Origin of the sequence: Streptomyces daghestanicus (genome assembly GCF_020521275.1) — a bacterium.
In the GTDB taxonomy this organism is placed as follows: domain Bacteria; phylum Actinomycetota; class Actinomycetes; order Streptomycetales; family Streptomycetaceae; genus Streptomyces; species Streptomyces griseoviridis.
The window spans coordinates 1366177-1423847 of record NZ_BNDX01000008.1 but is presented as its reverse complement, the minus strand read 5'-3'; the positions used below and the strand labels follow the sequence as shown (position 1 = coordinate 1423847).

General features: G+C 74.0%; 40 protein-coding genes, 1 pseudogene and 1 riboswitch (2 of these 42 only partly in view). Of the genes and pseudogenes, 25 read left to right on the top strand and 16 right to left on the bottom strand.

The annotated features are described in order from the left end of the window. The 7 genes from Sdagh_RS15790 to Sdagh_RS15760 form a co-directional block, all read left to right on the top strand. Positions 1 to 718, top strand: the final stretch of a protein-coding gene (locus tag Sdagh_RS15790; RefSeq protein ID WP_190076712.1) for a glycerol-3-phosphate dehydrogenase/oxidase. It extends 989 nt beyond the left edge of the window; 718 of the gene's 1707 nt are visible here — the last part of the coding sequence; its start codon lies beyond the left edge, outside the window; its stop codon occupies positions 716 to 718. A gap of 633 nt (positions 719 to 1351) precedes the next feature. Continuing rightward, complete coding sequence (locus tag Sdagh_RS15785; RefSeq protein ID WP_190076713.1) at positions 1352 to 3352, top strand: serine/threonine-protein kinase; 2001 nt, start codon at positions 1352 to 1354, stop codon at positions 3350 to 3352. Positions 3353 to 3517: 165 nt separating this feature from the next. After that, the gene (locus tag Sdagh_RS15780; RefSeq protein ID WP_190076714.1) at positions 3518 to 6223 is read left to right on the top strand and encodes a serine/threonine kinase C-terminal domain-containing protein; all 2706 of its coding nucleotides are present in this window, start codon (positions 3518 to 3520) and stop codon (positions 6221 to 6223) included. A 209-nt stretch (positions 6224 to 6432) separates the two neighbouring features. Then, entirely contained in the window at positions 6433 to 8241 is a 1809-nt protein-coding gene (locus Sdagh_RS15775) for a serine/threonine-protein kinase (protein WP_189417793.1), read from the top strand. A gap of 99 nt (positions 8242 to 8340) precedes the next feature. Then, complete coding sequence (locus Sdagh_RS15770; protein WP_372478450.1) at positions 8341 to 9558, top strand: serine/threonine-protein kinase; 1218 nt, start codon at positions 8341 to 8343, stop codon at positions 9556 to 9558. Between the two features lie 112 nt (positions 9559 to 9670). Further along, positions 9671 to 11338 (top strand): succinic semialdehyde dehydrogenase, encoded by a 1668-nt coding sequence (locus tag Sdagh_RS15765; protein WP_190008393.1) that lies wholly within the window; start codon positions 9671 to 9673, stop codon positions 11336 to 11338. A gap of 180 nt (positions 11339 to 11518) precedes the next feature. After that, complete coding sequence (locus tag Sdagh_RS15760) at positions 11519 to 13336, top strand: GMC family oxidoreductase (RefSeq protein WP_226535365.1); 1818 nt, start codon at positions 11519 to 11521, stop codon at positions 13334 to 13336. A 119-nt stretch (positions 13337 to 13455) separates the two neighbouring features. Here Sdagh_RS15760 and Sdagh_RS15755 read toward each other — a convergent pair whose 3' ends face one another. Both Sdagh_RS15755 and Sdagh_RS15750 read right to left on the bottom strand, forming a co-directional pair. Next, a complete protein-coding gene (locus Sdagh_RS15755) occupies positions 13456 to 14451 on the bottom strand; it encodes an LPXTG cell wall anchor domain-containing protein (RefSeq protein WP_190076715.1) in 996 nt (331 codons plus the stop codon). A 728-nt stretch (positions 14452 to 15179) separates the two neighbouring features. After that, a complete protein-coding gene (locus Sdagh_RS15750) occupies positions 15180 to 15473 on the bottom strand; it encodes a chorismate mutase (protein ID WP_372478449.1) in 294 nt (97 codons plus the stop codon). A gap of 339 nt (positions 15474 to 15812) precedes the next feature. Between Sdagh_RS15750 and guaA the strand changes: the two genes are divergently transcribed. Beyond that, positions 15813 to 17396 carry a glutamine-hydrolyzing GMP synthase gene (gene guaA / locus Sdagh_RS15745; RefSeq protein ID WP_189417781.1) on the top strand — a complete coding sequence of 528 codons (1584 nt, stop codon included), beginning with the start codon at positions 15813 to 15815 and terminating at the stop codon, positions 17394 to 17396. A gap of 60 nt (positions 17397 to 17456) precedes the next feature. On the opposite strand, the gene Sdagh_RS15740 is transcribed toward guaA, so the two are convergent. Then, complete coding sequence (locus Sdagh_RS15740) at positions 17457 to 17966, bottom strand: pyridoxamine 5'-phosphate oxidase family protein (RefSeq protein ID WP_189417770.1); 510 nt, start codon at positions 17964 to 17966, stop codon at positions 17457 to 17459. A 151-nt stretch (positions 17967 to 18117) separates the two neighbouring features. Here Sdagh_RS15740 and Sdagh_RS15735 point away from each other — a divergent pair, with 151 nt between their 5' ends. Then, positions 18118 to 18921, top strand: coding sequence for a class II aldolase/adducin family protein (locus Sdagh_RS15735; RefSeq protein WP_189417767.1), 804 nt, complete (start codon positions 18118 to 18120; stop codon positions 18919 to 18921). Between the two features lie 43 nt (positions 18922 to 18964). On the opposite strand, the gene Sdagh_RS15730 is transcribed toward Sdagh_RS15735, so the two are convergent. After that, positions 18965 to 19795 carry a DUF4429 domain-containing protein gene (locus Sdagh_RS15730; RefSeq protein ID WP_372478448.1) on the bottom strand — a complete coding sequence of 277 codons (831 nt, stop codon included), beginning with the start codon at positions 19793 to 19795 and terminating at the stop codon, positions 18965 to 18967. A gap of 277 nt (positions 19796 to 20072) precedes the next feature. On the opposite strand from Sdagh_RS15730, the gene Sdagh_RS15725 reads away from it, so the two are divergent. After that, positions 20073 to 21347 (top strand): hypothetical protein, encoded by a 1275-nt coding sequence (locus Sdagh_RS15725; protein ID WP_190076716.1) that lies wholly within the window; start codon positions 20073 to 20075, stop codon positions 21345 to 21347. Positions 21348 to 21928: 581 nt separating this feature from the next. Continuing rightward, on the top strand, positions 21929 to 22456 hold the full coding sequence (locus Sdagh_RS15720; RefSeq protein ID WP_370594915.1) for a DoxX family protein: 528 nt from the start codon (positions 21929 to 21931) through the stop codon (positions 22454 to 22456). A gap of 14 nt (positions 22457 to 22470) precedes the next feature. Here Sdagh_RS15720 and Sdagh_RS15715 read toward each other — a convergent pair whose 3' ends face one another. Both Sdagh_RS15715 and Sdagh_RS15710 read right to left on the bottom strand, forming a co-directional pair. Then, positions 22471 to 22776 (bottom strand): hypothetical protein, encoded by a 306-nt coding sequence (locus Sdagh_RS15715; protein WP_226535168.1) that lies wholly within the window; start codon positions 22774 to 22776, stop codon positions 22471 to 22473. Further along, positions 22763 to 24196 (bottom strand): PspC domain-containing protein, encoded by a 1434-nt coding sequence (locus tag Sdagh_RS15710; protein WP_190076717.1) that lies wholly within the window; start codon positions 24194 to 24196, stop codon positions 22763 to 22765. Before Sdagh_RS15710 ends, Sdagh_RS15715 begins: the two co-directional genes overlap by 14 nt. Before the next feature lie 179 nt (positions 24197 to 24375). On the opposite strand from Sdagh_RS15710, the gene Sdagh_RS15705 reads away from it, so the two are divergent. Together Sdagh_RS15705 and Sdagh_RS15700 are read left to right on the top strand one after the other, a co-directional pair. Beyond that, positions 24376 to 25665, top strand: a complete 1290-nt coding sequence (locus Sdagh_RS15705) for an ATP-binding protein (RefSeq protein WP_190008405.1) — start codon at positions 24376 to 24378, stop codon at positions 25663 to 25665. Further along, complete coding sequence (locus Sdagh_RS15700; RefSeq protein WP_189417754.1) at positions 25662 to 26366, top strand: LuxR C-terminal-related transcriptional regulator; 705 nt, start codon at positions 25662 to 25664, stop codon at positions 26364 to 26366. Before Sdagh_RS15705 ends, Sdagh_RS15700 begins: the two co-directional genes overlap by 4 nt. Before the next feature lie 13 nt (positions 26367 to 26379). On the opposite strand, the pseudogene Sdagh_RS15695 reads toward Sdagh_RS15700, so the two are convergent. Further along, positions 26380 to 27358: pseudogene (locus Sdagh_RS15695) on the bottom strand (C40 family peptidase). Between the two features lie 429 nt (positions 27359 to 27787). On the opposite strand from Sdagh_RS15695, the gene Sdagh_RS15690 reads away from it, so the two are divergent. Further along, entirely contained in the window at positions 27788 to 28141 is a 354-nt protein-coding gene (locus Sdagh_RS15690) for a hypothetical protein (RefSeq protein ID WP_189417752.1), read from the top strand. A gap of 1 nt (position 28142) precedes the next feature. Here Sdagh_RS15690 and Sdagh_RS15685 read toward each other — a convergent pair whose 3' ends face one another. Further along, positions 28143 to 29120 carry a tellurite resistance/C4-dicarboxylate transporter family protein gene (locus Sdagh_RS15685; protein ID WP_189417749.1) on the bottom strand — a complete coding sequence of 326 codons (978 nt, stop codon included), beginning with the start codon at positions 29118 to 29120 and terminating at the stop codon, positions 28143 to 28145. Between the two features lie 27 nt (positions 29121 to 29147). Then, complete coding sequence (locus Sdagh_RS15680) at positions 29148 to 30317, bottom strand: C40 family peptidase (protein WP_190076718.1); 1170 nt, start codon at positions 30315 to 30317, stop codon at positions 29148 to 29150. A gap of 8 nt (positions 30318 to 30325) precedes the next feature. Further along, positions 30326 to 30498, bottom strand: a riboswitch (cyclic di-AMP (ydaO/yuaA leader). Between the two features lie 232 nt (positions 30499 to 30730). Here Sdagh_RS15680 and pcrA point away from each other — a divergent pair. Then, positions 30731 to 33217 carry a DNA helicase PcrA gene (gene pcrA, locus Sdagh_RS15675; RefSeq protein WP_189417744.1) on the top strand — a complete coding sequence of 829 codons (2487 nt, stop codon included), beginning with the start codon at positions 30731 to 30733 and terminating at the stop codon, positions 33215 to 33217. Between the two features lie 102 nt (positions 33218 to 33319). Here pcrA and Sdagh_RS15670 read toward each other — a convergent pair whose 3' ends face one another. Next, positions 33320 to 35002 carry a M23 family metallopeptidase gene (locus tag Sdagh_RS15670; RefSeq protein WP_226535167.1) on the bottom strand — a complete coding sequence of 561 codons (1683 nt, stop codon included), beginning with the start codon at positions 35000 to 35002 and terminating at the stop codon, positions 33320 to 33322. Positions 35003 to 35331: 329 nt separating this feature from the next. Further along, positions 35332 to 36276, bottom strand: coding sequence for an esterase/lipase family protein (locus Sdagh_RS15665; RefSeq protein WP_190076720.1), 945 nt, complete (start codon positions 36274 to 36276; stop codon positions 35332 to 35334). Positions 36277 to 36891: 615 nt separating this feature from the next. Between Sdagh_RS15665 and icmB the strand changes: the two genes are divergently transcribed. Next, positions 36892 to 37308 carry a coenzyme B12-dependent isobutyryl CoA mutase small subunit gene (gene icmB / locus Sdagh_RS15660; RefSeq protein WP_189417736.1) on the top strand — a complete coding sequence of 139 codons (417 nt, stop codon included), beginning with the start codon at positions 36892 to 36894 and terminating at the stop codon, positions 37306 to 37308. Between the two features lie 182 nt (positions 37309 to 37490). Here the strand turns inward: icmB and Sdagh_RS15655 are convergent, their stop codons facing one another. Together Sdagh_RS15655 and Sdagh_RS15650 are read right to left on the bottom strand one after the other, a co-directional pair. Continuing rightward, on the bottom strand, positions 37491 to 39119 hold the full coding sequence (locus Sdagh_RS15655; protein WP_190076721.1) for a DUF5691 domain-containing protein: 1629 nt from the start codon (positions 39117 to 39119) through the stop codon (positions 37491 to 37493). A 346-nt stretch (positions 39120 to 39465) separates the two neighbouring features. Then, on the bottom strand, positions 39466 to 40821 hold the full coding sequence (locus Sdagh_RS15650; RefSeq protein ID WP_190076722.1) for an SWIM zinc finger family protein: 1356 nt from the start codon (positions 40819 to 40821) through the stop codon (positions 39466 to 39468). A gap of 133 nt (positions 40822 to 40954) precedes the next feature. Here Sdagh_RS15650 and Sdagh_RS15645 point away from each other — a divergent pair, with 133 nt between their 5' ends. The 6 genes from Sdagh_RS15645 to sucD all read left to right on the top strand — a co-directional run bounded on the left by Sdagh_RS15645 (position 40955) and on the right by sucD (position 50780). Next, positions 40955 to 42139, top strand: a complete 1185-nt coding sequence (locus tag Sdagh_RS15645; RefSeq protein WP_189417729.1) for an ATP-binding protein — start codon at positions 40955 to 40957, stop codon at positions 42137 to 42139. A 141-nt stretch (positions 42140 to 42280) separates the two neighbouring features. Next, positions 42281 to 45013, top strand: coding sequence for a DUF5682 family protein (locus tag Sdagh_RS15640; protein ID WP_226535165.1), 2733 nt, complete (start codon positions 42281 to 42283; stop codon positions 45011 to 45013). Then, positions 45010 to 46209 (top strand): VWA domain-containing protein, encoded by a 1200-nt coding sequence (locus Sdagh_RS15635; protein WP_189417726.1) that lies wholly within the window; start codon positions 45010 to 45012, stop codon positions 46207 to 46209. Before Sdagh_RS15640 ends, Sdagh_RS15635 begins: the two co-directional genes overlap by 4 nt. Before the next feature lie 406 nt (positions 46210 to 46615). After that, the gene (locus tag Sdagh_RS15630; protein ID WP_190076723.1) at positions 46616 to 47785 is read left to right on the top strand and encodes a hypothetical protein; all 1170 of its coding nucleotides are present in this window, start codon (positions 46616 to 46618) and stop codon (positions 47783 to 47785) included. Between the two features lie 897 nt (positions 47786 to 48682). Further along, a complete protein-coding gene (gene sucC / locus Sdagh_RS15625) occupies positions 48683 to 49867 on the top strand; it encodes an ADP-forming succinate--CoA ligase subunit beta (protein ID WP_190076724.1) in 1185 nt (394 codons plus the stop codon). 28 nt (positions 49868 to 49895) lie between these two features. Continuing rightward, positions 49896 to 50780: a succinate--CoA ligase subunit alpha gene (gene sucD / locus Sdagh_RS15620; RefSeq protein WP_189417720.1), complete on the top strand. Its 885-nt coding sequence runs from the start codon at positions 49896 to 49898 to the stop codon at positions 50778 to 50780. Between the two features lie 84 nt (positions 50781 to 50864). Here the strand turns inward: sucD and Sdagh_RS15615 are convergent, their stop codons facing one another. Next, positions 50865 to 52100: a helix-turn-helix domain-containing protein gene (locus Sdagh_RS15615; RefSeq protein WP_190076725.1), complete on the bottom strand. Its 1236-nt coding sequence runs from the start codon at positions 52098 to 52100 to the stop codon at positions 50865 to 50867. 96 nt (positions 52101 to 52196) lie between these two features. On the opposite strand from Sdagh_RS15615, the gene Sdagh_RS15610 reads away from it, so the two are divergent. Beyond that, on the top strand, positions 52197 to 53912 hold the full coding sequence (locus tag Sdagh_RS15610; RefSeq protein ID WP_190076726.1) for a cell division protein PerM: 1716 nt from the start codon (positions 52197 to 52199) through the stop codon (positions 53910 to 53912). A gap of 8 nt (positions 53913 to 53920) precedes the next feature. Here the strand turns inward: Sdagh_RS15610 and Sdagh_RS15605 are convergent, their stop codons facing one another. Next, the gene (locus Sdagh_RS15605; protein WP_189417713.1) at positions 53921 to 54730 is read right to left on the bottom strand and encodes a hypothetical protein; all 810 of its coding nucleotides are present in this window, start codon (positions 54728 to 54730) and stop codon (positions 53921 to 53923) included. A gap of 303 nt (positions 54731 to 55033) precedes the next feature. On the opposite strand from Sdagh_RS15605, the gene purN reads away from it, so the two are divergent. Continuing rightward, positions 55034 to 55663: a phosphoribosylglycinamide formyltransferase gene (gene purN / locus Sdagh_RS15600; protein WP_189417711.1), complete on the top strand. Its 630-nt coding sequence runs from the start codon at positions 55034 to 55036 to the stop codon at positions 55661 to 55663. Further along, positions 55660 to 57222, top strand: a complete 1563-nt coding sequence (gene purH / locus Sdagh_RS15595; protein WP_190076727.1) for a bifunctional phosphoribosylaminoimidazolecarboxamide formyltransferase/IMP cyclohydrolase — start codon at positions 55660 to 55662, stop codon at positions 57220 to 57222. The genes purN and purH overlap by 4 nt, the downstream gene beginning before the upstream one ends. Before the next feature lie 42 nt (positions 57223 to 57264). Here purH and Sdagh_RS15590 read toward each other — a convergent pair whose 3' ends face one another. After that, a protein-coding gene (locus Sdagh_RS15590; protein WP_190076728.1) for a serine/threonine protein kinase crosses the window boundary here: on the bottom strand, positions 57265 to 57671 show its final stretch. It continues 1222 nt past the right edge of the window; 407 of the gene's 1629 nt are visible here — the last part of the coding sequence; its start codon lies beyond the right edge, outside the window; its stop codon occupies positions 57265 to 57267.

Sequence of the window (57671 nt, the reverse complement as noted above, 5' to 3'; positions counted from 1 at the left end):
GCCGCTGACCAGAGACGACGTCCAGGGTGTGTACGCGGGGCTGCGCCCGCTGCTGGCCGGCGAGTCGGACGCCACGAGCAAACTGTCGCGGGAGCACACCGTCGCCCACCCGGCGCCCGGCCTGGTCGTCGTGGCGGGCGGCAAGTACACGACGTACCGGGTGATGGCCAAGGACGCGGTGGACGAGGCCGTGCACGGTCTCGACCAGCGCGTCGCCGACTGCGTCACCGAGGACGTGCCGCTGCTGGGCGCCGAGGGCTTCTGGGCGCTGTGGAACGCGCGGGCCCGCATCGCCGACCGGGCAGGTCTGCACGTCGTACGCGTCGAACATCTGCTGAACCGGTACGGCACCCGGGCCGAGGAGGTCCTGGAGCTGATCGCCGCCGATCCCGCGCTCGGCGCGCCCCTGCGGGCCGCCGACGACTATCTGCGGGCCGAGGTCGTCTACGCGGCCTCGCACGAGGGGGCGCGGCACCTGGACGACGTCCTCACCCGACGCACCCGCATCTCCATCGAGACCTTCGACCGGGGCACGCGCAGCGCGCGGGACGCCGCCGAACTGATGGCGCCGGTGCTGGGCTGGGACAAGGACCAGATCGAACGCGAGGTCCAGCACTACGAGAAGCGGGTGGAGGCCGAACGCGAGTCGCAGCGCCAGCCCGACGACCTGACGGCGGACGCGGCGCGGCTGGGGGCGCCGGACATCGTGCCGCTGTGATCCGTCCCTCGCGGTCGGCGCCCGGGGTGTCGAGTTCACCCGAACGGGTGTGTGCAGGTGGGATTTCCGTGCGGGCGCCGGCCGTTCTACGGGTGCGGGGACAGGCGGGGCGCGGGGCGAACGGCACGTGGGCCGGCGTTCGAGTGGGCGGCGTGGCCGGGACCGGCCGGGAAGGGGGAAGCGTGAGGCGTATGGCCTGAAGGGGGGTCACGGGGACGGGGGCGGTGCCCCGGTGGCCGGGGTGGTGCCGTACGGGCGGGCGTCGGGGCGGGGGAGCGAGGCGTGAAGGGTCGGCGCCCCGCCGGTCACCGCCCGGGTCGGGCGCTCATCCGACCGTTCCCGGCAGCAACATCGCGCTGCTCACCGCCAGTTGGAGTGCGCCGGGCGACGCCGCGGTGGCCGGGGACCGCACGCGGCGGGCGAGAACCAGGGGGGTCGTCAGTGGCGTCCGAAGCGGTGGCGGCGCGGTTCCTCCCACGGCGCACCCGTCGTCCCGGATGCCGCGCCACCCGGTTCACCGGGGCTCCCGATACGTGGGACCGTGGGGTGCGGCCAGGGGCACCCTGGGCGTCGAGCACTTGTCGGGTGAGAGACAATGAAGGCTCTGTCAGGGCGGGTTGCATGAGGGGACGCATGTCGGAGGCGGAGCGGGCGGGGACATCCCGTCAGGACGAGAGCGCACGTCTCCTCGCCGGGCGGTACCGGCTGGGAGACGTGCTCGGCCGCGGCGGCATGGGGACGGTGTGGCGGGCCCAGGACGAGACCCTGGGACGCACGGTCGCCGTCAAGGAGCTGCGGTTCCCGTCGAACATCGACGAGGAGGAGAAGCGGCGCCTGATCACGCGCACGCTGCGCGAGGCCAAGGCGATCGCGCGGATTCGCAACAACAGCGCCGTGACGGTCTTCGACGTGGTCGACGAGGACGACCGGCCGTGGATCGTGATGGAGCTCGTCGAAGGCAAGTCGCTCGCCGAGGTCATCCGGGAGGACGGCCTGCTGGAGCCCCGGCGCGCCGCCGAGGTCGGGCTCGCCGTGCTGGACGTGCTGCGCTCCGCGCACCGCGAGGGCATCCTGCACCGCGACGTGAAGCCGTCGAACGTGCTGATCGCCGAGGACGGCCGGGTCGTGCTCACCGACTTCGGCATCGCCCAGGTCGAGGGCGACCCGTCGATCACCTCCACCGGCATGCTCGTCGGCGCCCCCTCCTACATCTCCCCGGAGCGGGCCCGCGGGCACAAGCCGGGACCGGCGGCCGACCTGTGGTCGCTCGGCGGGCTGCTGTACGCGGCGGTGGAGGGCACCCCGCCGTACGACAAGGGCTCCGCCATCGCCACGCTCACCGCGGTGATGACCGAGCAGCTGGAGGAACCGAAGAACGCCGGGCCGCTGCGGGACGTCATCTACGGACTGCTGAACAAGGACCCCGCCCAGCGCCTCGACGACGCGGGCGCCCGCGCGCTGCTCAACAAGGTCATCCACGCGCCCGCGAGCACCCCGGCCGAGCCGATGGACGCCACCAAGGTGGTGCCGCTGCCCGCGCAGCCGGACGAGCGGTCCGGCGGCAAGCGGGGCGAGGAGGCCGGGGAGCGGCTGAAGGGCGCGCTGCGCTCCGTGCGCAAGGCGGCGGTGTCGGCCGGAGCGGCCGGTGCGGCGGCCGGGTCCCGCGCCAAGTCCCGGAGCGGCCCGGCGCCGACCGGTTCGGACACCGGCTCCGGCGGGACCGTCCCGGCGGCCGCGTCGCGCGGCACCGGCGTCACGCCCACCGCGTCCGCCGCCGGGAGCGGCGACGCGGCGTCGGGCGGGCGGAGTTCCGGCTGGCCCGTGATGACACCGCCGGACCTGCCGTCCCGGCCCACGCCGAAGGCGTCCCTCACCGATGTCGTGCCGCGGCGCACCCTGGTGATCATCGCGGTGGTCGTCGTCCTCGCCGTGCTCGGCACCGTGCTGGCCCTCACGCTGGGCGGGGACGACGGCGCGGACGACAACGCCGGCTCCGGCGGGACCGCGACCACGGCCACCGCCAGTGACACGACCGCGCAGGACGACGACGCCGTGTCACCGGGCGCCTCGGCGGACGGCTCGACGGGCGCGGAGGCGAGCGCGTCCGGCGAGGCGGGCGCGGGGGCCGGCACGTCCACCCAGGAGGAAGGGCAGGACGAGGGCGCCTCGGAGTCCGGGGACTCCTCGGACGACTCGGGCGAAGGGGCCGCCACCACGCACCAGGGCGACCAGGGGTACGAGATAGGGCTGCCCGAGGGCTGGAAGTACCAGACCACGGGCTCCTCGGGGGACCGGTTCACCGGCCCGGACGGGCAGAAGCTGCTCATCGCCTGGACGACCACGCCGAAGGACGACCCGGTGGCGGACTGGGAGAACCAGGAGCGGTACATGACGCGCTCCCAGTACGAGAAGATCCGCATCGAGAAGGTGGGCTACCGCGGCTGGAACGCGGCCGACTGGGAGTTCACCTACGTGGACGGTGGTACCAAGTACCGCACGATCGACCGCGGATTCGTCGTGGACGAGAAGCAGGGGTACGCCCTGATGTACACCGCGAGGGCCGCCGACTGGGGTACCGACCAGCGACGGAACACCTGGCGGACGCTGACGAAGACCTTCGAGCCGAAGGGCTGATCCCGCTCCGCGCCTCTCGTGCGCGGGTTTGGCGGCGCTGATATCTGGCGACTGCTCTCTGAGGGTTGCCTCCGGCACGTATCGTGAGTGCTTGCGGACCGTACGCAGTAGGAACCGGCCGCGGGGCGAGCGGAATCGACCGACCGGGATGCCGGGGGAGGCAACGTGGACGACTACGCGGGACGGGTCCTCGCCGACCGCTACCGGCTGCCGCTGCCGCCCTCCGACGAGTACGAACTCGCCGAGAGCCGCGCCTTCGACACGTACAGCGGACAGGAAGTACTGGTCAGGCAGGTGCCGTTGCCCGAGGTCGTCGAGGCGGAGGTGCTCGACGCGGAGGGGCTGCCCGAGGGGTTCACGGCGCGTGACGGCGGGGCCCGGCGGCCGGTCCAGCGATCGTCGTCCTCGCGCAGCGGTGTCCGGCGCCCGGCCGACCCCGTGGTGCGGCGGGCGGTGGAGGCGGCGCAGGCCGCGGCGGCCATTCCCGACCATCCCCGTCTCGACCAGGTCTTCGACGTGTTCGCCGAGGGCGGCTCGCTGTGGGTCGTCAGCGAGCTGGTGCCCGCCCGGCCGCTGGCGGCCCTGCTCGCCGAGCAGCCGCTGACGCCGTACCGGGCGGCCGAGATCGCCTCCGACGTCCTGATGGCCCTGCGGGTGCTGCACGCCCACGGCTGGGTGCACCGGAACATCACCGCGCGCACGGTGCTCGTCTGCGACGACGGCCGCGTACTGCTGACCGGGCTGGCGGTCGGCGCGGCGGAGGAGGCGTTGTGCGGGTACGACCCCGTGCCCGGCGGTGAGGGGGAGAGCGGGGCTGACGGGAGCGGGGGCCAGGGGCCGGCCGGCTCCGTGGGTCCCGGCGGCACGTTCGGCTCCGTGAGCTCCACCGGCACGTTCGGTCCCGGTGGTGCCGGTCCCGGTGGTCCCGGTGGTCCCCTGGGTCCCGGTGGACCTGGTAGCCCCGCGCGTTCTCTCGGTCGTGGTGGGCCTGGCAGCCCTGCGGGTTCCCTCGGTTCTGCCGGCGGTCCCGGCAGCCCTGCGGGTCCCGCTGGTCCTGCCGGTGGCCCCAGCAGCCCCGCCGGTCCCCCTCCCCGTGACCCCGAAGCCGCTCGGCGGGCCGCCATCCAGGCGCGGGTGGCCGAGGCGCTGCCGGGGCAGGGCGCGGACGCGGCGGGCGGGGCCGGTGACGCCGGTGGGCCGCGTGCGCTCGGGGGCAGCGGGGACGTCCGGGCCGCGCGGGCCGGGGCGATCGCCGCCTACCGGGCCGGTGCCCGGGCCGCGGCCCGCATCCACGAGGCGGAGCAGAGCCGCGCGGCCTTGCCCGGAGCCCGCCCCGCCCCCGACACCTACGGCACCGGGCCGGGACAGCCGCCGTCCGCTCCCGGACACGCCGGCGGGCCCACGCCGGGGCAGATCGCCGACCCCTACGGCGTCCGCACCACCTCCTGGCACGGCGCCGCTCCCCGTGCCACCGGCGCCCCGGCGACCCCGCCCGCCGACCCCCGGCACCCGCCCGGCCCCGCCGCTCAGCCGGCCCCCTCGGTTCCGCCGGGCGCGCCGGCCCCCGTGCCCGCGCCGGCCCCGCCGACCGGTCGCTGGGACGATCCGGCCGCCGACGCTCCCGTACGCCGGGGACCGGACACCGCGCTCGCCGCCGAGCGGGCCCGGCAGGCGCGGATGGCGCTGGTCGGGCCGGTCACCGAGCGGTGGGCGCCCGAGCAGGCCGGCCCGGTGCACGAGAACTGGCGGCTGGCGCCGCCCATCGGTCCCGCGACCGACCTGTGGGCCCTGGGCGCCCTGCTCTTCCGTGCCGTCCAGGGGCACGCCCCGTACCCGGAGGAGTCCACGGCCGAGCTGGTGCAGATGGTGTGCGCGGAACCGCCCGCCTACGCCGAGGAATGCGGGCCGCTCAGGCCGGTCGTCGAGTCGCTGCTGCGTCAGGATCCCATCGAGCGGCTCGACTTCGAGGAGCTGCGCGGCTGGCTGCGCTCGCTGGTCCGGTCGGCTCCGGAGCCCGACGCGGGACTCCATGTCGTCCCGGCCCCGCCCGTCGACGCGAGCCGGCTGCCGATCGTGCGCCGCCGGGGCGAGCTGGTGCGCAGGCGGCGCGCCGGGCTGCCCGCGCACCAAGGACGGCACAAGCGGGCCAAGCGGGAGGCGGGTTCACCGCGTCGGCTCGGCCGCCTCCTGCTCCTGCTGATACTGGCCGGCATGGCCGCGCTGATCGCGTACGCCATGGTCTTCATGCCGAAGGACGGCGACACCGGCGCGGCCGGCGGCCCCGACCGGACGGGCGCCGCCGGAGCGCCGGACCCCAGCGGCGAGCCCCGCCCCGAACGCGAGTCGCCGCAGGACGAGGAACCGGACCCGTCCCGGTCCGCTGGGTCCACCGAGCCGCAGACCACCGGCCCCGAGGTCGCCGACGGCTTCACCCTGCGCAAGGACCCGGAGGGATTCCGCGTCGCCGTCGCCGAGGACTGGGACCGCACCGCCGTCAACGGCCGCGGGCAGGTCGTGTACAGCCAGGGCGACTTCGAGCTGATCGTCGTACCGGGAAGGGACGGCGCCGGGGAGTTCGGTGCCGATCCGATGACGTACCAGCGGGACCGCGAACCGGAGTTGCAGCCCTACCGGGACTCCAGCTGGGCCACCTCGGCCGGGCTGAAGTCCATCGAGGTGGGCGGACGCTCGATGGCCGAGGGGCAGTTCACCTGGAACGGGGACGACGGGAGCGAGCTGTACGTACGCAATCTCGCGATCCTGATCGACGGGCACTACCACGTGGTACAGGTGCGCGGACCGGAGGCGCAGCGCGACGAGGTGACCCGGCTCTTCGAACAGGCGTCGGCGAGCTACCAGTACACGGGCTGACCCCTTTCGGTCCTCTCCGTACCGCTTGTCCCTGATCGCTGGACCGAATAAGCGCTCTGTTGACGCTGGTTGAGCGGATGTGGTTGCCCGGTCGATCAGAAAGCGACAACCGTCACAGAGCGGTCTCCGGAGCGCCCCACCGGTTCCCTGGACGAGGGCCGGTCCCTACGCTGACCCAGTCAAGACCATTGCGGGGCAACGTGAATCAGATGCAGGGCCAGCTCCTCGCGGGCCGCTACCGGCTCGGCGACGCCATCGGCAGCGGTGGCATGGGCCGGGTGTGGCGCGCCCACGACGAGGTGCTGCACCGGGTCGTCGCCATCAAGGAGCTGACCGCCGCGCTCTACGTCGCCGAGGGGGACCGGGCCGTGCTGCTGGCCCGCACCCGGGGCGAGGCGCGCGCGGCGGCGCGGATCAACCACCCGGCCGTCGTCACCGTCCACGACGTACTGGAACACGACGGCCGGCCGTGGATCGTCATGGAACTGGTCGAGGGCCGTTCGCTGGCCGACGCGGTCAAGGACGAGGAACGCGTCGCGCCGCGCGAGGCGGCCCGGATCGGCCTCTGGGTGCTGCGCGCCCTGCGCGCCGCCCACGCCGCCGGGGTGCTGCACCGCGACGTGAAACCGGGCAACGTGCTGCTCGGCGCGGACGGCCGGGTGCTCCTCACCGACTTCGGCATCGCGCAGATCGAGGGCGACTCCACCATCACGCGGACCGGGGAGGTGGTCGGTTCCGTCGACTACCTGGCGCCCGAGCGCGTCCGCGGCCATGATCCCGGCCCCTCGTCCGACCTGTGGGCGCTGGGCGCGACGCTCTACACGGCGGTGGAGGGCAGGTCGCCGTTCCGCCGCACCTCACCGCTGTCCACCATGCAGGCGGTCGTGGAGGAGGAGGCCGCACCGCCGCGCCACGCCGGTCCGCTGGAGCCCGTGGTCAGCGCCCTGCTGCGCAAGGACCCGGCCACCCGGCCCTCGGCGGAGGAGGCCGAGCAGATGCTCGCCGAGGCGGCCGAGGGACGCCGGTCGGACGCGGCGCAGGCGTATGTGCCGACGCAAGCGGTGACCCACCCGGCCTCGCCGGGTGACGCGGCCGGACCGCGCCCGGCCGACGGGCGTCCACCGGCGGACGGCGCGGTGCCGCCGCCGGCCGGAGGCCCCACGGCCGTCACCCCGGCGCCCGGCCGCCACGGCGCGGACCTCGCGCACCCAGGACACGCCGGACACCCGGCGTACGCCGGGTACTCCGCCTACCACGGACCTCCCGGCGGTACGCCCACCACCTCGACCACCGCCCCTGCGCCGTCCGGCATGCGCCGGGCGCGTACGGTCGTGCTGGCCGTGGTCGTCGCCGCCCTGGTCGGCGGGGGCACCGCCGTACTGCTGCGGGCGACGGAAGGCGGCGACGGGACCAAGGGCGACTCCGCCGTCTCCGTCGGGCCGACCGTGACCGCCGGGGCGACGGAGGGGACCCGGGGGTCCGGCGGCTCCGAGTCGCCGGACGGCTCGGGCGGCTCCGACTCCGCCGGGACGTCCGGGGGAGCGGTTCCGGCCGACTGGGTCCGCCGCGAGGACCCGTTCGGTTTCAGCCTCTCCCTGCCCGCGGACTGGACCCGCCAGGTGTACGGCGACGACGGCGACCTCCGACAGGTCGACTACACGCCCGACGGCGGCGAGCACTTCCTCCGCGTCGCCGTCGACACCTCGCCCGACTTCGACGACCCGTACGCCCACCAGCTCAGCCTGGAGGAACAACTCCAGCGGCTGGCCGACTACCAGCGGGTGACGCTGGAGGAGAACGACTACCGGGACCGTCCCAGCGCCCGCTGGGAGTACACCTGGACCGCGCTGGCCGAGGACACGTCCTTCCCGGGGCCGCGCCGCGCCGTCGAGGAGATGTACCTGTCCCGGGACGGCGTCGAGTACGCCCTCTACATGTCCTCGCCCGTCGACGACTGGGCGACGGCGAGCGAGCAGTTCGAGGCGGTCCTGCGGAGCTGGCGGGAGGGCACCGCCTGACGAGCCCCCGGCGCACCCCCGGCGCACCAGGTCGTTTGTCGGCCACCCGGACCCGCGCGGGTCCCGAGTCGTCGCGCACTGTGCGGCATGATGGGACGCATGGTGACCGAGGGGGCGGGCGGACGTGTCATCGCGGGCCGTTACCGGCTTCTGGCGCGGCTCGGCCGCGGCGGTATGGGCGTGGTGTGGCGGGCGGTCGACGAACTGCTCGGCCGGCAGGTCGCCGTCAAGGAACTGCCCGGCGACGACACCCTCTCCGCCGCCGAGGCCCGGCGCCGCCGTGAGCGCACCCTGCGCGAGGCCCGCGCGGTCGCGCAGCTGAGCCACCCGCACATCATCGTCGTCCACGACGTCGTGGACGACGACGAACGGACGTACATCGTCATGGAGCTGCTCGACGGCGGCTCGCTCGCCGACCGGATCGCCGGTCAGGGGCCGGTCGGCCCCGCCGAGGCGGCCCGGATCGGGCTGGCGCTGCTCGGCGCGCTGCGCACCGCGCACACCGCCGGGGTCCTGCACCGTGACGTGAAGCCGTCCAACGTGCTGGTCGCCGAGGACGGCCGGGTCGTGCTCACCGACTTCGGCGTCGCCCAGGTCCCGGGCGCCACCACGCTCACCGAGTCCGGCGCCTTCGTCGGCTCCCCCGAGTACACCGCGCCGGAGCGGATGTCCGGCGGCCGGGCCGGTCCCGAGTCCGACCTGTGGTCGCTGGGCGCCCTGCTGTGCACCGTCCTCAGCGGCGAGTCTCCGTTCCACCGGGACTCGCTCGGCGGCATCCTGCACGCCGTGGTCACCGCGGAGATAGAGCCGCCCCCGCAGGCGGGCCCGCTGCTCCCCGTCATCCGCGGCCTGCTCGAACGGGACCCGCGGCGTCGGCTGGACGCCGCCGGGGCCGAGGGCATGCTGCGGACCTACCTGGCCACCGGGCGCACCACCGCGCCGGGCGGCTCCGGGCGACGGCGTTCGAAACGGGCCATGCTCACGGTGGCGCTGCTGGCCGCCGCGACGGCGGGCGCGGGCGCCGCCGTGGCGGCGCTGCTGATCGACGGCGCCGGCGACGGAGGCGGGGACCCGCTCCCGACCACCTCGGCACCGGACCAGGCCCCGCCCGGCGACGGCGGCCCCGCCGGCTCCCCGACCCCGGTCCCCACCGCCACCGTCACCGTGACCCGCGTCCCCACGACCCCGCCCCCGCCCATGCCCCCGCCCACGACCCGGCCCGCGACCCCGCCACCCCCGTCCTCCCCGCCGCCCCCGCCGTCGCGGCCGGCCTCCTCCTCGCCGGCGTCCTCCGAGGGCGGCCGTACCCCCGAATAACCCCCTGATCAGGGCGTTCGTTGCCAGCGATCACTGGCGGCATGTGAGCGCTCGGTGAATCTGCGTTACCGACGGGTACACAAGGGCCCCGCAGCGGCATACCCTGCCGCTCATGACGGACGCGCAGGCCCCGGAGCAGACAGCCCCCAAGACCGCCCCCACGACGGTGACGGACCCGACCGCCACCGCACGGACCGGCACCAACCCCCTCGCCCCCGCCCCGCCGGGCGCCCGCACCGCCGCCGACGTGGTCACCCCCGAGCTGCTCGCCCGGCTCACCAAGGGCGTCACCGGCTCGGGACGGACCGCGAGCCACGCCCCGCTCACCGGCGGGAAGCTGGCCGACCTGCCGGAGTCCACACCGGCGGACGTGGCCGAGGCGTACGACCGGGCCCGCGCCGCCCAGCCGGCCTGGGAGCGCACCCCGGTCCGGGAACGCGCCGCCGTCCTGCTCCGCTTCCACGACCTGGTCCTCCAGCGTCAGGCCGAGGTCCTCGACCTGATCCAGCTGGAGACCGGCAAGGCCCGCCTGCACGCCCACGAGGAGGTCCAAGCCGTCGCCGTCGCCGCCCGGCACTACGGCCGCAAGGCCCCCGCCTACCTGCGGCCCAGGCGGCACACCGGCGCCGTACCGGCGCTGACGAAGGTCACCGAACTGCGCCACCCGCGCGGTGTCGTCGGGCAGATAGCCCCGTGGAACTACCCGCTGGAACTGTCGGTGGGCGACGCGCTCCCCGCCTTCGTCACGGGCAACGCGGTCGTCATGAAGCCCGACACCGAGACCTGCCTGACCGCCCTGTGGGCCCGCGACCTGCTCATCGAGGCCGGACTGCCCGAGGGCGTCTTCCAGGTCGTCCTCGGCGAGGGCCCGGTCGTCGGCCCCGAGGTGGTCCGGCACGCCGACTACGTCTCCTTCACCGGCTCCACCCGCACCGGCCGCGAGGTCGCCCGGGGCGCCGCCGACCGCCTGGTCGGCGTCTCCCTCGAACTGGGCGGCAAGAACGCCATGCTGGTCCTGGAGGACGCCGACATCGAGAAGGCCGCGGCGGGCGCGGTCCGCGCCTGCTTCTCCTCCGCCGGCCAGCTCTGCATCTCCGTGGAGCGGCTCTACGTCCACGAGTCCCTCGCCGACGCCTTCCTGGAGCGCTTCGCCGCCCGCACCAGGGCGATGCGGCTCGGCGCGTCCCTCGCCTACGGCGCCGACATGGGGTCACTGGCGGGGCAGCGGCAGCTGGAGACCGTACAGCGGCATGTCGCGGACGCCGTGGAGCGCGGTGCGAAGGTCCTGGCCGGCGGGGTCGCGCGGCCCGACATCGGCCCGTACTTCCACGAGCCGACCATCCTCGACGGCGTCGCCGCGCCCATGGCGGTGTGCGCCGAGGAGACCTTCGGACCGGTCGTCTCCGTCTACCGCTTCCACACCGAGGAGGAGGCCGTCGAGCACGCCAACGCCACACCGTACGGCCTGAACTCCTCGGTCTGGACCAAGGACGCCCGGCGCGGCCGCAAGGTCGCCGCCCGGCTGCGCACCGGCACCGTCAACATCAACGAGGGGTACGCCGCGGCCTACGGCAGCGTCCAGGCGCCGATGGGCGGCATGAAGGACTCCGGGCTCGGCCGCCGGCACGGCTCCGAGGGCATCCTCAAGTACACCGAGGCGCAGACCGTCGCCCACCAGCGCCTGCTGCCGATGGCTCCCTCGCTGGGCCTGGACGACGAGAAGTACGCCCGCTTCATGACCCGCAGCCTCCACCTGATGAAGGCGCTCCGCTTCAGGTGATCCCCCCAGGGCGCGGGGAGAACCGCGCGCCCCGCCCCGACGGACCCGCACGCGCAACTCGACGAGGAGACAACCGTGCCCCAGGACGCCCACGACGACGCCCGCGACGACGCTCGCGACGACGTCCGCGAGGAGCCGTACGACCCGTACGACCCGTACGACGGCGCGTACGACTACGACGTGATCGTCGTCGGCTCAGGCTTCGGCGGCTCCGTGTCCGCCCTCCGCCTGACGGAGAAGGGCTACAAGGTCGGCGTCCTGGAGGCCGGCCGCCGCTTCACCCGCGCCACGCTGCCCAAGAACTCCTGGGACCTGAAGAACTACCTCTGGGCCCCGAAGCTCGGCATGTTCGGCCTCCAGCGCATCCACCTCCTCGGGAATGTCATGGTCCTGGCAGGAGCCGGGGTGGGCGGCGGTTCCCTCAACTACGCCAACACCCTCTACGTCCCGCCCGCGCCCTTCTTCGAGGACCCCCAGTGGGCGGACATCACCGACTGGAAGGACGAACTGGCGCCGTACTACGACCAGGCCCGCCGCATGCTCGGCGTCCGGCTCAACCCGACCACCACCCCCTCCGACGTGCACCTGAAGGCCGCCGCCGAACGGATGGGCTGCGGCGACACCTTCCACCTGGCCCCGGTCGGCGTCTTCTTCGGCGACGGCGAGGACGCCGACGGCTCGGTGCGGGCCCGGCCGGGGGAGCGGGCCCCGGACCCCTACTTCGGCGGGGTGGGACCGGAGCGGCGGGCCTGCGCGGAGTGCGGCGAGTGCATGACCGGCTGCCGCCACGGCGCGAAGAACACCCTCAACGAGAACTACCTGTACCTCGCCGAGAAGGCGGGCGCGGTCGTCCACCCGATGACCACGGTGGTATCCGTCACCGACGACTCGCGCGGCGGCTTCGCGGTCGCCACCCTCCCCACCGACCGGCGCGCGAAGACCGGCGCCCGGGGCGGTGACGGGAGCCGTGGCGGGGGTCGTACCGGAAACCGTTCCGGAGGCCGGACCTTCACCGCCCGCCGCGTGGTCCTCGCGGCCGGCACGTACGGCACCCAGACCCTGCTGCACCGGATGAAGGCCGGCGGCCAGCTCCCGTACATATCCGACCGGCTCGGGACGCTGACCCGCACCAACTCCGAGGCGCTGGTCGGCGCGATGACCGACAACCGCCGCTACCGCAAGGCCACCGGGCAGCCCCGGGCCGACTTCACGCGCGGCGTCGCCATCACGTCCTCGATCCACCCCGACGCCAACACCCACATCGAGCCGGTCCGTTACGGCAAGGGCTCCAACTCGATGGGCAGCCTGTCGATCGTCCAGGTCCCCTACGCGGGCCGCACCGCCTCCGGCACCACCCGCGTCCTGGGCTTCCTCGCCCACGCGGCCAGACACCCGCTGATGGTCGCCCGCTCGCTCTCCAACCGCCGCTGGTCGGAGCGGACCATCATCGGCCTGGTGATGCAGTCGCTGGACAACTCCCTGACGACGTACCTGAAACCGGCCGGTGTCGGCAAGGGCCTGCTCACCTCCCGCCAGGGCCACGGCTCGCCCAACCCCAAGCAGATCAAGGCCGCCACCGAGGGCGCCTCCGCCCTCGCCGCGGAGATCAACGGCTTCGCCGGCTCCAACGTCGGCGAGCTGATGGGCACCCCGCTCACCGCGCACTTCCTCGGCGGCTGCCCGATCGGCGCCTCCCGGGAGACCGGCGTCATCGACCCGTACCACCGGCTCTACGGCCACCCCGGCATCTCCGTCGTCGACGGCGCCGCGGTCTCCGCCAACCTGGGCGTCAACCCGTCCCTGACCATCACGGCCCAGGCCGAGCGGGCGATGTCGTACTGGCCGAACAAGGGCGAGCCCGACCCGCGCCCGGCGCAGGGCAGGGCGTACGAGCGGCTGGCCGCCGTCGAGCCCAAGGCCCCGGTGGTCCCGGCGGACGCGTTCGGCGCGCTGCGGCTGCCGTTCCTCGGAATGCCGGCGGTGCCGCCGAAGCGGTGACGGACCGCCCGCGACGGCGTCGGCGGGGGAACGGAGAAGGACCCGCGCCCCCCTCCGAGCGCGGGTCCCTCCCTGTCCCGAGCCGGGCCCGCCCGGTCGGGCGGGCCCGGCGGCCGGTGCTACGCCCGCGCGCCGACCTTGCGCCGCCGCACCGCGAAGACCGCGCCGGCGCCGGCGACGACGGCGAAGCCGCCGGCCAGGCCGAGCGCGGGCAGCGCGGACCCGGCCCCGGTCGTGGCCAGGCTGCCGGTGACCCGCGGCGTGGTGGCCGAGGGCTTCGCGCCGGTCACGGGTGCCTTGCCGCCGGTCTGCGGCTCGGTGCCGGAGGTGTCGGTGCCGGCGGCGGCGATCTGGAACTCGTAGGACACGTCGGCGGCGCCGAAGCACAGGTCCTCGTCGACGTACAGCGTCGCGCCGAGCGTGAACGCCGAGCCGACCGGGGCACCGGCGGCGACATCGATCCGCAGCGGCACCTCGACCTCGTAGTCCGGCTTCAGGACGTCGGTCCCACCGGCCCAGCCGACCGCGTAGCCCTCGTCGCTGAGGTCGTACCAGGTCTTGTCCTCGGGGTCGTACGCCTGGAGGCGGACCTGCCCGCTGGTGAACAGGGTGTCGCCGTCCTCGGCGGCGGCGCCGACCAGGTAGACGAGGTCGCTGAGCGTGGAGCCGGTGTCGTTGAGGACGTGCAGCGTGAACGCGTGCCAGCCGCTGCCCGCCGCGATGCTGCCCGGCAGACCGGAGATGTCCAGGTCGGCCGTGGCGGCGACGCACTCGGACGGCTCGGGCTCGGGCGCCTCCGACTCCTCCGGGTCCTCGGGGTCCGCCGGGGCGGACGCCGAGGCGCTCGGGGACGTACTGGCGGACGGGGACGCCGACGCGCTGGTCCCGTCGGACGCGGAGGCGCTCGCGGAGGGGGAGCCGCCGGGTGCCGCCGCGGAGGTGGAGCCGGACGGCTCCGGGGAGGTGCCGGTGCTCTCCTGCGCCGGCGTGGAGGCGGAGGCGGTCGGCGAGGAGGACGTCTCCCCGTCGGCGTACGCGGCCGGGGCGGCGAGCAGCGCCAGGGGAGCTATCACTGCCGTGGCGGCCGCTGCCGCCATGGCGCGGTGAAGCTTCATGAAGACCTCGGGAAGTCAGGCGTACCGCCGGTGGCGGCACGGACGAGGAGGAGGCCTCCGCGGTGGGGCGCGGGTGGGGCCCGGGGAACAGCAGGTTGGATCAGTGAACCCCGGGAAAGGTTGTCCGCGTTCTCACGGAATTCTCATGTGCGCTGTGCCACTTCCGTGCGCCACTTCGGTGCGCCACGTCGGTGCGTGGCTCCCGGGGGTGCCTTTCGTGGGTGGGCGCAGGCGAGTGCGCTCGCCGCTCCCGTACCTGGGCGGGCGCGCGCGAAGGGCCCCGCGGGGTGTCGCCGCGGGGCCCTTCGTGGCCGGCACCGGCGTCAGGGCGGCGCCGGTGCCGGCGGAGCGGCGCCGGGGGGTCGCGCCGCTGGTCTGGGTCTGCCCGGCCGGTCGGCGCGAGGCGAAACGGTTATGCAGGGAAGGACGTGACGGAAGGGGGAGGGAGGGGGGCTTCGGAGGACTTCCGTCGGTCGGCCCCGGGCGTCCCCGAAGCCGACCGTTCTCTTGGATGACCGGGCTGCTGTCCCCTGCCGTCCGGTCACTTCCCTGGAGCGAGGTCCCACGACGCACGGAACGATCCGTACGCCTCATCGCTCCAGCGAGCCACGCGTGGTTCTTTCGGGCCCGCCCCTGGCTGGCACGGACACCGGGACCAACGAAGCCACGCGGCCCCCGGTCACGCTCCGTCCGGGTGAGAACGGCCCTGAACTCCAGTGCGAGGGCCCTCAGACGCGACCGCGGCACAGTTCGAGGAGGGTCATGGCGAGGGCCGTGCCCGGCTTGCCGAGGGCCTCGCGGTAGTGGCCGAGGACGGCCGTCTCACGGGAGAGGTTCACCCGCCGGCCCCCGGAGGCGATCCGGGCGTCCTGGATGACGGCCGAGACGGCCATGCGCTCCTGGATCAGGCCGATGATCCGGTCGTCGAGCGCGTCGATGCGCTCGCGGGCGCCGGTGATCACGCCGGCGGCTTCGGGGGTGCGGGCACCGGTCGCGTCGGCGGCGGTGGTCATGGGGCTCATGGGGGCTCCTCGTCGGACGGGGTGCCGCGGAGCGACGGGTCCGGGAAAAGCGCAGGCGCCCCGGACCTTGTCGGCCCGGGGCGCCTGGGGAAGTCGCTTGTCAGTTGCTCAAGCAGCACGACCATGGCAGCCGGTGGGCCGGTCGCCATAGGTAAACAGGAAAGCCTGGTGCGTGAGCATGGGCCCCATTATGCCGGGGCGACGCAGGGTGGCCAACCCTTCCCGCATGGTGAGACCCGGGGCCGGTGCGGGGGCGGCGACCGCGGCCGGGACGGTCCACCTGACCGTCTCGGTAGACTCGGAGTCACAAGACCCCGCCCGACCGCCGGAAGGCACCTCGTGTCATCAGCGACTCCCGCTGCCAACGCCGCCCCCGACACCGTCCTGGTCGTCGACTTCGGCGCGCAGTACGCCCAGCTCATCGCCCGCCGCGTCCGCGAGGCCCGGGTCTACAGCGAGATCGTGCCGAGCACCATGCCGGTTCAGGACATGCTCGCCAAGAACCCGGCGGCCATCATCCTCTCCGGCGGCCCCTCGTCGGTCTACGAGGAGGGCGCTCCCCGCCTCGACCGCGAGATCTTCGAGGCCGGTGTCCCCGTCTTCGGCATGTGCTACGGCTTCCAGCTCATGGCGCAGTCCCTCGGCGGCACGGTCGACAACACCGGCGCCCGTGAGTACGGCCGGACCGACCTCGCCGTCTCCCGGCCCTCCTCCACCCTCTTCGAGGGCACCCCCGCCGAGCAGGCGGTCTGGATGTCGCACGGCGACGCGTGCTCGGCCGCCCCCGAGGGCTTCACCGTCACCGCCTCCACGGACGTCGTCCCGGTCGCCGCGTTCGAGAACGACGAGAAGAAGCTCTACGGCGTCCAGTACCACCCCGAGGTGATGCACTCCACGCACGGCCAGCAGGTCCTGGAGCACTTCCTCTACCGGGGCGCGGGCCTCACCCCCGACTGGACCACGGGCAACGTGATCGAGGAGCAGATCGCCGCGATCCGCGAGCAGGTCGGCGACAAGCGCGCCATCTGCGGCCTGTCCGGCGGCGTGGACTCCGCGGTCGCCGCGGCCCTCGTCCAGAAGGCCATCGGCTCCCAGCTGACCTGCGTCTACGTCGACCACGGCCTGATGCGCAAGGGCGAGACCGAGCAGGTCGAGAAGGACTTCGTCGCCGCGACCGGCGTACAGCTCAAGGTCGTGGACGCCGAGGAGCGGTTCCTGACCGCGCTCAAGGGCGTCTCCGACCCCGAGGAGAAGCGGAAGATCATCGGCCGGGAGTTCATCCGGGTCTTCGAGCAGGCCCAGGCCGAGATCATCGCCGACGAGGGCCCCGCCGTGGAGTTCCTCGTCCAGGGCACCCTCTACCCGGACGTGGTCGAGTCCGGCGGCGGCACCGGCGCCGCCAACATCAAGTCGCACCACAACGTCGGCGGGCTCCCGGAGGACCTGGAGTTCCAGCTGATCGAGCCGCTGCGCAAGCTGTTCAAGGACGAGGTCCGGATGGTCGGCCAGGAACTGGGCCTGCCCGAGGAGATCGTCCAGCGCCAGCCCTTCCCGGGCCCCGGCCTCGGCATCCGGATCGTCGGCGAGGTCACCAAGGAGCGGCTCGACCTGCTCCGCGAGGCCGACGCCATCGCCCGCGAGGAGCTGACCGCGGCCGGCCTGGACCGCGAGATCTGGCAGTGCCCGGTGGTGCTGCTCGCGGACGTCCGCAGCGTCGGCGTCCAGGGCGACGGCCGCACCTACGGCCACCCGATCGTGCTGCGTCCGGTCTCCTCCGAGGACGCCATGACGGCCGACTGGTCGCGCCTCCCGTACGACGTCCTCTCCCGGATCTCCACGCGGATCACCAACGAGGTCAGGGATGTCAACCGGGTCGTCCTCGACATCACGTCGAAGCCCCCGGGCACCATCGAGTGGGAGTGACCCCGGGGACGGGGCGGACCGGGCCTACGCGCGCTCGACGGTGCGCACCGGCCCGCCGGGCTACGCGCGCTTGACGGTGCGCACCGGCCCGCCGGGCTTCCAGACCTCGACGACGAGATACGCGTCGTCCTCGACACGGGTCCGCGTGACCTCGGTCAGCCCGGCACGGAAGAGGTGGAACGGCTGCGGCGGTTCCACCTCTTCCACGTACCGGTCCCTCGCCTCCCCCTCCTCGACCTCGACCGCCCGTCCGCTGATCCGCACGTCGCCGCCTTCCATGCCGGTGCCCGCGCCGGGATTGGCCTGGAGCGCGAAGCGCGGGTCGCGGCGCAGATCGAGCGCCTTGAGCGAGCCGGGCATCATGCCGAGCCACAGCTCCCCGCCGGTGAAACGCGCCTCAAGACCGGAGGTACGGGGTGAACCGTCCGCGCGCAGGGTCGCGAGGACGTGGTGGGGATGGACGCCGAACCGCCGCTCGACGGCGGCGGCGAAACGGGGCTCGGCGGCGGCGAAGACGGACCAGCTCACGGCGGTCCGCCCAGGGTTTCCGTTCGTACGCGCTCGACTCATACGGCGAGTGTGACCCCGATACCCGACATCTCCTGTCCGGAATCGATCGGGCCGCGCCGCACGCCTCGCCTATTTACGGAACATAACTGTCGTACCCGGCTCACCGACGGTAACTTCACGCCCCGTGAATCAACCCAGTGCCGGAGAACACATGCACGCGACGTCCGGGGCCGCTCCGCCCCCGCCACGGCCGCTCGACACCCTCCAGTTCGCGATGCCGCCGATGCACGAGTCCGTCGCAGACGAACGCCGGCACCGCAAGGAACGGCTGGCCGGCGCGCTCAGGATCTTCGGGCGGTACGGCCTGGAGGACGGCGTCTCCGGGCACATCACCGCCCGCGATCCCGAGTTCAGCGACTGCTTCTGGGTCAACCCCTTCGGCCTGCCCTTCCGGCACGTCACGGTGAGCGACCTGGTCCTGGCCAACGCCGCCGGACAGGTGATCGAGGGCCGCTACCACGTCAACCAGGCCGCCTTCACCGTTCACTCCCAGGTGCACGCCGCCCGTCCGGACGTCGTCGCCGTCGCCCACTGCCACTCGGTCCACGGCCGGGCCCTCGCGGCCCTCGGCGAACTGCTGGACCCCATCACCCAGGAGAGCTGCGCCTTCTACGAGGACCACGCCCTGTACGACTCCTACAGCGGGGTCGCCGTCGACGCCGAGGAGGGCCGGCGGATCGCCGCGACCCTCGGTTCCCGCAAGGCGCTGGTGCTGCGCAACCACGGGCTCCTCACGGTCGGCGACTCGGTGGACGCCGCCGCCTGGTGGTTCCTGTCGATGGAACGGTGCTGCCAGGTCCAGCTCACGGCGAAGGCCGCGGGCCGGCCGGTGCTGATCGACCACCGGCGGGCGGCGGCGACCTGGGACCAGCTCGGCGGTGACCTGGTGGCCTGGATCAACTACCAGCCGCTGTGGCGCGACATCAGCCGCGCCGAACCGGACCTGCTGGACTGACCTCCGGAGAGGAGGGGCGAGGGAGGGGAAGGGCTGAGGGCGCTCAGAAACCCCGGAGTACCGCCGCCTTGGCCATCGCGAACTCCTCGTCGGTGAGGACCCCGTCCCGGTGCCACTGCCCCAACTCGCGCGGTCGGCGCAGCAGTACGTCGTGGTGGTCCGCCCGCGGCGGCACGGCGCGGGCCGGCGGCCGGTGGTCGTCCGGACGGTCCCCCGCTGCCCCTGACCCGGCGGCGGGCAGGAAGGCGGACACCGGGGCGGGCGTGGCCGGTGGGTGGGCCGACGGGTGCGGGAGCCGCGCGGTGACCGCGGTGGCGACCAGCGCGGTGAGCAGATCACGCCGGGCGCTGCCCCACAGGTCCAGGGCGTACGGGTCCTTCTCCGGGGACAGCCCGGTGAACACCGCCTCCCGGGTCACGAAGTGCAGATACCCGTTCTCCTGACCGGAGTTGGGCAGCCACTCGACCTGGAGGAGTTTTCCCACGTGGATGATCCTCGGCCCGGTCGCGCGCTTGACCCGGTCGGAGGTGTCCGCCCAGTCGGTCCGCACCCGGGTTCCGTCGAAGGAGACCGTGCCGTCGGAGGAGCGCACCGAGACGGGCGCCGGAGGGCCCGGCAGCAGGTACGCCGTGGCCGGCCCCTCGGGAATCCGGTCGGGCAGCAGCGCCCGGCGGACCTCCTCGGCGAGGTACTCCGCGGTGCCGGCGCGGTCGAGGCCGACCGACAGCCGGTAGGGGTCCGCGGTGTCGGGAGGCCAGCCGCCGGTCGCCTGGAGCAGCGGGTCGGCACCCTCCCGGAGCCTCAACCGCAGCCGCGCGCGCCGGTGTTCCGGTGTGAAGGCGATGCCCGGGACGGCCTCCAGCGGCACGGACACCTCGCGGTACGTCTGCCGAACAACGGCACCGAACGGTGCGGGCCCGGGGTGATCCTGACCGTGCTGCCGTCGAAGGGCCAGGCTCCGTCACGCTGGAAGACCTCGTCCATGAGGGAATCCTCGCAACCGGGTCAACCCCGCGGTCCCGGCATCACCCGTGATGAGCAGAGGGAGCCGGGGGCGCCCGGCGCGAACGGGGTGGTGTAAGGCACAATTCGCTGTCGTCCCGGGGGAGTTGCGGGTCCGGTCGCAAGGGTGCGGAAGGTGGATGTCGGGCGTGGCGGTGCAGGAGGCGAGACACGGTGGGGTGGGCGCGCACGGGGGCGGATGCGAGTGCGGTGACTGCCCGCACGGCGCACGTGAGGGACATCGGCGCGCGGTCGCCGAGTTCGCGCTGCGCAGGGACGCTTTCGCGGCCGGGCAGGGGCTGCCGGCCGCGGTGGCCCACTCGGCGTCGGCGTCCCGGCAGTGGGTCTCCGAGGAACTGACCCAGTCGGCCGGGCTCGTCGCCGAACGCGGCCGGGCCGAGGGCGGCGCCTGGCTGGCCGGACTCTGGCGCCGCACGGCGGGCGCGGCGCTGGCGGCCCTGGTGCTCCTGCTGCTGGTACAGGCGCTCACCGCGGTGGGCGCGGGCTGGACCCCCGCCCGCACCGCCGGACTGGCCGCGGCCGTGCTGGTGGCCGGGGCGCTGACGGCGGCCTCCTGGTTCCACCGCGCCCGGGGCGGCGCGCTCGCGCCGGTCATCGGGGAGGACAACCGGCTCTCCACCTCCCGTGCCGTGGCCGTCTCCTGGGTGCTGTTCGTCGCCTACGCGGTCCTGGTGCTGGTCGGGCAACTGGCCCTCGCCTCCGCCCACGGGCAGCGCGAAGCGCTCATCTCCGGCCTGGAACTGCGCCGGGGCGCCGGAACGGTGACCGTCCTCGCCGTGGTCAGCGGGGTCGCGGTCCTGGTACGGCGGGTGGTCGGCCTGCGGGTGCTGGGCCAGCGGCTCCAGAAGGTCCGGGCGGACCGGCCGCGGGCGGCGGATCTGCTGACCGACGACGCGGGCGGGGGGACCTTCGCCGACATCCAGTACGTCGTGATCAACGCGGTCGCCCTGGCGTTCGGCGCGGTACGGCTGGCCCGGCGGCCGGAGCAGCTCCCGGACCTGCCGTGGGGGCTGGCGGTGGTGGTCCTGGTCTCGGCGGCGACCTATCTGGCCGGCAAGTACGCCGAGGGCGGCCGGCCGGTGGTCCTGTCCGTGGTGCGGGCCCGGGAGGCCGGCGACCTGGACGGCCCCATCCGGACCGGCGACGACATCGAGATCCGAGGTGCCGGCTTCGTGCCCCCGGGTGCGCAGAGCGCGGACCGGCTGTCCCGGATGGTGGTGCGGATCGGCGCGGTCAACGTCCACGTGCCGCTCGTCCCGGTCGCCGGCGGTTTCAGCAACCCCACCGACACGCTGCTGACCGTCCCCGTACCGGCGGATGTCGAACCGGGCCGGGTCGAGGTGCAGGTCGTCACGGCCGTGGGGGTGGAGACCAACCGCTGCGTGGTCGAGATCACGGAGTGAGTCCGTGAGTCCGTGAGTCCGTGAGTCTGTGAGTTCCTGAGTCTGTGAGTTCCTGAGTCTGTGAGTTCCTGAGTTCGGAGTCCTTCTGTCGGGTCGGGGAGCGGTAGTGCCGAGGGGCGGGGTAGCGGGTTGGGGGTGGCTGGGGCTGAGGCTCGGGCTGGAGCCTGGGGCTGGGGCTGGGGCTGGGGCTGGGGCTGGGGCTGGGGCTGGGGTGCGGGCGGTTCGGTGGTCCGGGGGATGGACGGTGGGTGTCGGCGGGATGGGGCAGGTCGGCGGGGTGGGGCGGCGACCGAGGTCGCGCCGCATGGGGGACCGGAGGCGCCCCGCGAACCAGGCACCGGAGGCACCCGCGCGCCAGGCACCGGAGGCACCCGCGCGCCAGGCGCCCGAGGTACCCCACGCGCCAGGGACCCGGCACCCCCGCGGGGCCGGAGGAGACGGAGGCCGGGCCGGGCCATACCGGTCGGAAAACGAGCCGGTCGGGAAAAAACTCGGCCCGTGAGGATTGAGCGGCACCTCCGCGTCGTACGTATGGTCGTCAAGGGGGCACGGCACGCACGGGTGAGAGGCGGCTGGCAGCGATGACTCACGGCATGCGGACGGAGACGTCCTCCACCGGCGGGGCCGGTGGCTGGCGGGCCGACGCCACCCGGTACGCCCTCCTCCCGCTCCGCATCTTCCTCGGCGTCACCTTCGTCTACGCCGGTCTCGACAAACTGACCGACGGCGCCTTCCTGAAGGACTCCGGCGCCGGTTCCGTCGGCGACATGATGCGGACCGTCCGCGACTCCTCGGCGATCCCCGCCCTGGTCGACCTGGCGCTGAAGAACCCGTCCGGCTTCGGCTACGCCATCGCCTTCGGAGAGCTGGCCGTCGGCATCGGCACCCTGGTCGGTCTTCTCGCCCGTCTCGCGGCGCTCGGCGGCGCGCTGATCTCCCTCAGCCTGTGGCTGACCGTCAGCTGGGCCTCCGACCCGTACTACTACGGCAACGACCTGGCCTATCTCATGGCTTGGCTTCCTCTCGTACTGGCCGGTGCGCCGGTGCTCTCGCTGGACGCGGCCCTGCGCGCCCGCCGCCGACGGCGCCGGGCCGCGCACTACGGCTGACGAGGCGCCGGGCCTCAGCCATGGCTGTCCCTCTTCCCGAGGCCGACGGCCGGACCCGTCCCGTCGACCGTGCCCGCACCGCCCGGCCGGGTCCCGGCGGACGGGTCCGGACCCCGCGGTGACCGGCGGCGTCCGCGGCGGCGGCCCCGCGTCACCGTCCCGATGGCCCCCGCGAGGCAGAGGCCGCCCATGACCAAGGGGATCGACACGAACCAGGGTGCCGCCCAGCGGCCCTCCGCGTCGCCGAGGCAGACGACACCCGCCACGGTCAGGAAGACGCCGGCGACCAGCCGTCCGGGCTGGAACTCATGACGCAGCACGGCTCACCTCCACCTGGCCGAGACCGACCTGCATGCCGAGGTCGAGCGTCCCGGTGCCCTTGCCGCCCCCGGCCGGGGACAGCGTCGTCCGCTGGTGCTTGTCCGGAGCCACGTCCACGTCCTTCTCGTCGTCACCCGGCAGTTGGATGTCGCCCAGCCCGACCGAGACGTCCAGCCGCACGGTCACGTCCGGCGGGACGACGACCCGTATGCGGCCCAGGCCCGTCTCGGCGCGCGTGGTGACCGTCTGCCCCTCGTCCAGGTCCAGCCGGGACAGGTCCAGCGTGCCGACTCCCATGCCCACGTCGTACCGGGCTCTCACCTGGTCCGCCGAGGCGGGCGCCCAGTCCACGCGGGCCCATTCGGTGCCGATGTCCCTGGGCAGGGCGGCCGACGCGGTGAGCAGGCCCGCCGTGAGCACCGCCAGGAAGACGGACCCGGCTCCGGTGCGCCCGAGGAAGGAGCTGACCGCGATGCCCAGGCCGAATACCACCAGCGCGCAGGCCAGGCCGGTCTGCAAGCTGGGGCCCAGCGCGTGCTCGCCCCAGGCGGCGCGGGTGCCGAGGGCGCCGGCGGCGAGGGCCAGCAGGAAGACCGGACCCCCGATCCCGCGGGGACCGCGCGGCACGGGCGGCCGGGGACGCGGCGCCTCCGGACGTGTCCGGGGTATGCCGTGGCCGGCCAGCCGGACGTCGACCAGCTCCGAGATGTCCCGCGGGCGGGCGTCGGACGGCCCCCAGAGATACCCCGTGCCCCCGAAGTGGGAGCCGTCCTTGACTATGGGGTCGCGCCACCAGGACGGCCAGGTGAGGGTGACCGGCGGCGCCTGCGCCTCAGGCGGGGCGTCGGCGACGGCCTGCGCGGCCAGCGGGTCCGGCCCGGGGGCGCCGCGCTGCCGCGACCAGTACCCGGCGCCCGCGAGGAGCAGGGAGAGGACGACGGCGAAGGTGAGCACCCCGCCGTTGTGCAGCATGGTGAGGAAGACTCCGCAGCCGACCAGCGCGAAGAGCACGGCCGCCAGCGCCTGACCGTCTACGCGGCCGGTCAGCAGCTTGCGCACCTCGTTCTCGTCCTCGTCGTCGGACGGGACGAACAGCCAGGCGAAGCCGTAGAAGAGCAGACCGAGACCGCCGGTCGCGGAGAGCACGGCCAGGGTGATCCGGAAGATCACCGGGTCCATGTCGCACTGCCGGCCCAGCCCCGCGCACACCCCCGCCACCATCTTGTGCCGCCGGTCCCGCCGGAACCGGTGCGGGGGGCCGGGAGCATCCGGCCCGGCCGTGGCCCCGGCTCCGGGCGTGGCACGGGCACCCGGCGCGGCGCCGGTCCCGGGCGCCGCGTCCCGCGGCCCGGCGTCCCCTGTCGGGCGCGGGCCGGGGCCGGGACCCGTGCCCGCCGCGGCGTGCTCGTGTTCTGTCATGTGTCCATGGTGGCGGCCGGCGGGCCGCGGCGGCAGTCGGTACGACCCTGGCCGGACCCTGAGATCGGCCCCGAGACAGCACCCGGGAGCTGTTCGGCGACGGCCCGCCCCGAAGATCAGGGCAGTATCCGGGACAGACCCTGATGCCCTGGCACCGGGGCCGTGTGACCATCGTTGGCATGCCGGAAGCCGCAGCAGCGCCAGTCGTCGAGCCACGGCCGCCGCGCAAGCTCTACCGCAGCAGCGACGGACGCTGGCTGGGCGGAGTGGCGCGGGGGCTCGCTGGGCACCTCGGGCTGCCCGTGGTCTGGGTACGGCTGGTCTTCGTCGGGCTCTTCATGGCCGACGGCCTCGGCGCGCTGCTCTACGCGGCGTTCTGGTTCTTCGTGCCCCTGGGGGTAGGCGGCGTCGACGCCCAGAAGCCGCCCTCCCTGGTCTCCACCGAGACGGCCCCCGACGGCCGCCGCAGACTCGTCACCCGCAGACCGGACAAGGGGCAGATCGTCGCCCTGCTCCTCATGGTCGTCGTGGCCCTCGTCTTCGTGGGCAACGTGAATGTGAGCGGCGGCGCCAAGGCCTACCTCTGGCCGACGGTGCTGGTCGGCGCGGGCGTCGCCCTCGTCTGGCGGCAGGCGGACAACGCCCGCCGGGCCCGCTGGGTCGAGGCCGGCCGCCGCCGGCGTACGGTCCGGCTGCTGCGCGCGGTCGCCGGTGTGCTGCTGGTGACGGCCGGTGTCTCCGCCATCTTCGTGCTCCAGGGCTCCGCCGCCCACCTCGGCTCGGTGCTCCAGGCCGCCCTCGCGGTCCTCGTCGGGATCACGCTGCTGGCCGGCCCGTATCTCGTCCGCATGACACAGGACCTCTCGGAGGAACGGCTGATGCGCATCCGGGCCCAGGAGCGCGCCGAGGTCGCCGCCCATGTACACGACTCGGTGCTGCACACCCTGACCCTGATCCAGCGCAACGCGGAGAGCCCCGGCGAGGTGCGCCGCCTGGCCCGGGCCCAGGAGCGTGACCTGCGTGCCTGGCTCTACAGGCCGGAGGGCACCGGCAAGGACGAGGACGACGAGCCGACCACCCTCGCCGACGCCGTGAAGCGCGACGCGGCCGAGGTCGAGGACAAGCACGGCGTGCCCATCGAGGTCGTCGTGGTCGGCGACTGCCCGCTCGACGAACGGATCGGGGCGCAGACGCAGGCCGCGCGCGAAGCGATGGTGAACGCGGCCAAGTACGGTGGCGAGGGCGGTGCCGTGCAGGTCTTCGCCGAAGTCGAGGGCAGGACGGTCTTCGTGTCCGTCCGGGACCGGGGCCCCGGCTTCGACCTCGAATCGATACCCGCCGACCGGATGGGTGTCAGAGAATCGATCATCGGCCGTATGGAGCGCAACGGCGGCACGGCGCGGCTGCGCGCGGTGCCCGGCGGCGGCACGGAGGTCGAGCTGGAGATGGAGAGGGCGGAGAAGACGTGAACGACCCGACCGAGGCGAACGAGACGGCGACCGCGGCCGAGCGGCGCGTACGCGTCGTCCTCGTCGACGACCACCGCATGTTCCGTACAGGTGTGCAGGCCGAGATCGGCCGGACCGAGGAGACCGGGGTCGAGGTCGTCGGCGAGGCCGCCGACGTCGACCAGGCGGTCACGGTCATCACCGCCACCCGGCCCGAAGTGGTCCTGCTCGACGTCCACCTGCCGGGCGGCGGAGGGGTCGAAGTACTGCGCCGCTGCGCCCCCTTGGCGGCCGACGCCGAGCGGCCGGTGCGGTTCCTCGCCCTGTCCGTGTCGGACGCGGCGGAGGACGTCATCGGGGTGATCCGCGGCGGCGCGCGGGGGTACGTCACCAAGACGATCACCGGTGCGGACCTGGTCGACTCGATCTTCCGGGTGCAGGAGGGCGACGCCGTCTTCTCCCCGCGGCTGGCCGGATTCGTCCTCGACGCCTTCGCCTCCACCGACGCCCCGCCGGTCGACGAGGACCTCGACCGCCTCACCCAGCGCGAGCGAGAGGTGCTGCGCCTGATCGCCCGCGGCTACGCCTACAAGGAGATCGCCAAGCAGCTGTTCATCTCCGTCAAGACGGTCGAATCCCATGTCTCGGCGGTCCTGCGCAAGCTCCAGCTCTCCAACCGGCACGAGCTGACCAGGTGGGCCACGGCCCGTCGGCTCGTCTGACCGCCGCCCGCCCTCACACCACCCGTGCCGCGGCCGCGAACGGCATCCCGTCCACCGACGCCACCCGCACCGGCGCCGCGGGGTTGGGGGCGTGGATCATGCGGGCCACCGCCCACGTAGAGGCCGACGTGGCTGACAGCGGAGTGGAAGAAGACCAGGTCGCTGGGCGGAGTTCGGAGCGGGGGACGCGGCGGCCGGCGCCGAACCGGGCGTAGGAAGTCCGGGGCGGGGAGACGCCCGCCGAGCGGTAGGCGGCCTGGACGAGGCCCGAGCAGTCGAAGGCGTTCGGGCCGGTGGCGCCCCAGACGTGGGGGCTGCCGAGCTTGCCGTAGGCGTACGCGACGGCCGCCGCGGCCCGGGGTGTGGCCGAGCCCGGCGCGTTCGGTGTCGGTCAGCCGGGCCGGCGGTCGCCGGGCCTCGGTGAGGCTGCCGGTGAGGGCGGCGCCGTGCCGTTTCGGCTCCGCCCGCCGGGACGCCGGCGAGGCCGCCTCCGCCCGTGCCGCCCCTCGCGGCCCGCTCGATCTCCCGCAACCGCCGCTGCGCCCGTGCGACGGCGGTGGCGTGCCGGCTGCCCGCCCGCTCGGCCCGCGCGGCGGAGTCGAGGTACCGGTCGGGTCCGGCGGAGAGCGCGAGCCGCGGGGCCGGGTCGAGGCCATTGTCCCGGTACTGGGCCGCCGCGACGGACCGAGGGCTGTGCGGGCCGTGCCGAGCCGTTCCTCCTCGCGTGCGGCCTCGTCGCGCAGATCCACCAGGCGCCGTTCGGCCGCGTCCGCCTGTTCCTTCGCGCCGCTGTACTTCTCGGTGGCGGCCTCGGCCTCCCGGTACAGCCGGTCCACGGTGGCCTCGACCTGGGCCGGGCTCGGTTCCGGCGCGGCGTGCCCGGTCCCGTTCCACCCAGTGGCGGTCGCCGCGCCGGCGAGGGCGAGGGTGGCGGCGGTGCGGGCGGAGGCGCCGTTCGTCGCGCGCCGGCGGGGTCTGCGGTGTGCTGCCACCGGGGTTCCGCGTTCCTCCGTCCGACCGCTCACGGCCCCGCGCGGCCCGGCGGCGGCCCGTACGGGGGGACGGGTCGGCGCCGGGCTTTCTGGCGGTGGTGCCCGACTGCCACCCCTGGCGGGGCGGCGGCGGTGGGGAGCCGGTCACCTGGTGCAGGACGCTAGACCGGGTCACGCCGGGTGGGTGAGGAGGTGCACGGACATGACGGAAGAGGAGCGATGAGCGACGTCACGTGATCAGGGTCCCGTTCCGGGCGTGCTCGTTTCACGCGGGGTGACGATCGATGTCCGGGATCGAGGGAGGAGGAGGCCCGGGGGTGCTATGAGGCGTGGTACGTCACGCAGGCGGGGATGGCGGGCCGGATGTCCGGGATGCGCCGACCGGTCCGGTGCCGGCCGGGCCCGTGCCCTTGACTAGGCTCCGGCCCCATGGACGTACTCATCCACCTCTTCGTCGGTCTCCACATCATCGGCATCGCGGCGCTGCTCGGCGGCTTCCTCACCCAGATGAAGGCGATGGGCGAGGGCACCGCCCGGTTCGGCCCGGCGATGCTGCACGGCGCGCTGACCATGCTGGTCACGGGGGTGATCCTGGTCGGGCTGAACCAGGCCGACGACCACTCCGTCAACAACGTCAAGATCGGCGTGAAGCTGGCCGTGCTGATCGTGATCCTCGGCCTGGTCTATGTGAAGCGCGACGACGAAAAGGTGGAGAAGCAGCTGTTCGGCCTGGTCGGGCTGCTCACGATGGTCAACGTCTTCATCGCGGTGCTGTGGACCTGAGTCACCGCGGCGCCGCCGGCCGGAGCGCGCCGTGGGCGGAGCGGACCGCTCCGGCGGCCACCGCCAGCCAGGCGGCCACCGCGATCCACAGCAGGGCCTGACCGGGCCCGTCCAGCCACGGCACCTCGACGGCGGCGGCGACGGACAGCGTCGCCGCCGCCGTCATGCCGAGCGGGAACACCGTCGACCAGCGGCGTACGTCGTAGCGGAGCCGCGGCCGGAGCACTTCGGCGACGAGCAGGACGGCGTACCAGGCCAGGTCCAGGACGAGCAGGGCGACGGTCGCGGTGCGCAGGACGTCGCCGTCGTCCTGGTTCCACAGGTACATGCCGGTGCCGTCGGCGGCGAGCAGTTTGGAGCCGGCCAGCGCCGAGATGGCGAGCGCGCCACCCGCCACCCAGTGGTCCCCCGGCCCCTGGGTGACCTGCCGCCAGTCGAAGCGGAGGAGGGCGGCGGCGTAGAGCACCAGGCCGAGCCAGAACGGCACCAGCGCCGCGTGCGCGAGCCAGGGCGTCGAGGTGGTGGCGGCCAGCGTGGCGCCGAGCACGGCGAGCCCCTGTGTCGCCACACAGCCCAGGAACACCGCGCCGGGCATGGACCGCCCCCAGTGCCGGACCACCAGGACGATCAGCCCCGGCCACAGCGCCGTCGCCAGGGCGAGCAGCGCGGCTGCCAGGAACTGCCCGCCGAGCAGGGCGAAGCGGGTGCCTAGCACGGTCGTCGCGGCGATCGCGGTGAGCGCGCCCGGTGTCGCCGCCCGGGCCACCCACGTCGGTCGCTCGCGCAGCAGCAGGACGGTGAAGTTCAGCGCCAGGCCCAGCCAGGCGGCGCAGCCCAGTACCAGGGAGATCCCGGACAGGGTCTCGTGGCCGGCCAGGTGCAGGCCGACGGAGACGATGCCGGTCGCCATGACGGCGGCTCCGGCCGCCGGCGGACGCCCCGCCCACCAGGCGCGCAGAGCGGAGGTCCCGGATGACATGGCGCCGATGCTAGAGAGCGGAGCCGCTCAGGCCGGGCGCACCACGCTGTGGATCGACGACTCCCCGTCGTAGTAGACGGACTCCTCACGGACGTACGCGCCCGGTTTCGGGGCGTGGATCATCATGCCGTCGCCGATGTAGATCCCGACGTGCGAGATGTCGTCGTAGAAGAAGACCAGGTCACCGGGGCGTGCGGCGGAGATCGAGACCGTCGTGCCGGCGTTGACCTGGTCGTAGGTGGTGCGGGGCAGGTCGACGCCCGCGTCCTTCCAGGCGGCCTGGGTGAGGCCGGAGCAGTCGTAGGAGCCGGGGCCGGTGGCGCCCCAGACGTACGGTTTGCCGATCTGGGCGCGGGCGAAGGCCAGTGCCTTCTCCGCCGCGGTGGCGTACCCGGGGTCGGGGGAACCGGACGAGGACGAGGCGGACGAGGAGGTGGTGCCGGACGCGGCCTCCTGTGCGGCCGCCGCGGCCTCCTCCTGCCGTCTCTGCTCCGCGGCCTGCTGCCGGGCCAGTTCCTCGGCCTTGCGGGCCGCCTCCTCCTGCTTCTTCTTCTCGATCGCCGCGAGCCGTGCCTGCTCCTCGGCGGTCAGGTCGGCAAGGAGCCGGCGCGCGGAGGACAGTTTCGTCCGGACGGTGGCCTTGGCCGTCTTCAGGTCGGTCTGCGCGTCGGTCAGCGTCCGCAGGCTCTCGGTGGCCTCCCGGCGCTTCTCCATCGTCTCGGCCTGCTGGGTGGCGTAGTCGTCGACCAGCTGCTTCTGGCGGCCGGTGAGCCGGTCCATCAGCTGGTTCTGGTCGAAGTAGTCCTGCGGCGAGTCCGCGAGCAGGAGGGTCGCGGTGTCGGAGACGGACGTGCCGGTGCGGTACTGGGCGGCGGCGAAGGAACCCAGCTCCTCGCGCGCGTCGTTGAGTTCCTGGGTGCGCGCGGCGAGGGAGTCGAGGAGGCCGTCGACCTGCTCGCGCTGCTTCGCGGTCTTCTCCTTGGCCGCGTTGTACTTCTCGGTGGCCGCCCCGGCCTGGCGGTAGAGGTCGTCGACCTTCCGCTGGACCTCTTCGAGGCTCGGCCGGTCGTCGGCGGGAGCGGCGGTGGCCGTCTGGGACAGCAGGGCCACCGAGGTGAGCGCGGCCGTGGCGAGGGCGGGGGTCCGTATGCCCGCCACGCGTGATCCGGCGGGACGGGACTTGCGGTGCGACGCCAAGGGAGGCGACTCCTTCCGTGCTCCGCCTACCGGGTTAGCTGTCGGGTTCGGGCGGTGGTGGTACGGAAGGCTGCCCTACGGTCCGGCCCGGGGCCGGGCTGTGAACCGATTCACCCCATGTCACGGTGGGTCCCCGGTTCCGGGTGCCGAGCGGGCACGCCGGATTCGGCGGAGGCCGCGCGGCCCGGCGACGGTTCGCCGGTGGGGGTCGTGCGGCCCGCCCGCACCGTAGCCAACTCGTGTGCTGCCTGTGAAGGTTGAAGGGTGATATGCCCGATACATTTTCGTGACCTGGGGCAGGAGTCTCACGGTGCGTGATGCGAGGTGACGGCAGCGTGTCCGGCGGTCCGGTCGCCGGCGGGTTTTCCACAGGGCGTCCGGTTGTCGGTGGGGCGCCCTAGACTCGTAGAGCGATGAGCAGCCTCTTTGACGACAGCTTCCTGGCGAGCCTCCAGGCCCCCCGCGGCCATGAGGAGGAGCCTCTGCCCCCACCCGAGGACGAGCACGTACCGGAGCCGATCCCGGACGATCTGTTCGCCGGGAAGTTCGACGCGCCGCCGGACCGGGACGCGTACTACCGGGACGGTGCCCCACGCCCGGTCCTGGACCCCGCCGCCCTCCTGGAGGGGCTGAACGAGAACCAGCGCGCCGCGGTCGTCCACGCCGGCTCCCCGCTGCTCATCGTGGCCGGCGCCGGCTCCGGCAAGACCCGCGTCCTCACGCACCGCATCGCCTACCTGCTCGCCCAGCGCGGCGCCCACCCCGGCCAGATCCTCGCGATCACCTTCACCAACAAGGCCGCGGGCGAGATGAAGGAGCGCGTCGAGCAGCTCGTCGGCCCGCGCGCGGGCGCGATGTGGGTGATGACCTTCCACAGCGCGTGCGTCCGCATCCTGCGCCGGGAGTCGAAGAAGCTCGGCTTCACCTCGTCGTTCTCGATCTACGACGCCGCCGACTCCAAGCGGCTGATGGCGCTGGTCTGCAGGGACCTCGACCTCGACCCCAAGCGGTTCCCGCCCAAGGCGTTCAGCGCCAAGATCAGCAATCTGAAGAACGAGCTGATCGACGAGGAGGACTTCGCGGCCCAGGCCGCCGACGGCTTCGAGAAGACCCTCGCCCAGGCGTACGCGCTCTACCAGGCGCGGCTGCGCGAGGCCAACGCCCTCGACTTCGACGACCTGATCATGACCACGGTCCACCTGCTCCGCGCCTTCCCGGACGTCGCCGAGCACTACCGCCGCCGTTTCCGGCACGTCCTGGTCGACGAGTACCAGGACACCAACCACGCCCAGTACGCCCTGGTGCGCGAGTTGGTCGGCACCGCCTCCGAACACCCCGTCGACGTGCCGCCCGAGGCCGAGGTGCCGCCCGCCGAGCTGTGCGTCGTGGGCGACGCCGACCAGTCGATCTACGCCTTCCGCGGCGCGACCATCCGCAACATCCTCCAGTTCGAGGAGGACTACCCGGACGCGGTCACGATCCTGCTGGAGCAGAACTACCGCTCCACGCAGACCATCCTGAGCGCCGCCAACGCGGTCATCGAGCGCAACGAGTCGCGCCGGCCGAAGAACCTGTGGACCAACGCGGGCGCCGGCGCGCAGATCACCGGGTACGTCGCCGACACCGAGCACGACGAGGCGCAGTTCGTCGCCGACGAGATCGACCGGCTCACGGACGCGGGCGACGCCAAGGCCGGCGACGTCGCCGTCTTCTACCGCACCAACGCCCAGTCCCGTGTCTTCGAAGAGGTCTTCATCCGCACCGGCCTGCCCTACAAGGTCGTCGGCGGCGTCCGCTTCTACGAACGCAAGGAGGTCCGGGACGTCCTGGCCTACCTGCGCGTCCTCGCCAACCCCGAGGACTCGGTACCGCTGCGCCGCATCCTCAACGTGCCCAAGCGAGGGATCGGCGACCGTGCCGAGGCGATGATCGACGCCCTCGCGCAGCGGGAGAAGATCAGCTTCCCGCAGGCGCTGCGGCGCGTGGACGAGGCGTACGGCATGGCCGCGCGCTCCGCCAACGCCGTCAAGCGCTTCAACACGCTCATGGAGGACCTCCGTACGGTCGTCGAGTCCGGCGCCGGACCGGCCACCGTGCTGGAGGCGATACTCGAACGCACCGGTTACCTCGCGGAGTTGCAGGCCTCCACCGACCCGCAGGACGAGACCCGCATCGAGAACCTCCAGGAACTCGCGGCGGTCGCCCTGGAGTTCGAGCAGGAAGCGGGCGAGGGCGAGTCCTCCGGCGGGCTCGCCGCCTTCCTGGAGCGGGTGGCGCTGGTCGCCGACTCCGACCAGATCCCGGACGAGGAGGACGGCGACGGTGTCGTCACCCTGATGACGCTGCACACCGCCAAGGGCCTGGAGTTCCCGGTCGTCTTCCTGACCGGCATGGAGGACGGCGTCTTCCCGCACATGCGCGCCCTCGGCCAGACCAAGGAGCTGGAGGAGGAGCGGCGCCTGGCGTACGTCGGCATCACGCGCGCGCGGGAGCGGCTCTACCTGACCCGCTCGACCATGCGCAGCGCCTGGGGGCAGCCGTCGTACAACCCGCCCTCCCGGTTCCTGGAGGAGATCCCCGCCGCTCATGTGGCGTGGAAGCGGACCGGAGCGAGCGCGTCCGCTTCGGCCGCGGGTCCGGTCTCGGGGGTGGCGGCCTCGCTGTCGTCGTCGCGGTCCCGTTCGTCGGCGGCCGGCGGGTCGGGCTTCGCCACCAGCCGCGCCGGTGAGAAGCCGACCGTGTCGCTGGCCGTCGGTGACCGGGTCACCCATGACCAGTTCGGGCTCGGCACGGTGGTCGGCGTGAAGGGCACGGGAGCCAACGCCGAGGCGACGATCGACTTCGGTGACGCCAAGCCGAAGCGGCTGCTGCTGCGGTATGCGCCGGTGGAGAAGCTCTGACGGGCTCCCCGGGGAGCCGTCGGCCGTTCGCGGGGACGGCTCCCCGGGGCCTCAGGGCTCCTTCGGCCTCGGATTCGTTCGGCTGCTGGGGGAGTGGGGGAGTTACGTCGGGTCGAGGCCGTGGCTGCGCAGCCACGCCAGCGGGTCGATCGCGGCGCCGCCGGAGGGGCGCACCTCGAAGTGCAGGTGCGGACCGGTGGAGTTGCCCGTGTTGCCGGAATACGCGATCGGGTCACCGGCTTTGACGGTCGTACCGGAGGGCACCTGGTAACTGGAGAGGTGGCAGTACCACGTCTCCGTGCCGTCCTTCGCCGTGAGGATCAGCATGTTGCCGTACGCGCTGTTCAGCTGCGTGCGGACCGTGCCGTCGGTCACGGCTCGCACCGTCGTGCCGTACGAGACGGGGAAGTCGATGCCGGAGTGGACGGACATCCAGTTGATGCCGGACTGGCCGTAATAGGCGCTCAGCCCGTGCTGGTCGACCGGCAGCGCGAACTTGGGGCGGAGCCGTTCCTTGCGCGCCGCCTCCTCCGCCGCGCGCCTCCTCTCGGCCTCCTGCTCGGCCCTGAGGTCGATGCGTTCCTGCGTCCGGCTGGCCCGGTCGGCGAAGTCGTCGGCGCCGGCGGAGAGGCTGGCGAGCTGGGTGTCGAGCTTGTTGTTGGCGGTGGACGGCTTCACCACCTGGGGGGCGGTGTCCGCCGCCGAGGCCGTCGTCTCCCCGCCGTCGTCGCCGCTCAGGCCGTCGACGGAGGCGGCGGCGATACCGGCCACGCCCATCACACAGGCCGACGGTACGGCGATGGTCAGCAGCGCGGAGCGCTTGGCGGGGGGACGTCGGCGCCCACGGGACGCGGCGCGCGCGGCGGCACGGGAGGCGGGGGGCGGCGTCACGTCCTGGGACGGCGCGGTCTCCTCCTGCCCCTCCAGAAGCGTCGGGACGGCCGGGAGTTCGCCGGTGGCGGTCAGGCCGTCGTCCTGCCGGGGGGTGTCGTCGTCCTGCGGGGCGGTGCCGTCCGAGTTCCACTGGGTCGCGTCGAACGCGCCCGAGTCGTAGGGCCGCGTGCCCCAGTCCCAGGGATGGTGCTGGGGCTGCTCGCCGGTCCGGTCCTGCTGATCGTGGAGGTCGGCGCGGGGTTCGTGGTGCTCGCTGTCACCGCCGTGACCGCGGTGGCCGCCGTGACCGGTGTTGCCGTCGTGTCCGTGCTGGTCCGGCTGGTCGGTGGTGTCGGGCTGGAGCCAGGCGCTGGTGTCCCACTGGCCGCTCGACTCGGGGCCGCCCGCCTGCGGTGGCACGGTGGGCAGGGGCTGGTAGGCGTCCGCCCAGGTGGTGGTGTCGTAGGCCCCGGTGTCGTACGTGGCGTGGTGCTGGGCCGCGTAGGAGTCGTAGTTCAGGGTCTGGTGACTGCCGGTGTCCGGCGACTGAGGGGCGCCGGACCACTGGGTGGTGTCGTACGTGCCCGTGGTGTCGTATCCGCCGGCCGGGGCATACGGATCGGTGGCGGCGTACGACGTGGTGTCGTAGGCGCCGGTGTCCTGGGCGGGGAGGCTGCCGAAGAGGGGGTCCGCCGCGAAGGACTCGGGAGCGAAGGCGGCGGAAGAGAGGGTCTCGGTGGCCACGGAGGTGGCGGTGGAGGCGGTCGCGAAACCGGCGGTGTCGTAGCCGTCGTAGGTGGTGAGGTCGCCGTACTGGGCTTCCTGGGTGCCGTACGACGCGTAGTGCGCCGAGGCGGCTTCGGAAGCCGCGGCCGGGGCGGTGGGGGTCCCCGACGGGTGACGGTCGTTCACCAACTTCTCTTTCGCCTCGACAACAGGGGCTGCCAGAGCAGTGCGGCGACTGTACCCGGCGGTATGCGGGCGCGACAATCTTCCTCAGGTTTCACGCGCGCAGGAAACGGGCAATCGGCCGTGATTCGGCGGTCCGTGGACGCGAGTTTGGCCTTTTGTTCGAGAAATGTTCGATCTTTTGGCCGGGTTGGAAAACGTTTCTTCGGGCGCTGGACGTCTGTCCGGCGGCTGTGGGGCGGCTGTCAGTCGGTTGTCGGACGGGATGGGCCGGCCGTCGAACGGGGGTGGGCCGGCCGTCGGGCGAGGGCCGGTCGGTCGTCAGGGGTGCCTCAGGCCACGGTGAGGCCGGAGGGCCCGGCGGAACCGGCCGGATCGTTGGGGTCCGCTCCGGACCGTGCGTCGATGTGACTGGCGTCGAGGGCCTGTCGGATGCCGGTCGCCACGGCGGGGTGAACCGGCAGGGCCAGATGGCCGATGCCGCTGACCCGCACGTTCTGCGTCAGGAGGTCTGGGTGGTCCAGCCGGGCCGCCTCCAGCGGGACCATCAGCGGGTCGAAGTCGCTCCAGAAGCTGACGAAACGGGTGCGGCAGTCGGACGCCGGGCGGGACAGCTCCTCGATCACCGGTGAGCCGGGGCGCATCTGGCGCACGATGGGGTGCGCGTTGGCCAGCGGAGCCACGCGGGTGCCGGTGTGCGGGGTGCCGAGTGTGACGAGCATGCGGACGCGCCGGTCACCGCCGAGACACTGGACGTAGTACCGCGCGATCAGCCCGCCCAGACTGTGGCCGACGATGTCCACCCGCTCCTTGCCGGTGCGCGCGCAGATCTCCTCCAGGTGTCGGCCCAGAAGCTCGGCCGCAGTGCGGATGTCGCAGGTCAGCGGCGAGTAATTGAGTGACTCGACGTGCTGCCTGCCGTGCTGCGCCAGGCTGCGGCGGAGCAGGACGAAGACCGACCGGTTGTCGATGAAACCGTGCAGCAGGACGACCGGGGGACGCCGGCCGGCCTGGGCCGGCAGGCGCGGGGCGGGTTCCTCGGGGGTGAGCCGGGGGCCGGCCGGGTCGGGTGCGGGGAGGGGGGCCGGAAGCGGGGCCGCCCGGCGTTCCTGGCCGATGCCGGACGGATAGAGAAGGACGTGCCCCGCCAGGATGGCGATGTCCAGGGCCGTCGCCTTCAGCAGGCCCAGGGAGACGCCCGCGACCTTGACCGGCAGCACCGGTGCGAGCCACTGGCAGAGCGGACGAAAGGGCTGCGTTGCCCAGTTGACCTTCATGGCCGACCTCCCGTCGGCACGCGGAAGAACGCCTCTGTTCCCCGTGTGCCCTGATGGAGAGCCGTGACACCGGTGTGCGGTGGTGGGGCTGGGGTGGGTAAGGGTCGGCGGGGCGGGGGTGGCTTCGTCGGGTGCCGGAGTGGTTGCGTTGAGTCATGGGCCGGCGGGTGGTGGCTGTGGGTGGTAGCCGGCTAGGTGTGCCGCTGGTGCCGGGGCGTGCATGCGGCACCTGGCGCTGTGCGCCCGTGGTGTGTGCCCGTGCCCGTCCCTGGGGGTGCCCGCGCTGTCCGCGGCGGCTTTTCGCGGCCTGTGGCTGTCGGCGCGGCGTGGCCGTGCCGGGGTGGTGCGGCTCTTCCGTGCGCGCGGTCCGCCGTGACCCGGAACGCTGCGCGACCAACATGTCCTGCTGTGTGATTTCCCCCTCGGTGTCCACCGCGAAACTGCCGGTTGCGAGATGCTGGGGATAACGTTCGTTCACTTCTTCGGGCGGCTCGGTGTGAGGGCCTGGCGGCGCCTGCCGGTGATCGCGGGTATGGGTACCGGTACGGGCGCCGCTACGAATGGGTGTAGCGCTTCAGTCTCTTCAGTCGCTTGAGTTGCTTCATGGAGGCAGTGATGGGTGTGGCAGCCGGTCCGATCCGCGTGGTGGTGGCCAAGCCGGGGCTCGACGGCCATGACCGAGGGGCCAAGGTGATCGCGCGGGCGCTGCGGGACGCCGGTATGGAGGTCATCTACACCGGGCTCCACCAGACTCCCGAGCAGATCGTCGACACCGCCATCCAGGAGGACGCCGACGCGATCGGGCTCTCCATCCTCTCGGGTGCCCACAACACGCTCTTCGGTGCCGTGATCGACCTCCTCAAGGAGCGGGACGCGGACGACATCCTGGTCTTCGGCGGCGGCATCATCCCGGAGGCCGACATCCCGCCGCTGAAGGAGAAGGGCGTGGCGGCGATCTTCACGCCCGGCGCGACCATGACGTCGATCGTGGACTGGGTGCGGGAGAACGCGCGGCAGCACGCCGAAGCGTGACGCGGGGCCGCGGGTGCGCGGGGCGCGTCGGGTGCGGTGGCTGATCCGGTCCGGAGTGGCTGAACCGGTCGGGATGGCTGAACCGGTCGAGGTGCGGCGGGGTCGGTTCCGGGTCGGCGCGGGGTCCGGGTCGGTCCCGGTCGGTGCGGGGCCGGGGCCGGTCAGCGCGGGGCCGGGGCTGGTCAGCGCGGGGCCGGGGCCGGGGCCAGTTCCTCCGCCATCGTCGCGCGCAGCCGCAACGTCGTGACCATGCGCTGGAACGCCTCCGCCCAGTAGCCGCCGGCCCCCGGCGACGCGTCCTCCGGCTCGTCGGCCATCGCGGACAGGCCGTCGAAGCGGCCCGCCTCGGACGGGTCGAGGCACCGTTCGGCGAGACCCATGACCCCGCTGAAACTCCAGGGGTAGTTCCCCGCGTCCCGCGCGATGTCGAGCGCGTCGACCACCGCTCGACCCAGCGGCGCGGCCCACGGCACCGCGCAGACCCCGAGGAGCTGGAACGCCTCCGACAGACCGTGCGTGGCGATGAACCCGGCGACCCACTCGGCCCGTTCACCGGCCGCCAGCACGCCGAGCAGCTTGGCCCGCTCGGCCAGCGACACCGCGCCCGGCCCGCCGGCCTCGGGCACCGTGGGCGAGCCGAGCAGCGCCCGCGCCCACGCGGAGTCCCGCTGCCGGACCGCCGCCCGGCACCAGGCCGCGTGCAGTTCGCTCTGCCAGTCGTCCGCCACCGGAAGCGCGACGATCTCCTGAGGCGTACGCGCGCCGAGCCGGCCGGTCCAGGTCGCCAGGGGTGTCGCCTCCACCAACTGCCCGAACCACCACGACCGTTCGCCACGCCCGGCCGGCGGCTTGGGGACGACGCCGTCGCGCTCCATGCCCGCGTCGCACTCGTGCGGCGCCTCCACCACGATGGTCGCGGGGACCCGCGAACGGTCGACGGACACGCAGGTCAGGGCCCTGGCCGCCATGCGCGCGGCGAGCGCGGAACCCGGCAGCGCCGACAGCAGCTCCGCCGCCGTCGCTCGTACGTTACGGCTGCGGTCGGCGAGCGCCTGCTCCAGGAACGGCTCGTCGTCGGGACCCAGGCCCGTCCGGAGCGAGTCGAGGAACATCAGGCGGTCCTCGGCCCGCTCCGCCGACCACGTGCCGGCGAGCAGCTCACGGGCGTCGGCGGGACGCCGAGCGCGCAGTGAGGCCAGGAGTGCGACCCGCTCGGCGAACAGGCCCTCGTCCCACAGCCGCCGGACCCGCTCCGCCTCCTCGGGGCGGGGCAGCGCGCCGTCACCGCCGGGTGCGGCGCGCAGCGCGAACCGCCAGTCCGGGTTCAGCCGGGCCAGCCACAGCGCGCGCGGACCGGCGAACGTCAGGGCCGCAGGGCGCAGGTCGGTCCGGCCGCGGGCCGCGTCCAGCAGGGCGGGCAGCGACTCCGCAGGGGCCGCGTAACCGTGGCCGTTCGCCGCCGCCAGCCACTGGGGCAGCAACTCCATCAGGTCCGGAGCCGTCCCCCGCCGCCCGCCGCCCGCCACGCCGGACCGGTCGGCGAGCAGCAGGGCGAGCCTGCGGGCGGCGGCCGTCGGCAGCGGAGGGCGGTGATCGGCGGGGGCCGGCGCCGGACGCTTCGCCGACCGCGCAGGACGCAGGGAGGCGCGCCTGCGTACGGTCTCCAGGGCCGCGGCGTCCAGCAGCCGGGTGGGGGCGTCCGGGCCGGGCGCGCAGCCCGGAGGAGTACGACGCTCCGTGCCGAGCAGGGCCGCGATGACGAGCTCCTCCCAGACGGGGAGCGCGGACACGGGAGCCGGTGGCCTGGTCATGCGGGTCCTTTCCGCGGAAGGGCGTGCATCGGAGGGGGAGGGGTGGTGGGGGCGGTTGCGAACGGGCCTTGTGGGGGGAGTGCCGTAAGCCGGGTGGCCGTGGAGCGGGTGGTCGCGGGGCGGACGGCCGTGGGGCGGGTGGTCGCGGGGCGGACGGCCGTGGGGCGGGTGGTCGCGGGGCGGACGGCCGTGGGGCGGGTGGTCGCGGGGCGGACGGCCGTGGGGCGGGTGCTCGCGGGACGGACGGCCGTGTCTTGAACAGCCCCGGAACGACCGGTCGTTGGACGGATGATCGGCGGAGAGGCGGTCACGCCAGGAGCGTTCGTGACGGGACCGGCTACGGGGGTCAGCACAGCGGCACCGCCGCGCCCGGCTCGGCGGGCCAGGCCGTCAGCGGGGTGAAGCCCCGGTGGCCGCACTCGCCGAAGACCGTGACGGGCGCCCCGCCCGAGAGCGCGACCAGGCGCCACAGGCCGGGCCGGTTGCGGGCCACGGCGCTGAGGGGGAGGGCGGTGTCGCCGTCGGCGTCGGCCAGTTGCCAGCCGTCGCCGTCCTGGACCGGTATGACCCGGTCCAGGGTCACCGGGACGGAATCCAGCCAGGGATCGTCCCGGAGTGCCTCGCCGTAGCGGGCGGCCGCCCGTGCCGTGTCCATCCCGGGCGGACGTGTCTCCGTCGTGGCGGGCGGGGAGAACCGCTCACCCAGGGCCGACCGGAACTGGCCGGCTCCCGGATAAGGGGACACCTCGGTCTCCAGGGCCAGTCCCACCGGCAGCGCCAACTCCGGGGCGCGGCCGGCGGCGCCGTAGGAGAGGAGCAGCGCGGTGCGGTCCGACCCGGCGCCGTACAGCCAGATCCGGCGGGTGGTCAGGCGCGCGTCCGCCGTGTCGTACTGGGCGAGGACCAGCCACTGATCACGGACGGCCGGGCCTTCGGGTGAGGCCGGCAGACCGGTCCGTGAGCGGACCGTCGCCGCCAGGGCGTCCGGCAGCTGCTCGCGGCGCAGCCAGCCCTGGTCGAGAAGGTGGAGCAGGGCGCACTCCTCCAGCAACCGGACCGGCCAGCCGGGCCCGGACGAGGGGATCGACCCCAACTCCCGCGCACGGGCGGCGAGCCCCGGTGCCTGGGCGTCGACCATGCGGGCCGCCGTCTCCTCCCACAGCTCGTGACCGGACGCCTCGGCGCCGGCCAGGCCACCGCGCAGCAGGTCCGCCAGGCGCTGCTCCAGCTCGGTCGCGCCCGCGGAGATCCGCTCGGCCCGGCGCTCGGCGCGGCGCCGGGCGGCCTCCGGATCGGCGGAAGCGGAACCGGAACCGGAGGACGCCTCCTGCTTCTTCCGCTCCGCGCGTCCGCGCCGCGTGGCGAGCCACTGATCCGCGAACTCCGGCGGCTCGGCCCGCGGCACGGCTCCGTCCCCGCCCGTCCACAGCAGCAGCAGTCCGAGCGCGTGCTTGCACGGGAACTTACGGCTCGGACAACTGCACTTGTACGCGGGCCCCTCCGCGCCCGCGAGATCGACGACCGTCTGGTACGGCTTGCTGCCGCTGCCCTTGCACAGCCCCCACACCGTCCCCTCGTCGGAACATCCCGCCTCGGACCACGGACCGGCCGTGCCGAGTTTGCTTCCCGCCTTGCGTGACGCGGCGTCAGGTGCCAGTGCCAGCACCTGGTCGGCCGCCCAGCGCTCCCCCTGCTGAGTCATGCCACCGAAACTAGGCCCCGCCACTGACAATCACCCTCCGCGAGGGTATTTGTGCAGGTCAGAGCGATTGTCAGTGGTGTGGTGCACGGTTGGTGTCAGATCCGAACCGGCCGAGCTGGAGGGGGACTCAGCCATGCCTGTGTCCGTAGAACCGACGTCCGTCGACCCGAGCCAGAACGGGTCCGCGCCCGTGCCCACGGAAGCGGACACCCAGACATCCGCGGACGCGCAGGAGAGCCCGGAGGCCCTGCGCCCGCACGCCGAGAACGCCTTCGCCGACGAACTGGCCGCGCTCGCCGCGCAGGACGACCGTCCGCGCCCGGCCCGCTGGAAGCTGTCGCCGTGGGCCGTCGCGACGTACCTGCTCGGCGGCACCCTGCCCGACGGCACCGTGATCACGCCGAAATACGTGGGACCGCGCCGCATCGTCGAGGTGGCCGTCACCACGCTGGCCACCGACCGCGCCCTGCTCCTGCTCGGCGTGCCCGGCACCGCGAAGACGTGGGTGTCCGAGCACCTGGCCGCCGCGGTCAGCGGGGACTCCACGCTGCTCGTGCAGGGCACGGCCGGCACGCCCGAGGAGGCGATCCGCTACGGCTGGAACTACGCGCAGCTGCTCGCCCACGGCCCGAGCCGGGACGCCCTCGTGCCGAGCCCGGTCATGCGGGCGATGGCCGAGGGGATGACCGCCCGGGTCGAGGAGCTGACCCGTATCCCGGCCGACGTGCAGGACACGCTCATCACCATCCTGTCGGAGAAGACACTGCCGATACCGGAGCTGGGCCAGGAGGTGCAGGCCGTCCGCGGCTTCAACCTGATCGCCACGGCCAACGACCGTGACCGCGGGGTCAACGACCTGTCCAGCGCCCTGCGCCGCCGCTTCAACACCGTGGTGCTGCCGCTGCCGGCGAGCGCCGAGGCCGAGGTCGACATCGTCTCCCGGCGCGTCGACCAGATCGGCCGCTCCCTGGACCTGCCGGCCGCTCCCGACGGCATCGACGAGATCCGCCGCGTCGTGACCGTCTTCCGCGAACTGCGCGACGGCGTGACCACGGACGGGCGTACGAAGCTGAAGTCGCCCAGCGGCACCCTGTCGACGGCCGAGGCCATCTCGGTCGTCACGGGCGGGCTGGCGCTGGCCGCCCACTTCGGCGACGGCGTACTGCGGTCCGGTGACGTCGCGGCCGGGATCCTCGGTGCCGTCGTCCGCGATCCGGCGGCCGACCGCGTGATCTGGCAGGAGTACCTGGAGACGGTCGTCCGCGAGCGCGACGGCTGGAAGGACTTCTACCGGGCCTGCCGGGAGGTCAGCGCGTGACCGGCATCGACGCACACGGCTCGTACGAGGCTCGCTGGACGGGGGGACCGGCGGCGCGGGCGGGTTCCGGGAGGACGGGCACGGCGGTCCGGCCCGGCGACGAGGACGACACGGCATGGTCCCTGACGGGAGGGGGAGGGCGTGGCAGGCACTGACGGCAAGGCGGGGCCGGGGCGCGGACCGCTGCTGCTGGGGGTACGTCACCACGGGCCCGGCTCGGCCCGCGCGGTCCAAGCGGCGCTGGCGGCGGCGCGGCCCCGGGTGGTGCTGATCGAAGGACCGCCCGAGGCGGATGCCCTCGTGCCGCTCGCCGCCCACGAGGACATGCGGCCGCCGGTCGCCCTGCTCGCCCACGCCGTGGACGAGCCCGGCCGCTCCGCGTTCTGGCCGTTCGCCGAGTTCTCCCCGGAGTGGGTCGCCCTCCGCTGGGCCGTGGACCACGGCGTCCCGGTCCGCTTCTTCGACCTGCCGGCCGCCCACACGCTGGCCCTGCGGGAGCACGAGGAGGAAGCGGAGCACGGTACGGACGGAGGGCAGGGGGAGACGACGGGGCGGCCCGCTGGAGCCGGCCCGGAACCGGAACCGGGAGCCAAGGCGGAACCAGGAGTGAAGGCAGAACCGGAGCCGGAAGCGGAGGCGGAACCCGGTGCGATGCCGTCGGCGGCCGGGACCCGGCCGGCCGTGCGGACCGATCCGCTCGCCGTGCTGGCCGGGGCGGCCGGGTACGACGACCCCGAGCGCTGGTGGGAGGACGTCGTCGAGCACCGGGGCGCGGGGGAGGACCCGCTCGCCCCGTTCAGCGCCTTGGAAGAGGCGATGGGGGCGCTGCGGGAGACCGAGGGCACGGAGGGGGCGAAGGGGCCGGAGCCTCATGGGGAGCCGGGAGCGGCTGACGAGCACGGCCGGGACCTCGTCCGCGAGGCGTACATGCGGCTCCAGGTCCGGTCCGCGCAGCGGGAGTTCCCCGAGGGCGTGGCCGTGGTGTGCGGTGCCTGGCACGTGCCCGCGCTGCGCCGGAAGTCCACCGTCGCCGCCGACCGGGCGCTGCTCAAGGGCCTGCCCAAGATCAAGGTGGACCTGACCTGGGTGCCGTGGACCAACCGCCGGCTGTCCCGGAGCAGCGGCTACGGCGCGGGCATCGACTCGCCGGGCTGGTACGGGCATGTGTTCGGCGCGGCGGACCGGCCGGTCGAACGATGGCTGACCAAGGTGGCGGGGCTGCTGCGGGAGGAGGACCGGATCGTCTCGTCCGCCCATGTCATCGAGGCGGTACGGCTGGCCGAGACGCTCGCCGTGATGCGTGGGCGTCCGCTGCCCGGCCTCAGCGAGACCACCGACGCCGTGCGCGCGGTGATGTGCGAGGGCTCCGACGTGCCGCTGGCCTTGGTCCATGACCGGCTGGTCGTCGGGGACGTGCTGGGGGAGGTGCCCGAGGAGGCGCCGGCGGTTCCGCTGCAACGCGATCTGACCCGGATACAGCGTCGGCTGCGGCTCAAGCCGGAGGCGCTGGAGCGGGAGCTGGAACTCGACCTGCGCAAGGAGACCGACGCCGAGCGCGGCAGGCTCCTGCACCGGCTGCGGCTGCTCGGCATCGGCTGGGGGGAGCCGGCCGCGTCGCGCACGGGTACGGGCACGTTCCGGGAGACATGGCGGCTGCGCTGGGAGCCGGAGCTGTCGGTCCGGGTCGCCGAGGCCGGCGTGTGGGGGACGACGGTGCTCGGCGCGGCGACCGCGAAGGCCGAGGCGGACGCCGTCGCCGCACAGCATCTGGCCGAGGTCACCGCCCTGGCTGAGCGCTGCCTGCTGGCCGAACTGCCGGACGCGCTCCCCGTGGTGATGCGGGTCCTGGCCGACCGGGCGGCGCTCGACGCGGACGTGGGCCACCTCGCGCAGGCCCTGCCGGCCCTGGTCCGTTCGCTGCGGTACGGCGATGTACGGGGCACGGACACCGGGGCGCTCGCCGAGGTCGCCGCGGGTCTCGCCGAGCGGGTGTTCGTCGGCCTGCCCCCCGCCTGTGCCGCGCTGGACGCGGACGGCGCCGAGGAGATGCGGCGCCATGTGGACGCGGTGAACGGGGCGGTGGGCCTGCTGGCCGACGCGGCCGACGCCCCCGCCGACGCGGCCCACGCCCCGGCCGACGCGGCCCACGCCCCGGCGTCGGCCCCTGGCCCGGCATCGGCTTCGGGTTCAGCGCCGGACGCCGGTTCGGTCCCGGCCCCGGGCCCGGCGTCCGTCTCCGCCCCTGACCCCGCCTCCGGCCCCGGTGACCTGCGGGCTCGTTGGCGCCGGGTACTGCGGGTGCTGTCGGTGCGGGGCACCGTGCCCGGCGTCATCCGGGGACGTTCCGTACGGCTGCTGCTGGACGACGGGGAACTGCCGGCGGACGAGGCCGCCCGCCTCATGGGCCTGGCCCTCTCCCCGGGCACACCACCGGCGGACGCCGCCGCCTGGATCGAGGGGTTCGTCGGCGGCGGTTCCGGGGGCGGCATGCTCCTGGTCCACGACGAGCGGCTGCTGGGGCTGGTCGACGCCTGGCTGACCGGCGTACCGGCGGAAGCGTTCACGGACGTCCTGCCGCTGCTGCGGCGCACGTTCTCGGCGTACGAGCCCGGGGTGCGGCGCACCCTCGGGGAACTGGTCCGGCGCGGCCCCGGTGCGCGGGGCGGCACGGCGGCCGGCGGCACGGGCCTGCCCGGGTTCGCGCCCGAGCCGGACACGGCACGGGCCGACGCCGTCGAGCCGGTCGTGCGGTTGCTGCTGGGCCTGCCGGCCCGGGAGGGGGCCAGCGGGCGGCCCGGACCCGCCGGCAGCCGCACCGGGGGCCGGACACGGCAGGACACCGACGACAACGACCTCGCGGGGGTGCGGGTATGACGATCGAGCCGATGCGGACAGGAGCGGTACCGGAGCAGGCCGACCCGGGGGCGGAGCGCCTGCGGCGGTGGCGGCTCGTCCTCGGGGGCGACGCGGCCGACGGCACCGGTCACACGCTCACCGGGCGCGACGCCGGCATGGACGCGGCGTTGTCCTCGCTCTACGGGAAGGGGGACAAGCCGCAGACGGGACGGGCGGGGCGGGAGCGTTCGGCCGGGCTCGGTGCCTCGGCACCGTCCGTGGCGCGCTGGCTCGGGGACATACGCACGTACTTCCCCTCCTCCGTCGTCCAGGTCATGCAGCGCGACGCGATCGACCGGCTCGGTCTCTCCACGCTCCTGCTGGAGCCGGAGATGCTCGAAGCGGTGGAGGCCGACGTGCACCTGGTCGGCACGCTGCTCTCCCTCAACAAGGCGATGCCCGAGACGACGAAGGAGACCGCGCGGGCCGTGGTGCGCAAGGTCGTCGAGGACCTGGAGAAGCGGCTCGCCACCCGCACCCGGGCCACGCTCACCGGTGCCCTCGACCGCAGTGCCCGCGTCAGCCGTCCCCGGCACCACGACATCGACTGGAACCGCACGATCGCGGCCAACCTCAAGCACTACCTGCCGGAGTACCGGACGATCGTGCCGGAGCGGCTGATCGGTTACGGACGGGCGTCCCGGTCGGTGAAGAAGGAGGTCGTCCTCTGCATCGACCAGTCCGGGTCGATGGCAGCGTCGGTGGTGTACGCGTCCGTGTTCGGGGCGGTGCTGGCGTCCATGCGGTCGATCAGCACCCGGCTGGTCGTCTTCGACACGGCGGTCGTGGATCTCACCGACCAGCTCGACGACCCGGTCGACGTGCTCTTCGGCACCCAGCTCGGCGGCGGGACGGACATCAACCGAGCGCTCGCGTACTGCCAGTCGCAGATCACCCGGCCCAGCGAGACGGTTGTCGTCCTGATCAGCGACCTCTACGAAGGGGGAATACGGGACGAGATGCTCAAGCGGGTGGCGGCGATGAAGGCGTCGGGCGTGCAGTTCGTGACGCTGCTGGCGCTGTCCGACGAAGGTGCGCCCGCCTACGACCGGGAGCACGCGGCGGCTCTCGCGGCACTGGGCGCACCGGCGTTCGCCTGTACACCGGATCTGTTCCCGGACGTGATGGCGGCGGCGATCGAGAAGCGGCCGCTGCCGATACCGGACACGGTGTGACGCGGGAGGCGGTGCGCGCGACGGGAGTGGTGGCGCAGGCGGTGCGCGCGACGGGAGTGGTGGCGCAGGCGGTGCGCGCGACGGGAGTGGTGGCGCAGGCGGTGCCGTGGGGCGGGGTCGGTGGTGGTGGGGCTGCCGGTGATCGTGAGGTGGCGGGTGGCCATGGGGTGGCCGGGCATGTGACTACCTGTCGGTAACAGAGGGCTTGCGCGAACTCCGTCTGTCCGTGCGAGGATCGACGTGCGGCGGCCGGCGTCCCCATCTCCGCCCGTCCGTACTCGCGTCGCGTCGGTTGCCGCCCGTGACGCCCACCTCGTTCCGTCGCACGGGAGGCGTCTCCTTGTCCTGGCCGGCCGCACTGCTTGATGCCGCTCGGCGCGTGCCGCGCTCGGTGACGGGGCGGCACGTGCTTCTCGGGGCGCTGCTGGTCGGTGTCGTGTTCGTCCTCGGGCTGTTCCTCGGGCAGCGTGCGCAGGCTGCGGAGGGCGGCGCGGACGCGGGGGTGCGGGCGTCGGCGGAGGCACAGGGCGAGGCAGAGGGCGAGGCGGAACAAGCGCGCCCGGTAAGCGGGGCGTTGGCCCTGCTCGGCGGGGAGGCCCTCGGCGACGTGAGCGACGCTGTCGGCGCGGTGGCCGGGAGGGGAGACACGGCCGGGGGCGGCGCTGCGGAGCGGACGGACGTGCCGTCGCCGCGAGCACCGCAGGCACCGACGTCGCGGTCGACACCCCCTCAGCCGGCGCCCTCACCGTCGTCGACACCGCAGGCGCCGACCAGGCCGGGGCAGCCTGCCCGGTCGCGTCTCCCCGGCGTCGCGAGTCCGCCCGTACCCTCCGGCCTGCCGAGCCTCGCTGACCTGCCGAGCCTCCCGGATCTGCCCGCCCTGCCCGCTCTCCCCACCCCCGCACCCGACGACGACCGTCCCACCCGGCCCGCGCACCCCACCCTCCCCGCTCTCCCCCTCCCCGCCGACCTGCCCGTCCTCCCGGACCTGCCGGACCTGCCGGACCTGCCGGACCTGTCCGGTCTGCTCGGTGGGGCGACGCTTCCCGGGCTGCCCGAGCTTCCGACCGGCCCGGCGCTTCCGGGTGGGGTCGAGGTGCCGGTGGGGATCGCCGTACCCGCGCAGCCGTTGCCCGCGCCGGTGGGCGGTGACGAAGGGGACGGCCCGGTCGGACCGCCGCACGGAGGGGCCGCGCCCTCCGCCGTGGCGCCGGGCCCGGCCGCCGCGTCCGTCGCCCGAGGGCGGGGCGGTACGCCGAGCGGTGCGGCCGGGGCGGTCGGGCCGGTCGGCGTGCACGGGGTGGCGTACTCGGGGACGTCCGACCTCGACATCAGGCGTCCGGCTGCGGGCGGCGGACGAACAGCCGCGCCCGTTCCGCACGCGCCCGCCGGGGACCCGGACGGGACGCTGGATGCCTCGGCCGCGGCCGATCACGGTACGCCGCGGCACGCCGACGCCTCCGCCGTCGCCCTCAGCACCCGGATTCCGCAGGTGCTCGTGGCCGGCTCCGTCGTCCGCGCCGACGCGAGCGACATCCGCGACCGGTACCGGGACGTACTCGTCCCGCCCGCGTAGTCCCGAGGTCCCGGAGACCGGGAGTTCGCCCGTCCCCCCAGGTCCGGAGTCCCACAGGCCCGGACTCTCCCTGGCACGGAGCCCCACGGCCCTGGAATCCCACAGGCCCGGGGTCCCGGAGTTCGGGACTCCGTAAGCCCAGGGGGTCCCGCAGGCCCAGGGTTCCCGCAGGCCCGGGGTCCCCGCAGGCCCGGCGACGGACGAGGCTCACCCCCCTGGCGGGCCCCCTCCCCCTCCGGCGTGGACTCACGCACCTCCGGCGTGGACTCACGCACCTCCGGCGTGGACTCACGCACCTCCGGCGCAGACCCACGCGCCGCTGAGACCGTGCCGTGGCCCCCGCGTCCGCGGCAAGGCCGTTCGCCGCGCCGCGCCTTCCCTCCTGACCTCCCGCCCAGCACGGGCGGGTGCCCGACGCCGCGGAGTCTCCGGTGCCGGAACGGCCGAAATCCGTCGTTCGTCCGGCAGCGGGGTCCGCGGAGAAGGCCGTCCCGTCCCCAGGGGCGGGGACGGGACGGCCACGCCCCGGCGCACCAGCCGGCACCGACCGGCGTCCGGGGCGCACACCGGCCTCACCGGGCCCACCCCAGCCCGGTGAGGCCTCCCCACAGCCCGCCACCCTCACCCTCCCGTCCGTCTCGCCGTCCGGCCCCCTCCCCTCACCTGCGGCACCCCGTGCCAGTGAGGGCGGCATCATGTGACAGGTATCACCGCTCAGGTGTGAGGTGAGATTTAGAGACCGTCCGCCAGCGGCGATAACCTGCGAGACGGACATGCCGCGCGCTCGGACACCGTGTGCGCCTCCCTTGTGACTGACAGACGGCGGACGTCACGTTGCCCTCGCGGCACGCCCACGCAGACAACGAACCGCGAGATCACTGATAGGGACGGAAGCGCGTGGACCTGTTCGAGTACCAGGCGAGGGACCTCTTCGCCAAGCACGATGTACCGGTGCTGGCCGGTGAAGTCATCGACACGCCTGAGGCGGCCCGCGCAGCCACCGAGCGCCTCGGTGGCAAGTCCGTCGTCAAGGCCCAGGTGAAGGTCGGCGGCCGCGGCAAGGCCGGTGGCGTCAAGCTCGCCGCCTCGGCGGACGAGGCCGTCGCCCGCGCGACGGACATCCTCGGCATGGACATCAAGGGCCACACGGTCCACAAGGTGATGATCGCCGAGACGGCCCCCGAGATCCTGGAGGAGTACTACGTCTCCTTCCTCCTCGACCGTGCCAACCGCACCTTCCTCTCCATCGCCTCCGTCGAGGGCGGCATGGAGATCGAGGAGGTCGCCGCGACCCGCCCCGAGGCCGTCGCCAAGACCCCGATCGACGCGATCGACGGTGTGACGCCGGAGAAGGCGCGCGAGATCGTCGAGGCCGCGAAGTTCCCGGCCGAGGTCGCCGACAAGGTCGCGGACGTCCTCGTCAAGCTGTGGGACACCTTCATCAAGGAGGACGCCCTCCTCGTCGAGGTCAACCCCCTCGCGAAGGTCGCCTCCGGTGACGTCATCGCCCTGGACGGCAAGGTGTCGCTCGACGACAACGCCGAGTTCCGTCACCCCGACTTCGAGGAACTCCACGACAAGGCCGCGGCCGACCCGCTCGAGGCCGCCGCCAAGGAGAAGAACCTCAACTACGTCAAGCTCGACGGCGAGGTCGGCATCATCGGCAACGGCGCGGGTCTCGTCATGAGCACCCTGGACGTCGTCGCGTACGCCGGCGAGAAGCACGGCAACGTGAAGCCCGCCAACTTCCTGGACATCGGCGGCGGTGCCTCCGCCCAGGTCATGGCGAACGGCCTGGAGATCATCCTCGGCGACCCGGACGTCAAGTCCGTCTTCGTCAACGTCTTCGGCGGCATCACCGCCTGCGACGAGGTCGCCAACGGCATCGTCCAGGCGCTGAAGCTCCTGGAGGACCGCGGCGAGAAGGTCGAGAAGCCGCTGGTCGTCCGCCTCGACGGCAACAACGCCGAGCTGGGCCGCAAGATCCTCACCGACGCCGCCCACCCGCTGGTGCAGCGCGTCGACACCATGGACGGCGCCGCCGACAAGGCCGCCGAGCTGGCTCACGCCGCCGCCAAGTAAGCACTCAGGACGAGGACACCAACACACCATGGCTATCTGGCTCAACAAGGACAGCAAGGTCATCGTCCAGGGCATGACCGGCGCCACCGGCATGAAGCACACCAAGCTCATGCTCGGCGACGGCACCACCGTCGTGGGCGGCGTGAACCCGCGCAAGGCGGGTCAGTCCGTGGACTTCGACGGCACCGAGGTACCGGTCTTCGGCACCGTCAAGGAGGCCATCGAGAAGACCGGCGCGAACGTGTCCGTCATCTTCGTGCCGGAGAAGTTCACCAAGGACGCCGTCGTCGAGGCCATCGACGCCGAGATCCCCCTCGCGGTCGTCATCACCGAGGGCATCGCGGTGCACGACTCGGCGTCGTTCTGGGCGTACGCCGGCAAGAAGGGCAACAAGACCCGGATCATCGGCCCGAACTGCCCCGGCATCATCACCCCGGGTCAGTCCAACGTCGGCATCATCCCGGGCGACATCACCAAGCCGGGCCGCATCGGCCTGGTCTCGAAGTCCGGCACGCTGACGTACCAGATGATGTACGAACTGCGTGACATCGGCTTCTCCACCGCCGTCGGCATCGGTGGTGACCCGATCATCGGCACCACGCACATCGACGCGCTCAAGGCGTTCGAGGCCGACCCCGAGACCGACCTGATCGTCATGATCGGCGAGATCGGCGGCGACGCCGAGGAGCGGGCCGCGGACTTCATCAAGGAGAACGTGACCAAGCCGGTCGTCGGCTACGTCGCGGGCTTCACCGCGCCCGAGGGCAAGACCATGGGCCACGCCGGCGCCATCGTCTCCGGTTCGTCCGGCACCGCCCAGGCGAAGAAGGAGGCCCTGGAGGCCGCGGGCGTCAAGGTCGGCAAGACCCCGACCGAGACGGCCAAGCTGGCCCGCGAGATCCTGGCCGGCTGAACCACCGCCGCGTGACCCGAGGGCCCGCCACCCCAGCAGGGGAGGCGGGCCCTCGGGCCTGTCCGGTGCGTGGCGCGGTGCGTGTCAGCGGGCCTGCGGAACCAGCCGCTCCGGCCCGTCCTGGAGCTGCTCGCGCAGCTTGTTCCGCAGGGTGACTTCCTCGTCCGACAGCGCGCCCTGCGCCATCCGGGCCGGCACGCCCCGCACCGCCTGTCCCGCGGGCACCGGTGGCTCGTACCGGGTCGGGGCGGTCCACAGCGTCAGCGTCGTCGTCCCGATCAGGGCGGCCGTGAGCGCGATCGCGGCCCGGGTCAGCAGCCTGGCCCGGCGTTCGCTGCCGATCCGCACCGCCGGTGACTCGGCGGCACGCAGGCGCGCGGTGGACGCCAGCTCGGCGAGGCGCCGGTGCAGTTCGGCGGGGTCCGCCAGCCGCGGCAGCCGGGCGGCGACCGCCTCGCGGGCGCTGAGCAGCCGGTTGGCCGCGGCCGGCGTGGTCGCCTCCGTCTCCGCCGCCGTCTCCGGCAGCCCCAGGCCGACACCGTCGTAGAGGACGAGGGTGCGGCGGTGGGCGGGCGGGAGTTTCAGCAGGGCGGCCAGCAGGACGCGGTCGTCGGCGCCGGCGGCGGGCGGTTCGGGCTGCCGGTGGCGGAACCGGAACCGGTGCCAGGGGGAGAGGGCGTACTCGTACGCCGCCGCCCTGATCCAGCCCGCCGGGTCCCGGTCGCGGGCCACCTCGGGCCAGCGGTCCCAGGCGAGCTGGAAGGCCCGCTCGACCGACTCCCGCGCCAGTTCCCGCCGTCCGGTGAGCAGATACGCCTGCCGGACGAGGGCGGGGGCGCAGAACGCGTACAACGCGTCGAACGCCTGAGCGGGCGTCAGGGGCGGTGGCCCCTGCTCGGGTTCGGCCGCCGGTGCCGGTGCCGGTGCCGGTGCCGATCCCGGTGCCGAGCCCGATCCCGGCTCGACACTTCCCTCCTCCTCGCCCTTTCCCTCCGGCACGGCACCCTCCGGCACGGCACCCTCCGGGGGCGGCGCGACGTTCGGCGGTGCGGCCGGCACCGTCCCACCCGTCGCCCCGGTCCCTCCTGTCGTGGGCGTCTCCGTCGCCTCCCCGGTCTCCTGGGCCAGCCTGGCCAGCAGTCGCGCGTACGCCTCCCGCTTCCGGCCGTGCGGCGTCGTACGGCCGGTCTCCCACGCGCGTACCGTCTCGCGGCTGACACCTACCCGAGTCGCCAGCTGAGCCTGGGTCAGGGCGGCGGCCTCCCGCAGGCGCCGGCGTGCCTTGGGAGGGGGAAGCGGAATGACAGGACTCTCCGTCACCGGGCGCCCCTCCGTGCGAAAAAGTACATAAACATATATTGAGCGACACAGCGGTGCTTCGCCTGTTACGACGGGAAAGCGCGTGTCGTTGGGAGCATGACCGGCGTGATGCCCACGACCGCTCGCCGACCGTCGTCGTTCTCGTCGCCCTCCCCGCTCCTCGCCCGTGTGCGTGAACGCTGGCGGGACCGTTCGCCGGGGCTCGCCGCCGGGCTGCTGGGCGGCGCGGTCGCCGCCGGGCTCGGACTCGGCGCGCTCGCCGTCCTGGTGACGGTGCTGTGGATCAGCGCGCCCTCGCCTGACACCGGTCCCGGTGGCGCCCTGCACACCGCCACCGCCCTGTGGGTGCTCGCCCACGGCGCCGAACTGGTCCGCACCGACACCCTCTCCGGCGTCCCCGCCCCCCTGGGGGTGACGCCGCTGCTCCTCACCCTGCTGCCGGTCTGGCTGCTGCACCGGGCCGCCCGGGACGCCACCGACGCCGGTGACGGCACCGGCGTGACCGTGGGGCCGGGCGCCGGTGTCCGGGTCCGTGACCTGCCGGACGGCGTCCGTCACCTGCCGGACGGCCCGCCGCCGGTCTCCGCGCGCAACGCCTGGACGGGCGTGGTCCTCGGCTATCTCGCCGTCGCCCTGCCCGTGGTGCTGTACACGGGTGACGGCACCCTGCGGTCCTCCTGGACGGCGGTGCTGTGGGTGCCGCTGGTCACCATGGCGGCGGCCGGCGCGGGGGTGTGGACGGCGTTCGGCCGTCCGGGCGGTCCGGTGGGCCGGGCGCTGCGCGCGCTGCCCCGGTCACCGCGGGAGCTGATCGTGGAGCCGGACGCGCGCATGGGCGCCTCGGCGCGCGCCGCGGGCGCCGGCGCGGCGGTGCTGGTCGGCGGCGGGGCGCTGCTGCTGACGGTGTCCCTGGCGGGCCACGGCGGCGCGGCCGGGGATTCGTTCCTGCGGCTGGCGGACGGCTGGGCGGGGCAGGTCTCGGTCCTGCTGCTCTGTCTGGCGCTGGTGCCCAACGCGGCGGTGTGGGCGGCGGCGTACTCCCTCGGCCCCGGGTTCGTGCTGGGCACCGGCCATCTGGTCGGCCCGTTCGCCTCGGCGCCCGCCTCGCCGCTGCCGCCGTTGCCGCTGCTCGCGGCGGTGCCGGACGCGGGGCCGGGGACGCCGCTGCACTGGGCGGTGGCGGCGGTGCCGCTGGCGGCCGGTGCGACGGTGGGGTGCTTCACCGCCCGGTCCGCCACCGCACCGGCCCGCGCCCCCGTCCCCACGGTCGCCTCACCGGTGCCCACCACGCCGGCGCCGCGGACGGAACCGGCGGTGGCCGGGGGGCGTACGCCGGTCTGGTCGAACGGGCGGACCGTCGCCGCCGCCTCCCTGGCGGCGCTGCTGTGCGCGCTGCTGGTCGCGCTGTTCGCCGCGCTGGCCGGCGGACCGCTCGGCACCGGGGCGCTCGCCCGGTTCGGGCCGGTGTGGTGGCAGGCCGGGGGCGCGGCCCTCGTGTGGGTCTGGGCGGTCGCCGTCCCGACGGCGCTGGTCGGACGGGCCTGGCGGGCACGGGCAGGCGCACGCGGGAGCGCGGCCGGGACATCGCGGGCGGGGGGCGTCCGCCGGTGGGCGGCGCGCGTGCCCCGCCCGTCCCCGGCGTGGTGGGAGAGAGTCACCGGACGCGGGACGGGGGAGCACACCACCGCAGGCCCCTCCGGCCGCCACGGCGAGGACACCGGCCGGACCACCGCCGGCGCCACCCCGTACGACCTGCTCCCGGCCGACGACCCGCCTGCCGACCCGTCTGCCGGTCCGCTCGGGAAACCCTGACGGCGCCGTCAGCCCTCCGTGCCGAGCACGCTCCGCAGCTCCTCGGGCAGGTGCCGGCTGCACGACTGCTGCGCCTCATGGGTGAGCGCGTCGCTGCGGCAGGTGTAGTAGTCGCTGTAGACGAGCTGCGCGGCGAAGGACGCGGCGACCAGCAGGATGCCCAGCGACGCTGTGACCAGGCCGCTGACGGCGGCGGTGGTCTGCGGGCGGCCGGCGCCGGGCGGCTGCTCGGGCGCCGGGGTGTCCGGGTCGGCGGCGGCGCGGGGCTTGGCGCGCAGGGCGCTGACGCCCCAGTACAGCGCCAGCGCACCGAGCAGCAGCGCCACGTACGCCCAGCTGAACAGCGCGAAGAACAGGGCCCACATACCGCTCAGCAGCGCATACCGGGCGCGGCGCTGGGCCGGGTCGGTCGGGTCCCAGCGCGGGCCGCCCGGGCCGGCGGGCTGCTCCGGACCGCCGCCGTGGCCGGGGCCGCCGGGGCGCTCGCCGAAGCCGCCGGGGGAACGGCCGGGCTGCCGGTCGCTCCACTGCCCGCCCCACGGCCGGTGACCGCCACCGCCCTCACCCCGCGGGCCGCCGTCGCCGTCACCGTCGCCGCCGGACGGGCGGCGCGGCTGCCACGGCCGGTCCGGGGTGCCCTCGGGCGGCGGGGCGAAGGGGTTGTCGTCCTGCTCGGGGGCGCGGTCGCCGGTCCCGCGGCCGCCGGGTGCGCCGGGCGGCGAGGACGGGCGCTCTCGCAGCAGTACGGCGGCGCTGTGCTCCCTTCCCTGCGCCGACTGCTGGGGGAGCGTGAGCAGTCGCAGGCTGCGGTCCGGCATCAAGTGAGCGTCTTCCCCTTGGCTGTGGGCCCATGGCGGTGGCGATCGGGCGGATACGACTGGTGAACGCGCGGTACGCGGACAGCGTTCCCGGCACGCCTCCCTCCGCACGCTACCTTCCGGCCACGCCCCCGTCCCGAGGGGGCCGTCCGGAGTGCCGGTATCGTTGCTGCCGGTCGGCTGCTTCGTAGGCTTCCCCGTATCCGGGGGCGTGAAGCATTCGTACGACCGCACAAACGCGGTGGTGCGAGCCGTCCGTACCACCTGTGACACCACCCCGCTTCCCCGAGAAAGGCCCCCACCGTGGAGCGCGTCGCGCGTCTCGTCGTGCTGGTCTCCGGCTCCGGCACCAACCTCCAGGCGCTCCTCGACGAGATCGCCGCCACCGGGACCGGGGCGTACGGCGCCGAGATCGTGGCCGTCGGCGCGGACCGCGAGGGCATCGAGGGGCTGGCGCGCGCCGAGCGGGCCGGGGTGCCGACCTTCGTGCGGAAGGTCAAGGACTTCGCCACCCGTGAGGAGTGGGACGCGGCGCTCGCCGGGGCGGTCGCCGCGTACGAGCCGGACCTCGTGGTCTCGGCCGGGTTCATGAAGATCGTGGGCAAGGAGTTCCTGGCCCGCTTCGGGGGGCGGTTCATCAACACCCACCCCGCTCTCCTCCCCAGTTTCCCGGGGGCGCACGGCGTGCGGGACGCGCTCGCGTACGGCGCCAAGGTCACCGGCTGCACCGTCCACTTCGTCGACGACGGCGTCGACACCGGTCCGATCATCGCGCAGGGCGTGGTGGAGGTCCGGGACGAGGACTACGAGGACGAGGGTGCCGCTCTGCACGAGCGCATCAAGGAAGTCGAGCGAAGGCTGCTCGTCGATGTCGTGGGCCGGCTCGCCCGCCACGGCTATCGCATCGAGGGACGAAAGGTAGTTATCCAGTGACCGCCGAGAGCAACAAGCGGGCCATCCGTCGCGCGCTGGTCAGCGTCTACGACAAGACCGGTCTTGAGGAGCTCGCCCGCGGGCTCCACGAGGCGGGCGTCGAACTCGTCTCCACCGGGTCGACGGCCGGCCGGATCGCCGCCGCCGGCGTCCCGGTCACCAAGGTCGAGGACCTCACCGGTTTCCCCGAGTGCCTGGACGGCCGGGTCAAGACCCTGCACCCCAAGGTGCACGCCGGCATCCTCGCCGACCTGCGCCTGGAGAGCCACCGGCAGCAGCTCGACGAGCTGGGGGTGGCACCGTTCGACCTGGTCGTGGTCAACCTCTACCCGTTCCGCGAGACCGTCGCCTCGGGGGCGTCCCCCGACGAGTGCGTCGAGCAGATCGACATCGGCGGCCCCTCGATGGTCCGCGCGGCCGCCAAGAACCACCCCTCGGTCGCCGTGGTCACCAGCCCCGGGCGGTACGCCGACGTCCTGGACGCCGTGCGGGACGGCGGCTTCGACCTCGCCGCCCGCAAGCGGCTGGCCGCCGAGGCGTTCCGGCACACCGCCGAGTACGACATCGCGGTCTCCTCCTGGTTCGCCTCCTCCTACGCCCCGGCCGACGACTCGCCGTTCCCGGAGTTCCTCGCCACCAGCCTGGAGCGCGCGCACACCCTGCGCTACGGCGAGAACCCGCACCAGCCCGCCGCCCTCTACACCGCCGGCACCGGCGGGCTCGCCGAGGCCGAGCAGCTGCACGGCAAGGAGATGTCGTACAACAACTACACGGACACGGACGCCGCCCGCCGTGCCGCGTACGACCACGCCGAGCCGTGCGTGGCGATCATCAAGCACGCCAACCCGTGCGGCATCGCGACCGGCGCGGACGTCGCCGAGGCGCACCGCAAGGCGCACGCCTGTGACCCGCTGTCCGCGTTCGGCGGCGTGATCGCGGTCAACCGGCCGGTCTCCAGGGAGATGGCCGAGCAGGTCGCGGAGATCTTCACCGAGGTCATCGTCGCGCCGGACTACGAGGACGGCGCCCTCGAAGCCCTCACCAAGAAGAAGAACATCCGCGTACTGCGCTGCCCCGACACCCCGGCCCACCCGGTCGAGGTCAAGCCGATCGACGGCGGCGCGCTGCTCCAGGTCACCGACCGCCTCCAGGCCGAGGGCGACGACCCGGCCACCTGGACCCTCGCCACCGGTGAGGCCCTGACGGCGGACGAGCTGGCCGAGCTGGCGTTCGCCTGGAAGGCGTGCCGGGCGGTCAAGTCCAACGCCATCCTGCTCGCCAAGGACGGCGCCTCGGTCGGCGTCGGCATGGGCCAGGTCAACCGCGTCGACTCCGCGAAGCTCGCCGTGGAGCGGGCGGGCGCCGAGCGCGCGCGGGGGGCGTACGCCGCGTCCGACGCGTTCTTCCCCTTCCCCGACGGCCTGGAGATCCTCACCGAGGCCGGCGTGAAGGCGGTCGTCCAGCCGGGCGGCTCGGTCCGGGACGAATCGGTGGTCGAGGCCGCGAAGAAGGCCGGCGTCACCATGTACTTCACCGGGACGCGGCACTTCTTCCACTGAGCCGTGGCGCCGGGCCGCGCGGGTCCCTGAGAACTCTCAGGGTCACGTGCGGCCCGCGGGCGTGTATTCCTTGAGGTAGTGGGCGACGCGGTCGGCGTAGTCGCGGTACTGCGGGGGAACACCGGCCGCGTCGTTCACCGTCCGGTACGACGTCCGGTAGGCGGCGGCGATCAGGACGCGGCGGTCGCCCGGCAACCCGTCCTCCAGGCGGGGCGCGATCCAGCACAGGTAGCGGCCCATCGCGGGGATGGACTCGGCCGGCGGGAACGGCGGTTCGGGTACCGTCTCGCCCGGGGTGCCGTCCTCGTTCATCCACCAGCGCAGCACGCGCGGGGTCCAGCGGGCGATGCCGTACTCGTCCCGCGCGGGGTCGGCCAGGTCGGGGTCGAAGTCGCTCTCCACCTTCAGCATCGCGGCGATCAGCGCCGGGGTGACGTGCGCGTCGGCGC

Coding starts and splice junctions, on each gene's coding strand:
- Sdagh_RS15710 (WP_190076717.1), bottom strand. CDS start 24,196: ATGACAGAACACGAGCACGCCGCGGCGGGCACGGGTCCCGGCCCCGGC.
- Sdagh_RS15755 (WP_190076715.1), bottom strand. CDS start 14,451: ATGAAGCTTCACCGCGCCATGGCGGCAGCGGCCGCCACGGCAGTGATA.
- Sdagh_RS15665 (WP_190076720.1), bottom strand. CDS start 36,276: ATGAAGGTCAACTGGGCAACGCAGCCCTTTCGTCCGCTCTGCCAGTGG.
- Sdagh_RS15645 (WP_189417729.1), top strand. CDS start 40,955: ATGCCTGTGTCCGTAGAACCGACGTCCGTCGACCCGAGCCAGAACGGG.
- Sdagh_RS15685 (WP_189417749.1), bottom strand. CDS start 29,120: ATGTCATCCGGGACCTCCGCTCTGCGCGCCTGGTGGGCGGGGCGTCCG.
- Sdagh_RS15720 (WP_370594915.1), top strand. CDS start 21,929: ATGACTCACGGCATGCGGACGGAGACGTCCTCCACCGGCGGGGCCGGT.
- Sdagh_RS15735 (WP_189417767.1), top strand. CDS start 18,118: ATGCACGCGACGTCCGGGGCCGCTCCGCCCCCGCCACGGCCGCTCGAC.
- Sdagh_RS15705 (WP_190008405.1), top strand. CDS start 24,376: ATGCCGGAAGCCGCAGCAGCGCCAGTCGTCGAGCCACGGCCGCCGCGC.
- Sdagh_RS15650 (WP_190076722.1), bottom strand. CDS start 40,821: ATGACTCAGCAGGGGGAGCGCTGGGCGGCCGACCAGGTGCTGGCACTG.
- Sdagh_RS15635 (WP_189417726.1), top strand. CDS start 45,010: ATGACGATCGAGCCGATGCGGACAGGAGCGGTACCGGAGCAGGCCGAC.
- Sdagh_RS15750 (WP_372478449.1), bottom strand. CDS start 15,473: ATGAGCCCCATGACCACCGCCGCCGACGCGACCGGTGCCCGCACCCCC.
- pcrA (WP_189417744.1), top strand. CDS start 30,731: ATGAGCAGCCTCTTTGACGACAGCTTCCTGGCGAGCCTCCAGGCCCCC.
- Sdagh_RS15605 (WP_189417713.1), bottom strand. CDS start 54,730: ATGCCGGACCGCAGCCTGCGACTGCTCACGCTCCCCCAGCAGTCGGCG.
- Sdagh_RS15610 (WP_190076726.1), top strand. CDS start 52,197: ATGACCGGCGTGATGCCCACGACCGCTCGCCGACCGTCGTCGTTCTCG.
- Sdagh_RS15775 (WP_189417793.1), top strand. CDS start 6,433: ATGCAGGGCCAGCTCCTCGCGGGCCGCTACCGGCTCGGCGACGCCATC.
- Sdagh_RS15655 (WP_190076721.1), bottom strand. CDS start 39,119: ATGACCAGGCCACCGGCTCCCGTGTCCGCGCTCCCCGTCTGGGAGGAG.
- sucD (WP_189417720.1), top strand. CDS start 49,896: ATGGCTATCTGGCTCAACAAGGACAGCAAGGTCATCGTCCAGGGCATG.
- Sdagh_RS15770 (WP_372478450.1), top strand. CDS start 8,341: ATGGTGACCGAGGGGGCGGGCGGACGTGTCATCGCGGGCCGTTACCGG.
- Sdagh_RS15740 (WP_189417770.1), bottom strand. CDS start 17,966: ATGAGTCGAGCGCGTACGAACGGAAACCCTGGGCGGACCGCCGTGAGC.
- Sdagh_RS15765 (WP_190008393.1), top strand. CDS start 9,671: ATGACGGACGCGCAGGCCCCGGAGCAGACAGCCCCCAAGACCGCCCCC.
- icmB (WP_189417736.1), top strand. CDS start 36,892: ATGGGTGTGGCAGCCGGTCCGATCCGCGTGGTGGTGGCCAAGCCGGGG.
- Sdagh_RS15690 (WP_189417752.1), top strand. CDS start 27,788: ATGGACGTACTCATCCACCTCTTCGTCGGTCTCCACATCATCGGCATC.
- Sdagh_RS15785 (WP_190076713.1), top strand. CDS start 1,352: ATGTCGGAGGCGGAGCGGGCGGGGACATCCCGTCAGGACGAGAGCGCA.